Here is a 56,760-nt window from a genome sequence, read left to right on the forward strand (position 1 = left end):
ATGCTGATAATCAGTTGACTATCAGTCTTACCTCACAAGCACCCACACGAATTGCTTGATTCAGTTGTTAAAGAGCGTTTCGATCAAGTCTTTCGTCTCAACCGAGGCCGCGCATTCTACAGCAGCCCTTCTTACTGTCAAGCTGTTTTTCGAAATTTTCTTTTCTACTCAACCGCTTGCGCCTCCGATCCGATTCACTCTTCTCGTCAGCGGGAGGCGAATTCTACAGCGTTCAAACCCGCTGTCAACACCTCTTTTTCCACCTCATTCGCCAGAAGCGAACACTTCGAAGCAGAACCTTCCGACACCCTCACCATTCGCTTAACTCGTTGATTATCAAGGAGTTTTGCTTGGCAACTGCGCCGGAAGTGGTGCGCATTATAGGGATGCAAAAGCTGCCGTCAACAGTTACTTGAACTTTTTATTCGGCAACCAGCGAGACCCGCGCAAAGGACTTCTTTCCAGCCTGGAGAACATGGGTCGCACCCAGCTTGAAGATGAAGCCACGATCCACCACCTGACCGTCCACGCGCACACCACCAGAGCCCAGCAGGTCACGGGCGACTGCGGCGTTCTTCACCAGGCCCGCCTTATTAAGAACGGAAGCGATCGGCATGTCCTCGGCGGAAGGCACTTGAACTTCTGGCAGGTCGACCGGCAGCTCGCCTTCCTTCATGCGATTGCCCGCGGAACGGTGAGCGGTCGCCGCAGCCTCTTCGCCATGGAAACGCGCCACGATTTCCTCGGCCAGCTTGATCTTGATGTCACGCGGGTTGGCCCCCGCCTCGACATCACGCCTGAACTGCGCAATCTCATCCATGGAACGGAAGCTCAGCAGCTCGAAGTAACGCCACATCAGCTGATCGGGAATGGAGACCAGCTTGTTGTACATCACCCCCGGCGCTTCCTGGATACCCACGTAGTTGCCCAGAGACTTGGACATCTTCTTGACGCCATCCAGGCCTTCCAGCAACGGCATGGTCAGAATGCATTGGGACTCCTGCCCATAGGCGCGCTGCAACTCGCGCCCCATCAGCAGGTTGAATTTCTGGTCGGTGCCGCCCAGTTCGACGTCGGCACGCAGCGCCACGGAGTCGTAACCCTGCACCAACGGATAGAGGAACTCATGAATGGCAATGGGCTGATTGGTGCCATAGCGCTTGCTGAAGTCATCGCGCTCGAGCATGCGTGCAACGGTGTACTGGGATGCCAGGCGAATGAAGTCGGCCGGGCTCAGCTTGTCCATCCAAGTGGAGTTGAAGGCGACCTCGGTCTTGGCCGGGTCGAGTATCTTGAATACCTGGGCCTTGTAGGTCTCGGCGTTCTCCAGCACCTGCTCGCGAGTCAGCGGGGGGCGAGTGGCGCTCTTGCCACTTGGGTCGCCGATCATTCCGGTGAAGTCACCAATCAGGAAAATCACCTGATGCCCCAGTTCCTGGAACTGACGCAGCTTATTAATAAGCACGGTGTGGCCGAGGTGGAGATCCGGAGCGGTCGGGTCGAAGCCGGCCTTGATGCGCAGCGGCTGGCCACGCTTGAGCTTTTCCACCAGCTCGGACTCGACCAGGACCTCTTCCGCACCGCGCTTGATCAGCGCCAGCTGCTCTTCAACCGACTTCATGACAGGACTCGTTGACCATTGGATAGACAAAGGGGAACCAACCATACAAGATCGCGAACTAATTACAAGTTTTGCACCTGCCCCGATGCCAGTCAGCGGAAGGCACCAATCCAAGGTTGCCTAGGGCAGATTTTGATTATATTTTAGGCAGTTAGTTCACCTTCCAAAACAACACCACACGCCATGACGCAATCAGTACCCAAAGTGCCGCCGTATCCGAAGAGCCATTTGCTGGCTGCTAGCGGTGTGGCTGCGCTGCTCAGCCTGGCCCTGCTGGTGTTCCCGTCTCGCGAGGTCGAGGCGAAGAAGACCTACATCAACCTGGAGCTGGAGAACGGCTCCGAGATGGTGATCCAGGAGAAGGACGACCTTCGACCAGGATCAGTCACCGGGGATGAGGGTATCTCGCCATTCGCCAAGATCGAGAACCCAGCCGAGAACCAGAACAGCGCCGGAAAAGACGCGGACAAGAAGAAAGAAGAAACCACCGACCTCGCCACCACCCAGACGCCTGTCGATCCCAGCCTCAAGACTGTGACCGTGGGCAATGGCGATACTCTGTCTACCGTGTTCGCCAAGGTCGGCCTGTCCGCCAACGTTATGCACGACGTCCTCGCCAGCAGCAAGGACGCCAAGCAACTCGGCCGTCTCAAGGTTGGCCAGAGCTTCGAATTCAAGCTGACTCCCAGCGGTGAGCTCGAGAGGATCAGCACCAAGCTGAGCGGCCTCGAGAGCGTCCACCTGGAAAAATCCGCCAAGGGTTACGCTTTCAAGCGGGACATGATCAAGCCGGAACTTCGCTCGGCCTATGCCCGCGGCGTGATCGACAGCTCGCTGTTCCTCTCCGCCAAGCGCGCCGGCCTGTCCCATGACCTGACCATGGACCTGGCCAACATCTTCGGCTACGACATCGACTTCGCCCTCGACATCCGCGAAGGCGACGAGTTCGAGATGATCTACGAAGAGAAGGTGGTCGACGGCAAGAAGGTCGGCAGCGGGGAAATCCTCGCCGCGCGCTTCACCAACCGTGGCAAGACCTTCTCCGCGGTCCGCTACGTCGACAAGCAGGGCACCGCCACCTACCTCCGTGGTGACGGTACCGCCATGCGCAAGGCCTTCATCCGCACGCCGGTGGACTTCGCCCGCATCAGCTCGCGATTCTCCAATGGTCGCCGCCATCCGATCCTGAACAAGCTCCGCGCCCACAAGGGCGTCGACTACGCTGCTCCCCGCGGCACACCGATCAAGGCCACCGGCGACGGCAAGGTCCTCCTGGCCGGTCGTCGCGGCGGTTACGGCAATGCGGTGATCATCCAGCACGGGAGCAAGTACAAGACCCTGTACGGCCATATGCAGGGCTTCGCCAAGGGTATCCGTACCGGCGGCAGTGTGAAGCAGGGACAGATCATCGGCTACGTGGGCACCACCGGTCTATCCACCGGCCCGCACCTGCACTACGAGTTCCAGGTGAACGGCGTGCACGTCGACCCGCTTGGCGTGAAGCTGCCGATGGCCGACCCGCTGATGGCTGCAGAGAAGAAGCGCTTCCTGCAGATGACCAAGCCGTTGCTGGCGCGCATGGACCAGGAAAAGGCCACCATGCTGGCCCTGAACAAGCGCTGACCCATGCCGCGCTATCTGGGGGTGATGTCCGGGACCAGCCTTGATGGCCTGGACATCGCCCTGGTCGAACAGACCGACCGCGTCACCCTCCTCGACACCCATTACATTCCCATGCCCGCCTCGCTACGGGGCGACCTGCTGGCGCTCTGCGCGTCCGGTCCCGACGAGCTGGCGCGCGCCGCCCTGGCGGAAAATGGCTGGGTCGAACTGGCCGCCGCCGGCATCAATGCGCTGCTGGTACGCAACAACCTGGGGGCGAAGGATATCCGCGCCATCGGCAGCCACGGCCAGACCGTTCGCCACGAGCCGGCGCGCGGCTTCACCATCCAGATCGGCAATCCTGCCCTGCTGGCCGAGCTCACCGGCATCAGCGTGGTTGGCGACTTTCGCCGCCGCGATGTCGCTGCCGGGGGCCAGGGCGCGCCTCTGGTTCCAGCCTTCCACGAATCGCTGTTCGGCGACGCCAACAGCCATCGCGCCGTGCTCAATGTCGGTGGATTCAGCAATCTGAGCCTGATCGAGCCAGGCAAACCCGTGCACGGATTCGACTGCGGCCCGGGTAATGTCCTGCTCGACGCCTGGATTCACCTCCAGCGTGGCGAGAGCTACGACCGCAACGGTGACTGGGCCGCCAGCGGTACGCTGCAGCAGCGCCTGCTGGACACCCTGTTCGGCGACGCATTCTTCACCACCCGGGGGCCGAAGAGCACCGGTCGCGAGCTGTTCAACCTGAGCTGGCTGCAGTCCCATCTGGCACGCCTGCCGCTCTTCAAGCCCGTGGATGTGCAGGCCACCCTGCTGGAACTCACCGCCCGCAGCATCACCGAGGCGCTACGTGCGGCGCAGCCCAGGACTGATGACCTGCTGGTCTGCGGAGGTGGCGCTCACAATCGCCAGTTGATGCTGCGCCTGGCTGACTTGCTGCCTGGCACCCGCGTCTGCAGCACCGCCGAGTTCGGCGTGGACCCCGACTGGGTCGAGGCGATGGCCTTCGCCTGGCTCGCCCACTGCTGCCTGGAAGGCATTCCCACCAATCGCCCCAGTGTCACTGGCGCCAGGGGCCTGCGCATCCTCGGCGCGATCTATCCCGCCTGATGCACAAACGAAAACGCCGCGCCCAAGGGCACGGCGTTTCTCTGTACGAATGCGGGATCAGATCGAGAACGACTGGCCACAGCCGCAAGTGGTGGAGGCGTTGGGATTCTTGATCACGAAGCGCGATCCCTCCAGGCCTTCCTGGTAATCCACTTCAGCACCTGCCAGGTACTGGAAGCTCATCGGATCGACGACCAGGCTGACGCCGTCGCGCTCGACAATGGTGTCATCGTCCGCCACGTCCTCATCGAAGGTGAAGCCGTACTGGAAGCCCGAGCAGCCACCACCGGTGACGAAGACACGAAGCTTCAGGCGCGGATTGCCCTCTTCATCGATCAGGTTCTTCACCTTGCTGGCCGCACCTTCGGTGAACATCAGGGCTGAAGGGGTGAAGGTTTCGACGCTCATGCTGCAACTCTCCCGGCTCGACGCCGCCATACTGCGCTAAGGCGAGGCATTATCCGCTTACCCTAGAAAACTGGTCAACTATTAAGCGTTTCGACCCGTTCCATGGATCGAAGTGCCGCGCCGGTGGCCAGGCCACCGGCGCAGCGCACCATCAGGGCAGCAGGGCGGCGTGGGAAAGACCCAGGCGCTCCTCGAGGCCGAACATGATGTTGAGGTTCTGCACCGCCTGGCCGGATGCGCCCTTGACCAGGTTGTCGATCACCGACAGCACCACCACCAGGTCGCCGCCCTGGGGACGGTGCACGGCGATGCGGCAGACGTTGGCACCCCGCACGCTGCGGGTTTCCGGATGGCTGCCGGCCGGCATCACATCGACGAAGGGCTCATTGGCATAGCGCTTCTCGAACAGGGCCTGCAGGTCGACGCTCTTGTCCGCCACGTTGGCGTACAGGGTGGCATGGATACCGCGGATCATCGGGGTCAGGTGCGGCACGAAGGTCAGGCCAACGGGACCATTGGCGGCACGGCGCAATCCCTGGCTGATTTCCGGCAGGTGGCGGTGGCCCTTCACCGAGTACGCCATCATGCTTTCGCCGGCTTCACAGAACAGCGAACCCACCTTGGCACCACGGCCAGCGCCGCTGACGCCGGACTTGCAGTCGGCGATCAACTGGCTGGTGTCCGCCAGACCGGCCTCGAGCAGCGGGATGAAACCCAACTGGGTGGCGGTCGGGTAGCAACCGGGCACCGCAATCAGGCGCGCGCCCTTGATGGCCTCGCGGTTCACTTCCGGCAAGCCGTAAACGGCTTCCGGCAGCAGCGCAGGTGCACCGTGGGGCTGGCCGTACCATTTGGCCCATTCCTCGGCGTCCTGCAGGCGGAAGTCGGCGGAGAGGTCGATCACCCGGGTACCGGCATCCAGCAGTTCGCCGGCCAGGGCATGGGCGACACCGTGGGGCGTGGCGAAGAACACCACATCGCAGCCCCCCAGGGTGGCCACGTCCGGCACACTGAAGGCAAGATTGTCGTAATGTCCGCGCAGGTTCGGATACATATCGGCGACCTTCACTCCGGCCTCGGATCGCGAGGTGATTACCGCGACCTCCGCCTGCGGATGCTGAGCCAGCAGACGCAGCAGTTCGACACCGGTGTAGCCCGTGCCGCCGACGATTCCGACCTTGACCATCACTTGCCCCTCAAAGAACCGATTGGAAAGCTGCCGATGATAAGGCCGCATTGGCCAGGGGCCAACCGCCGAGGTGACGTGCGGCCGGTCGAGCCTCTACTATCGGGCCCATCTGCACTCTGGAAACCGTCCCCATGCTCTACTTGTGGCTCAAGGCCCTGCACATCATCGCCATCGTCTGCTGGTTCGCCGGCCTGTTCTACCTGCCACGACTCTTCGTCTACCACGCCATGGCCGAGGACGAAGCCAGCCGCGAGCGTTTCAAGGTCATGGAGCGCAAGCTCTACCGCGGCATCATGGGCCCCTCGATGATCGCCACCCTGGTGTTCGGCCTCTGGATGCTCTATCTCAATACCGGCTGGCTGAGCCAGGGCTGGCTGCATGCCAAGCTCACGCTGGTGGTGCTGCTGATCGGCTACCACCACGCCTGCGGCGGCTTGCTCAAGCGCTTCGCCCGCGGCGAGAACCGCCGCGGCCATGTGTTCTACCGCTGGTTCAACGAAGTTCCGGTGCTCTTTTTGGTCGCCATCGTGATCCTGGTGGTGGTCAAGCCCTTCTGACCTGACATGAGGAATGCCAGATGTCCCTGCCCGCCCTGCTCGATCAACGTCTGCGCCTGCCGGTCGTGGCGGCGCCGATGTTCCTGGTGTCCAACCCCAGGCTGGTCCTGGCCTGCTGCAATAGCGGCATCGTCGGCAGCTTTCCGGCACTGAACCAGCGAGAAAGCAGCGGTTTCCGCGCCTGGCTGGAAGAGATCGAGTCGGGCCTGGACGCGAATGCGGCCCCCTATGCGGTCAACCTCATCGTCCACCACAGCAATCCCCGTCTTCAGGCCGATGTGGCGATCTGTGTGGAAAAGCGTGTGCCCATCGTCATCACCAGCCTCGGCGCGGTGAAGGAAGTGGTGGACGCGGTGCACAGCTATGGCGGCCTGGTGTTCCATGACGTCACCACCCGCCGCCATGCCGAGAAAGCCGCGGAAGCGGGGGTGGATGGCCTGATCGCGGTTGCCGCTGGCGCCGGCGGCCATGCCGGTACCTGGAGCCCCTTCGCGTTGATCGCCGAGATCCGCCAGTTCTTCGACAAGACCCTGCTGCTGGCCGGCTGCCTCAACCACGGCCACGAGATCTTCGCCGCGCAGATGCTCGGTGCCGATCTGGCCTACCTCGGCACCCGCTTCATCGCCACCCAGCAGAGCGATGCGGAAACCCGCTACAAACAGATGATCCTCGACGCCCGCGCCGCCGACATCATCCACACTCCGGCGGTCTCCGGTGTACCTGCCAGCTTCATGCGGCAGAGCCTCGAGGCGGCCGGCTATGACCTCAAGCGCCTCATGGACAAGGCTGACATCAACTACGGCGAGAAGCTCAAGCCGGTCAGCGACGAGGCGAAGGCCTGGAAGACCGTGTGGTCCGCCGGCCAGGGCGTTGGCAATATCCGCGACCTGCCCACGGTGGCTGAACTGATCGCCCGCCTCGACCAGGAATACCGTGCCGCGCGCGACAAGGCCGGCCAGTTGGGGCAACGCTGGACTCGATGAAACCACGCCCCGGTTCAGGGCTGCTGCACCCGGCGCATCGGGCCAGAAGCCTGCGTATTTTGTGCGCCAAGCCGCTTGTACCCTGGGCCGGAGCGCAATTACGCTGTGCCATCATCTCTTTCTGTCGCCGACAAGGATGGCCGCATGACCGAAGCCCGCTACAAGATTGTCTTCGACGGTGAACCCATGCCCGGCGTGGCCCTGGAAACCGTCAAGGAGAACCTCGCCCGCCTGTTCAAGAGCGATACCGGCAAGATCGACAGCCTGTTTGGCGGGCGCAGCATCGCCCTCAAGCGCGACCTGCCGGAAGCCGAGGCGGACAAATACCTCGCCGCGCTTCAGCGCGCCGGCGCCAAGGTCCGCAAGGAGCACGAGGTGGCGGCCGGCCTCGGCCTGAGCACCACGGCCAACCACCCGGCAGCGAATCCCCCCGGAACCGCGATTGCCGTCGACACCATGCGCTGCCCGAAATGCGGCCATGAACAGCCCAAGGCTTCGGAGTGCCAGGCCTGCGGGATCATCATCGACAAGTATCTGGCTCGCCAGGCGCAACTGACCGAGGAAGCTGCGCAAGTGAAGGCGTCCATCACCAGCAGCGACAGCGCATCGCCCTATGCACCACCACAAGCGCAGGTGGGCGATCAGCTACCGGAATACGCCGAACTGAAAGTGCTCAGTGCCCAGGGACGCATCGGCCGCGTTCGTTATCTGGGCTGGAGCATGGCCCTGATGCTCGCTTTCCTGCCGCTGGGCGGTGTGATCCTCGGCAGCTTCACCCTGTCCAGCGCCCTGGCCGGCGTGCTGACGATGGCCGCCTGCGTGGCCATGGTGGTGATCAGCGTCTGCATCGGCGTCCAGCGCCTGCACGACATCGGCTGGTCAGGCTGGCTCTGGCTGCTGAACTTCGTCCCGGTGGTCGGCAGCGTGTTCGCCCTGCTGATGCTCTTCATGCCCGGAACAGCGGGCCCGAATCGCTACGGTCCGCCGCCGCCGCCGAACAGCCGCTCAGTGATAGTGCTGGCCTGGCTGGTCATCCTCGTGCCAATTATCGGTATAGTCGCCGCCGTTTCGATCCCGGCCTACCAGGACTATCTGATGCGCGCCCAGATGGGCGATGCCGCCAGCTTCGAGCAGCCGGCCGAAACTCCCGCCCTAGAAGGCGAATCCGCACAGTAAGCAAACTCCCCGGGGCCGGAGCTGTCCAACCCGGCCCCTCCACGGAGAACTCCCAGATGCCCCGTTATGCCTTGATCACCGGCGCCTCCAGCGGTATTGGCCTGGCCCTGGCGGAGGCCCTGGCACGACGTGGACGGCATCTGCTGCTGGTGGCCCGCCAGCGGGACGCACTGGAGAGCATCGCCTGCGAGCTTACCCAGCGTTTCGGCGTGGACGTGCTGTTTCGCTACTGCGACCTCACTGAGCCCTTGCAAGTCTCCGGCCTGCTGATGGACCTGGAGCAAGGGGAACTGGAGATCGACCTGCTGGTGAACAACGCCGGCCTCGGAACCTCCGGCTGCTTCGTCGACCAGGACTGGGGACGCGAGCAGGAGCTGATCGAAGTGAACATCCTCGTCCTCGCCCGGCTCTGCCACGGCATTGGGGGCCTGATGGCGCGCCAGGGTGGCGGGCAGATCCTCAATGTCGCCTCGCTGGCGGGATTCCAGCCCGGCGCCTGGATGAGCAATTACTACGCCAGCAAGGCGTATGTGCTGAGCTTCTCCGAAGGCTTGCGGGAAGAGCTACGCCCGCGCGGCGTGCAGGTCTCGGTACTCTGTCCCGGCCCGACCCGCACTGCGTTCTTCCGTGGCGCCCATCTGCGCGTCGAGAAACTGGACGGCAGCAAGCTGATGATGAGCCCCGAGGAAGTGGCGCTGGTAGCCGTCCGCGCCCTGGAAAGGAACCGCGCCATCATCATCCCCGGTTGGCGCAACCGGCTGGCCGCCCTCCTCCCTCGAGTGTTCCCGCGCTGGGCGGTGCGTCGTCTGCTGGGACACGTCATCCACCGCTTCGCCCAGCCCTGAGCGGGGTCAATCGGCCTTCACGCAGCGCCCGTTCGCCCAGGCGCGCAGGTTCGCCAGTGACTCGGCCATCAGCACCGAAAGCGGCGCCGTGCCCTTGAGTTCGTGCAGCAACAGCGCCTGGTCAGCCGGACATTGCCGGGCCTGGGCCGCGTAGAGCGTGGCCACCACTGCCTGCTCGATTTCGGCGCCGGAAAAACCATCGCTGGCAGCTACCAGCTGGTGCAACTCGAACTGCGCCGGGTCCAACTCGCGACGAGTCAGATGGATGCGAAATATCTCGGCACGGACCTCCGCTTGCGGCAGATCGACGAAGAACAATTCGTCGAAGCGCCCCTTGCGCAGCAGTTCCGGCGGCAGGCGGTCGATGGCATTGGCGGTGGCCACCATGAACACCGGCGCCTTGCGCTCAGCCATCCAGGTCAGCAGCGTACCCAGCACCCGCTGGCTGACGCCGCCGTCGTGGTCACCACTGGCCAGGCCCTTTTCCACCTCGTCCATCCAGAGCACGCAAGGCGCCATCTGCTCGGCCAGCGTCAAGGCCTCGCGCAGATTGCGCTCGGTCTCGCCGAAGAACTTGTTGTACAGGCAGGCGAAGTCCAGGCGCAGTAACGGCAGCCCCCAGAGTCCGGCGACCGCCTTCGCCGCCAGGCTCTTGCCACCGCCCTGCACCCCCACCAGCAGCACGCCCCGGGGTCGATCCACGCCCTTTTCATCCAATAGCGCCACCTGGCGGTCAGCCAGCCAGCGCTTGAGGTTGCCCAAGCCACCGACCTCGGCGAAGCGTGCCCTCTCGTGTTCGAAGCTGAGCACGCCCTCCAGGTCCAGCAGCTGGAACTTGGCCTTGTTCAGCTCCGGCAGGTCCTCCTGAGTGATGGCGCCGTCGTCACAAATCAGGTTGCGCGCCAGGGCGCGGGCCTCGCCGTGGCTCATGCCGCGCAGGTTCTTCACCACCTGCTGCAGGGTACGGTTGTCAGTCCGAACCCGGGACCCGCGATTGCGCTCGCTCCAGCGCGCCGCTTCCTCACGGACAATCCCGAGCAATTCATCCTCGCTCGGCAGTGCCAGATCGAAGCGCGCCGCGTAACGCTGGACTTCCGGCGGCAGCTTGAGGGCATGGGACACCAGCACCAGCGTAGGCTTGTGGTTGCCCTCGGCCATGGCGACTTCCTTGAGCAGCCGAACCACCTTGGGGTTGTCGCTGAGGTAGGGATGCAAGTCGCACATCACGTAGAGGTTGGGCTGCGGGTCGGCCTTGATCAGTTTGAGAGCTGCCTCCGGTTCGCGACTGTCATCCTCGCCCAGGCGCTCGCCACCAAACCCCAGGCGCTGCAATCCTTCGCTGACCGCCCAGGTGCACAAACCCAATCCACGCTTGACCGCCAGGCTGGTGAGGGTTTCCAGCACCCGCCGCTCGTCCCAGGATTCGATCAGGATCAGCTTGACCCTCGAGTCCAGCACCAGGCCGAGGTCGTGGATATCGTTCTTCACTGGGGGCTCCTTGTGAGGCTGACCGACGCTGGCCGGGGAAAATACACACCGCTAAACTCGGGGTTCTTATAACAGGCCGGAGAATTCCCGTGGACTGTCTGTTCTGCAAAATCGCTGCCGGGCAAATTCCCGCGCGCACGCTCTACGAGGACGATCAGGTCTTCGCCTTCCACGACATCGCTCCCCAGGCGCCAGTGCATTTTCTGGTGATCCCGAAGAAGCACGTGCCAACCCTCAATCACCTCACGGACGAGGACAAGGCGCTCACCGGCCACATGCTCCATACGGCCCAGCGGCTGGCCGCCGAGTTGGGCTGCGACGAGGGTTTCCGTGTGGTGATGAATTGCAACCACCAGGGTGGCCAGACCGTCTATCACATCCACATGCACGTGCTTGGCCAGCGGCAGATGCATTGGCCACCGGGCTGATCCGCTTCCCGGGGCCTGACTCCGGTCAAGCCTCGGTCATCCCCTTGCGGTAGAATGCCCGTCGGATTCCCACGGAGGTGCCGCATGGCCAGCGAACGTTCCTATTCCCCCGCCGACCGCCTGTTCCTGCAGGCCGATGCCGCGCTGCGGACCCTGCTGCCGTTCACCGGTCAGCCGTTCCGCCCGTCCCCCGCCGATGGCAAGCCCAATGCCGACCTCAACCCCGAAGACGCCCGCCACATCGCCGGACTGATGCGCATCAACCACACCGGCGAGGTGTGCGCCCAGGCCCTGTACCAGGGGCAGGCGCTGACGGCCAAGTTGCCCGAGGTACGCGCCGCCATGGAGCACGCCGCAGAGGAAGAGGTCGACCACCTGGCCTGGTGCGAGCAGCGCCTGCGCGAACTGGGTAGCCGCCCGAGCCTGCTGAACCCGATTTTCTATGGACTGTCCTTCGGAGTCGGGGCGGTGGCCGGCCTGGTCAGCGACCGGGTCAGCCTGGGCTTCGTCGCCGCCACCGAGGATCAGGTGTGCAAGCATCTCGACGAGCACCTGGAGCAGTTGCCGGCGGACGACGCCAGGTCCCGCGCCATCCTCGAGCAGATGCGCACGGACGAGGAGCAACATGCCACCAGTGCGCTGGAAGCCGGAGGCCTGCGCTTCCCCGCACCGGTGAAGTTCGGCATGACGCTGCTATCGAAGGTCATGACCAAGAGCACCTATCGAATCTGAATCCTGCGGATGAAAAAAGGGCGCCAATTGGCGCCCTTTCCGTTTACCGCGTCGAACAGCCTCAGTTGGGCATGTTGCGGGCGTAGAAGATTTCCAGCATCTCGTGGCGCACGCGCGCCTCGACTTCCTTGCGCTGCTCGACCGTCAGGTTGCGGGTCGCGTCGCCGAACAGGTAGTTGTCCAGGTCGAACTGCTTGAGCAGCATCTTGGTGTGGAACATGTTCTCCTGGTACACGTTGACGTCCGTCATCTGATAGGCGTCCTGGGTGTCGTCGGAGAGGTAGTTCTGGATCGAATTGATCTCGTGGTCGATGAAGTGCTTCCTGCCCTCCACGTCACGGGTGAAGCCGCGCACGCGGTAGTCCACGGTGACGATGTCCGAGTCGAACTGGTGGATCAGGTAGTTGAGCGCCTTCAGCGGGGAGATCACACCACAGGTGGAAACGTCGATGTCCACTCGGAAAGTGGCGATACCCGACACCGGATGGATTTCCGGGTAGGTGTGAACAGTGATGTGGCTCTTGTCGAGGTGCGCCAGGATGGTTTCCGGCAGCGGTCCGGGAGACTCTTCGATCTGGCTGTCGGTGGGCGTCACCGGCTGCTCGGAGATCAGGATGGTCACGCTCGCGCCCTGGGGATCGTAATCCTGGCGGGCAATGTTGAGGATGTTCGCACCGATGATGTCGACTACGTCGGTGAGGATCTGGGTCAGGCGCTCGGCGTCGTACTCTTCGTCGATGTACTGGACGTAGGCCTGCTGGTCCTCGGGGGTCTCGGCGTAGCAGATGTCATAGATGTTGAAGCTCAAGGTCTTCGTCAGGTTGTTGAACCCGTGGAGCTTGAGTTTGCTTTTCACCGTTGTGTGCTCTCTTGTGCGTGTGCGGCTCTGCCGCGTGGTTGAGCATGCCCGTCAGAAGCGCACGACACTCCTGCGTAGGACGGTTTACACCTCTTCGCGTTGGCGATTGTGGTCGTAGGTTCGGAGCCCGCGGCCCCGGAAACTGAAAGGGGGCGAATTATGCAGACGACGGGCGCCGTCTGCCAGAGTCTGCCGCGCAAAAATGATGGCCGGATGTCTTCATCCAGCCGGCCATCGGAAAACCGGGCTCAGGCGCCGAGTTCGACGATTTCGTAATCGTGGGTGATTTCCACGCCGGCGCGGCCGAGCATGATGGAGGCCGAGCAGTACTTCTCGGCAGACAGTTCCACCGCGCGCTTGACCTGGGCCTCCTTGAGGCCGCGACCCTTGACCACGAAGTGCACGTGGATCTTGGTGAAGACCTTGGGGTCCTCGCCAGCGCGCTCGGCTTCGAGGAAGGCTTCGCAGCTCTCCACCGGCTGGCGGGATTTCTTCAGGATGCTCACCACGTCGAAGTTGGTGCAGCCGCCGAGGCCGAGCAGCAGCATCTCCATGGGACGCACGCCCAGATTGCGGCCACCGCTCTCGGGCGGACCGTCCATCACCACGGCATGACCACTGCCGGATTCACCAAGGAACAGGGCTTCGCCCGCCCACTGGATGCGTGCTTTCATCGCCTAGGACTCCGCTCGGAAAAAGGTGCGGTAGCTTATCACAGCGCTTTTTCCATGCCGGGCCCGAAATAGTTCCTAACCAAGTGTCAGCTGCGTCGCAAAATCACGTTGTCGATTCAGGGGCCTCTGTTAAGCTGGCGCCGGATTACTGGCACACTGGGCCGGACAACAATTAGAAATTTGCCTGCTGCACAAAGGCTTACCTTTTCTTTTTCGGGACTCGGGCATGGTCGCAATTACCCTCACACCAAAAATAAAGAGCCTGGACAAGCTACTCGCGCATTGTCATCGCCGCCGTTACACGGCCAAGAGCACCATCATTTATGCGGGCGATCGCTGCGAAACCCTCTTCTTCATCATCAAGGGCTCCGTCACCATCCTGATCGAGGATGACGACGGTCGCGAGATGATCATCGCCTACCTCAATGCCGGGGACTTCTTCGGCGAGATGGGCCTGTTCGACAAGGAAGGCACCGAAAAGGAACGCAGCGCGTGGGTCCGCGCCAAGACTGAATGCGAAGTGGCGGAGCTGAGCTACGCCAAATTCCGTGAACTCACGCAACAGGATCCGGAGATCCTCTACGCCCTGGGCAGCCAGATGGCCGACCGCCTGCGCAATACCACGCGCAAGGTGGGCGACCTGGCCTTCCTCGACGTAACCGGCCGCGTGGCGCGCACCCTGCTGGACCTGTGCAAACAGCCGGACGCCATGACTCACCCGGACGGCATGCAGATCAAGATCACCCGCCAGGAAATCGGTCGCATCGTCGGTTGTTCGCGGGAGATGGTCGGCCGCGTACTGAAGAGCCTGGAGGAACAAGGCCTGGTACACGTAAAGGGAAAGACGATGGTGGTCTTCGGCACCCGCTGAAGCCACAGACGAAAAAGCCGGCGCAAGCCGGCTTTTTCATGCCCTCTGCAAAGACCCGGATCAGTCCGGATCGATACCCGCCACCACGCGGTTACGCTCGGGGAAGAACAGCCGGCTCAGCTCGGTGCCCGGTTCTTCGGCGCGCATGAAGGCCTCGCCCACCAGGAAGGCGTAGACGCCGCTGACCTCCATCAGCTCCACGTCGGCGCGATTGAGGATGCCGCTCTCGGTCACCACCAGACGGTCACGCGGAATGCGCGGCAGTAGGTCCAGGGTGGTTTCCAGGCTGACCTCGAAGGTGTGCAGGTTGCGGTTGTTGATACCGACCAGCGGGGTGTCCAGGCAGCTCAGCGCTCGATCCAGTTCCGCGCTGTCATGCACTTCCACCAGTACGTCGAGGCCGACGTCCTTGGCGGTGGCCGCCAGCTCCTTCATCCGTGCGTCTTCCAGCGCAGAAACGATCAGCAGGATGCAGTCGGCGCCAAGGGCTCGGGCCTCGACTACCTGGTAGGGGTCGATCAGGAAGTCCTTGCGAATCACCGGCAACGAGCAGGCGGCGCGGGCCTCCTGCAGGTAGGCATCGCTACCCTGGAAGAAGTCCACGTCGGTCAGCACCGACAGGCAGGCCGCACCGCCGGCCTCGTAGCTGCGGGCGATCTGTGCCGGCACGAAATTCTCACGCAGCACGCCCTTGCTCGGCGAAGCCTTTTTCACCTCGGCGATCACCGCCGGCTCGTGCCGCTCGGCACGCTCCAGCAGCGCCCGGGCGAAGCCGCGGGGAGCGTCGGCGGCGCGGGCCAGCGCCTCGACCTCGGCCAGGGACACCCGCGCACGGCGCTCGGCCACTTCCTCGGCCTTGCGCGCCAGGATCTTCTCAAGAACGGTAGGGATGCTCACGCTTCATTCTCCACTCGGAACACCGCGGTAAAGGAGGCCAGCTCGTCCAGTTTCTCGCGGGCTAGGCCAGTGTGCAGGGCGTCCTGCGCCAGGCGCACACCTTCTTTCAGGCTGGAAGCGAGGTCGGCGGCATAGAGCGCCGCGCCGGCGTTCAGCACGATCATGTCGGCGGCCTTCTGGCCGTTTTCGGTCTTGCGCTTGCCGAGGGCGTCGCGGATCAGCTCCAGGGATTCCTGGGGGCTGCCCACGGTGAGGCCGATCAGGCTCTGGCTCTTGATGCCGAAGTCCTCGGGCTGGATCTGGTACTCGGTCACTTCGCCGTTCTTCAGTTCGGCGACATGGGTGGGCGCAGCCAGGCTCACCTCATCCAGGCCGTCCTTCGAATGCACGACCAGGATGTGCTCGCTGCCCAGGCGCTTGAGCACCTCAGCCAGCGGGCGGCACAGCGCCTGGCTGAACACGCCGACCACCTGGTGCTTGACACCCGCCGGGTTCGTCAGCGGACCGAGCATGTTGAACAGGGTACGCAGGCCCAGTTCGCGGCGCGGGCCGGCAGCGTACTTCATGGCCTTGTGATGGACCTGGGCGAACATGAAGCCAACGCCGATGCTCTCGATGCAGCGGGCCACCTGTTCGGGCTTGAGGTCAAGGTAAATGCCGGCGGCTTCCAGTACGTCGGCGCTGCCGGTCTTGCCGGACACCGCGCGGTTGCCGTGCTTGGCCACCTTGCCGCCCGCCGCGGCGACCACAAAGGTGGCGGCGGAAGAGACGTTGAAGATGTTGGCGCCATCGCCGCCGGTGCCCACTACGTCGACCACATGGTCGAGGCTGGAGAGCTCCACTCGGGTGGCCAGCTCACGCATGACCGCGACGGCACCGACGATCTCTTCGATCGTCTCGCTCTTCATGCGCATGCCCATGAGGAATGCGCCGATCTGCGCGTCGGTGCACTGGCCGGTCATGATCAGGCGCATGACGTCCTGCATCTCTTCGGTGGTCAGGTCCAGCTGGTTGACCACCCGGTTCAGGGCTTCCTTGATGTCCATCAGCGCACTCCGCCGGTCTGCTTGAGGAAGTTGGCCAGCAGTTCGTGGCCCTGTTCGGTAAGGATGGACTCCGGATGGAACTGCACACCCTCGATATTCAGCGTCTTGTGGCGCAGCCCCATGATCTCGTCCACCGAACCGTCTTCATGCTGGGTCCAGGCGGTGACTTCCAGTTCGTCGGGCAGGGTGTCCAGCTTCACCACCAGGGAGTGGTAGCGGGTGACGGTGAGCGGGTGGTTCAGGCCTTCGAACACGCCCTGGTCCTTGTGGAATACCGGGCTGGTCTTGCCATGCATGGCCTGGCGCGCACGCACCACGTCGCCACCGAAGGCCTGGCCGATGCTCTGGTGACCCAGGCAGACGCCGAGAATCGGCAGCTTGCCCGCGAAGTGGCGGATCACCTCCAGCGACACGCCGGCTTCATTGGGCGTGCAGGGGCCGGGGGAAACCACGATGCGTTCCGGGTTCAGCGCCTCGATCTCGGCGACGGACAGCTCGTCGTTGCGGATCACGTGCACATCCGCGCCCAGCTCGCCGAGGTACTGCACCACGTTGTAGGTAAAAGAGTCGTAGTTATCGATCATCAGCAGCATGGTGCAATCCTCAAGCGTCGGTCTTGGCGGTCTGTTCGGCGAGGGCCACGGCACGGAACATGGCGCGGCGCTTGTTCAGCGTCTCTTCCCACTCCAGTGCCGGGACCGAGTCGGCGACGATGCCGGCGCCGGCCTGTACATGCAGTTCGCCGTCCTTGATGACCGCCGTGCGGATTGCGATGGCCGTGTCCATGTTGCCGTTCCAGGCCAGGTAGCCCACGGCGCCGCCGTAGACGCCACGCTTGACCGGTTCGAGCTGGTCGATGATCTCCATGGCGCGGATCTTCGGCGCGCCGGAGAGGGTGCCGGCCGGCAGGATGGCACGCAGCGCCGCCATGGCGGAGACGCCTTCCTTGAGCTGGCCGGTGACGTTGGAAACGATGTGCATCACGTTGGAGTAGCGCTCGATCACCATCTTCTCGGTGACCTTGACCGAGCCGGTGCTGGAGACGCGGCCGACATCGTTGCGGCCGAGGTCGATCAGCATCAGGTGTTCGGCCAGTTCCTTGGCGTCGGAGAGCAGGTCCTCTTCCAGCGCCCGATCGGCTTCCTCGGTGGCACCGCGCGGGCGGGTGCCGGCGATGGGGCGCACGGTGACCAGACCGTCCTCGACCCGTACCAGCACCTCCGGCGAACTGCCCACCACGTGGAAGTCGCCGAAGTTGAAGAAGTACATGTAGGGGGTGGGGTTGAAGCAGCGCAGCGCGCGGTAGAGATCGATGGGCGCGGCCTTGAAGGGGATCGACATGCGCTGGGAGATCACCACCTGCATGCAATCGCCAGCCAGGATGTATTCCTTGATCTCCCGCACCGCCTGCTCGTAGTCCTCGCGGGTGAAACTGGAGCGGAAGTCCGGCTCGCCACCCACCGGCAGGCTCGGGTCGACACCGAGGCGCGGCACCACCGTCTGGCGCAGCTTCTGACGCAGCAGGGCCAGGCGGGCCTGGCCCTGCTCGAAGGCATCGGGCTGGCTCGGGTCGACCAGGACGATGGCGTGCAGCTTGCCCGCCAGGTTGTCGAACACGATCACCGCGTCGGAGACCATCAGCAGGATGTCCGGGGTCCCCAGCGGGTCCGGGTTCGGGCAGTTGGCCAGGCGCTTCTCGACATAACGCACGCAGTCGTAGCCGAAGTAGCCCACCAGGCCGCCATTGAAGCGCGGCAGGCCGGCGATGGGCGCCACCTGGTAGCGCTCCTTGAAGTCCTCGACGAAGGCCAGCGGGTCTTCGCAATCGTGGCTTTCCACCTCGACGTCATCGACGCTGACGCTGACCGCGGGGCCATGGGCACGCAGCACGGTGCGGCTCTGCAGGCCGATGATGGAGTAACGGCCCCACTTCTCACCGCCCTGCACGGACTCCAGCAGATAGGAGTACGGGGTATCGGCGAGCTTCAGGTAGAGGGACAGGGGGGTGTCGAAATCCGCCAGGGTTTCGAATGCAAGCGGGATGCGGTTGTAGCCTTCGGCGGCCAAACGCAGGAATTCTTCGCGGGTCATGATCAGCCTCGTGGGCGGGGAGCCCCTCGGGGGCTCCTGGAGATGAAGACGTCGGTGTGCAAGCGCGCCGGAGTATCCGGCCAGAATGAATTAGGCGCGCCAGCGCCAACGGGCGACGGCCTTGATGATCTTCATTCCGGCTCGTTCGAGCCAATGCTTGTAGGGAACCACCACGTTTCTGTCTCGTTGAGGCGGATTGACGGAGGAGTCCGGCGACATTAGCGCAGTGCCGTGAGCGGCGCAACCGCCGGGGAGCAGCTCACGCAGGTCATCCACCACCAGGGCCGGTTCCTCTTCGTCGATGGGCCGGCCGTGGTTGTAACCGTAGCTCAGGGCCACGCATTTCACCCCGGCAGCCTTGGCGGCGAGCACGTCGTTGCGCGAGTCGCCGACAAACAGCGCGTCGCTACGGCTGACCCCGGTCATGTGCATCACATGGAGCAGCGCGGCCGGGTCGGGCTTCTGCTGAGGCAGGGTGTCGCCGCCGATGATCAGCGTGAAATAGCGGCCCAGCTTCATCTCGTCCAACAGGGGAGCGACAAAGCGCTCCGGTTTGTTGGTGACCAGCGCCAGCTCCACACCCTGCTTCTTCAGCCACTTCAGGGTTTCCGCCACCCCCGGGTAGACGGTGGTCAGCGCGTGGCTCTCGGCGTAGGCCTCCATGAACAGTTCCAGGCCGCGCTCGGCGTCGCTGTCATGCACCGCGGAGTGGTCGATATCGCTTGCCAGCGCTCGGCGCACAAGCACCCGGGCGCCATTGCCGACCCATTCACGGACCCGCTCGACACCCGCCGCCGGGCGCCCGAGGGCGATCAGCATGCGATCGACGGCGGCCGCCAGGTCCGGCACCGAATCCACCAGGGTGCCATCCAGGTCGAACATCACCAGGCGCGGCAGGTGCCCGTCGAACAGCCGCTGCAAGGCACTCATATCAGGCCTGGGCCAGCTCGGCACGCATGGCGGCGATGACTTCCGCGTAGTCCGGCGCGTTGAAGATGGCCGAGCCAGCGACGAAGGTGTCGGCACCGGCGGCGGCGATCTCGCGGATGTTCTTCAGATTGACGCCACCGTCGATCTCCAGGCGGATGTCGCGGCCTGAGGCGTCGATCAGGGCACGGGCCTCGCGCAGCTTGTCGAGGGTGCCGGGGATGAACTTCTGCCCACCGAAACCGGGGTTGACGCTCATCAGCAGGATCATGTCGACCTTGTCCATCACGTACTTCAGTACGTCCAGCGGGGTGGCCGGGTTGAACACCAGACCGGCCTTGGCGCCGCCGTCGCGGATCAGCTGCAGGGAGCGGTCGATGTGCTCGGAGGCTTCCGGGTGGAAGGTGATGTAGCTGGCACCGGCCTCGATGAAGTCACCGATGATGCGATCCACCGGCTTGACCATCAGGTGCGCGTCGATGGGCGCGGTGATGCCGTACTTGCGCAGCGCCGAGCAGACCATCGGGCCGATGGTCAGGTTGGGCACATAGTGGTTGTCCATCACGTCGAAGTGAACGATGTCGGCGCCGGCCGCGAGAACGTTCTCCACTTCCTCGCCCAGGCGGGCGAAATCGGCGGAAAGGATCGACGGAGCGATGGCAAAGGGCTGCATGGTTGACCTCAGGGCGGAATCACGGTGGCGCGGATTGTAGCCGGGATGGATCGCGCGCGGGGATTAGACCGATGACTGAGGAAAAAGAACCCGCCCGCACGGGGAGCGGGCGGGCGGAAGGTTGGAGACTTACTCCGGCATGGACGTGCGCATGCGCTCGCTGCGGCCGCGCAGCCACTCCAGCACCAGCAGCAGGGCGACGGAGAAGCCGATCAGCAGGGTCGCGGCGGCGGCGATGGTGGGGCTGAGGTTCTCGCGGATACCGCTGAACATCTGGCGCGGCAGGGTGGCCTGCTCGGGGCCGGCGAGGAACAGGGTCACCACCACTTCGTCGAAGGACGTGGCGAAGGCGAACAGGGCTCCGGAGATCACTCCCGGGGCGATCAGCGGCAGGGTCACCTTGAAGAAGGCGGTCAGCGGCGGCGCCCCCAGGCTGGCGGCGGCGCGCACCAGGTTGTAGTTGAAGCCCTGCAGGGTGGCCGACACGGTGATGATCACGAAGGGCACGCCCAGCACCGCATGCACCAGGATCAGCGAGATGTAGCTGTTGCCAAGACCCAGCGGCGCGAAGAACAGGTAGGCGGCGACACCGATGATCACCACCGGCACCACCATCGGCGAGATCAAGAGGCTCATCACCAGCGCCTTGCCGCGGAACTCGCCACGGGTCAGGCCGATGGAGGCCAGGGTGCCGAAGACCATTGCCAGCACGGTGGCCGCCGGAGCGACGATCATGCTGTTGGTCAGCGAACGCATCCACTCCGCCGAATTGAAGAAATCGGCGTACCAGCGCAAGGAGAATCCTTGCAGCGGGTAGACCAGGAAGGTGCCGGAGTTGAACGACAGCGGGATGATCACCAGCACCGGCAGGATCAGGAACAGCAGCACCAGGCCGCAGAGGCCGCGCAGCGTGTAGAACCACAGGCGTTCGACCGGGGACATGTAGGGACTCAGCATTTTCTTGTTCTCCTCAGCCCAGGCGCAGGCGGCCGGCGCCTACCAGCCAGGTGTAGACCACATAGAGCACCAGGGTGGCGAACAGCAGCATGCCGCCCAGGGCCGTGGCCATGCCCCAGTTGATGGTGGTGTTGGTGAAGAAGGCGACGAAGTAGCTGACCATCTGGTCGTTCGGGCTGCCCAGCAGCGCCGGGGTGATGTAGTAGCCGATGGACAGGATGAACACCAGCAGGCACCCGGCGCCGACGCCGGCCACGGTCTGAGGGAAGTACACCTTCCAGAAGCTGGCGAAGGGGTGGCAGCCGAGGGAGATCGCCGCCCGCATGTAGCTGGGGGAGATGCCCTTCATCACGCTGTAGATCGGCAGGATCATGAACGGCAGCATGATGTGCACCATGGCGATGTAGACGCCGGTGCGGTTGAACACCAGTTGCAGCGGCTGGTCGATCAGCCCGAGCTTGATCAGCGCGCCGTTGATCAGGCCGCCGGATTGCAGCAGCACGATCCAGGCCGCCACCCGCACCAGGATCGAGGTCCAGAAGGGCAGCAGTACCAGGATCATCAGCAGGTTGCTCTGGCGGGTCGGCAGGTTGGCCAGCAGATAGGCCAGCGGATAGGCCAGCAGCAGGCAGATCACGGTGATCACCGCGCCCATCCAGAAGGTGCGGGCGAAGATGTCCAGGTAGATCGCCTGGTCCGGGGTGGCCGGGGCCAGTTCGCCCAGGTCGTCGATGCGATGGTCGAGGGCGGCCAGCAGGTAATAGGGGGTCAGGTGGCTGTCGTTGCGGCGGATGGTCTGCCAGTAGGCCGGGTCTCCCCAGCGCTCGTCCAGGCCTTCCAGCGCTTCCTTGTAGGAGGCCGGCTCGGTCTTGAACGGCAGGGAGCGGGCGGTCTTGGCCATCAGGCTGCGGTAGCCGGCCAGCTCCATGTTCAGGCGCTTGGAAAGGTCGCCGATGGTCTGGTTCTTGCGCGCCTCGGCGAGGTCTTCGGCCAGGGCCTTGTACACGGGCTCGGCGGGCAGCGCCTTGCCGTCCCAGCCGGCAATGGCCTCGACCGTGCGCGGCATGGAACCGACCACTTCCGGGTTGTTCACGCTCTTGTAGAGCAGCGCGCCGATCGGCACCAGGAAGGTCAGCAGGAGGAAGATCAGCAGCGGCAGGATCAACGCCTGGGACTTCAGGCGGTTCATCCGCTCGGCTCGGGCGAGGCGCTGCTTGAGGCTGGGGCCGGCGACCTCGTCAAGGGGTACTGCAGTGGCCATGGCGAACTCCGTTGGAACAGGGTTGGACTTTCAGCCCCGTGGGGCGAGGCGAGGACCCTTGGTCCTCACCCCCTTCTCCCGACGGGAGAAGGGGGGAGCGGCGGCCTTACTTGGCCGCCCAGGAGTTGAAGCGCTGTTCCAGCTGCTCGCCGTAGTCAGCCCAGAAGGTGACGTCCATGGCGACCTGGTCCTTGATGTTCTCAGGCGTGGTCGGCATGTCCTTCAGCAGGCCCTTGTCCAGCAGCGGCACGGCCTGGGTGTTGGCCGGGCCGTAGGCGATGTTCTCGGAGTAGGTCTTCTGCTGCTCGGGCTTGACCGAGTAAGCGATGAATTCCTTGGCCTTGTCGGCATCCTTGGCGCCCTTCGGAATGGCCCAGGAGTCGAAGTCGTAGATACCGCCGTTCCACACGACCTTGAGATTGCTCTCCTTCTGCACGGCGGCGATGCGGCCGTTGTAGGCGGAGCTCATGACCACGTCACCGGAGGCGAGGAACTGCGGCGGCTGGGCGCCGGCTTCCCACCACTGGATGCTCGGCTTGATCTCGTCGAGCTTCTTGAAGGCACGGTCCTGGCCTTCCTTGGTGGCGAGCACGCTGTAGACGTCCTTGGGCGCGACGCCGTCGGCCATCAGGGCGAATTCCAGGGTGTACTTGGCGCCCTTGCGCAGGCCGCGCTTGCCCGGGAATTTCTTCACATCCCAGAAATCGGCCCAGCTGGTGGGGGCGGACTTCAGCTTGTCGGCGTTGTAGGCCAGCACGGTGGACCACACGAAGAAGCCGACGCCGCAGGACTGGATGGCACCGGGAACGAAGTCTTCCTGCTTGCCGAACAGAGCCGGATCGAGCTCTTCGAACAGACCTTCGTCACAACCGCGGGAGAGTTCGGGCGACTCCACTTCCACCAGGTTCCAGGACACGCTGTTGGTGTCGACCATGGCTTTCACCTTGGCCATCTCGCCGTTGTACTCGCCGGCGATGATCTTGTTGCCGGAGGCCTTCTGGTAGGGCTCGTAGAAGGCCTTCACCTGGGCATTCTTGTTGGCGCCGCCAAAGGACACCACGGTCAGGTCAGCGGCCATGGCCTGGGCGGCGCAGGCCAACCCGAGGGCGATGGCGGTGAGTTTCAGGGATTTCGACATTGTTGTTTTCTCCACAGTGCAGGGTTGCAAATGCCTTGGTGCCGTCGCGTCATTCCGCCAACAGCGGGTCCAGTGCGCGGACGTGCTCCACTTGCCAGCCGAGCGGCACCACATCGCCTACCGCCAGTGCGGGGTCGAGCTCAGCAATAGGTTGCTTGACGAAGAAATCGGGCTTGCCGCAGACCTCCATGCGGATGCGCACGTGGTCGCCCAGGTAGATGAACTCGGCGACGCGCCCGGAGAAGCGGTTCACGCAGCTCTCGCTGTGGCCGTTCAGGCGTACGCGCTCGGGGCGGATCGACAGGGTCACCGGCTCGCCCGGCTTGCCGACATTGATCGCCAGCGCCTCGACCTTCTCTCCGCGGGACAGGCGCACCACGCACTTGTCACCCTCGCGGCTTTCCAGCTGGCCATTGAGGCGGTTGTTCTCGCCGATGAAGTTGGCCACGAAGGTGTTGCGCGGCAGCTCGTAGAGCTCGCGCGGCGGCGCGATCTGCTGGATCTCGCCCTGGTGGAACACCGCCACGCGGTCGGACATGGTCAGGGCTTCGCCCTGGTCGTGGGTCACATAGACCACGGTGACGCCCAGACGCTGATGGATGTGCTTGATCTCCATCTGCATGTGTTCACGCAGCTGCTTGTCCAGGGCGCCCAGGGGCTCGTCCATCAGCACCAGCTGCGGCTCGAAGACCAGCGCGCGGGCCAGGGCCACACGCTGCTGCTGGCCACCGGAAAGCTGGCCGGGGTAGCGGTTGCGGAAAGCGTCCAACTGGACCATGGACAGCGCGCGCTTGACCCGTTCGCTGGCGTCGGTCTTGCTCATGCCGCGCACCGAGAGCGGGAAGGCCAGGTTCTCGGCCACCGTCATGTGCGGGAACAGGGCGTAGTTCTGGAACACCATGCCGATGTCGCGCTTGTGCGGTGGCACGTTGTTGATGGAACGACCGGCCAGCAGGATTTCGCCGTTGGTGGGCGTCTCGAACCCGGCGAGCATCATCAGGCTGGTGGTCTTGCCGGAGCCGGACGGCCCGAGCAGGGTAAGGAATTCGCCTTTGCGAATGTCCAGGTTGAGGTCTTTGACGATCAGGGTCTCGCCGTCGTAGCTCTTCTGTACGCCGCGAAAGCTGACCAGGATGTCGCTGCCTTTTGTCTCGGCCATAACCGCACCTTTGTTTTTGTGTCTGCCGTAGGAGAAAGCCTAGAGAAGGCGGCAAGCCACGCAAATCGGGCGGTATGAGAGATTGCTATAAGGCTTAGAGAGGATTTCTTGTAGGGATCGCCCTACAAATCAGATCGCCATTGTCGGACATTCACAGCAGCTTGTGTTCCACGGCGTACTTCACCAGGTCCGCCACCGAATGCAGCCCCAGCTTCTGCATCAGCCGCGCCTTGTGGGTGCTCACCGTTTTGCTGCTGACCGCCAGCTGCTGGGCGATTTCGTTGACCCCCTCCCCTCTCACCAGGCGCTCGAACACCGAGAACTCCCGTTCGGACAGCGAGGTGTGCGCGGGACGCGAGTCGGTCAGGCCGACCTCGAAGACCATGCGGTCGGCCAGCTCCGGGTCGATGTAGCGGCCGCCGGAAGCCACCTTGCGGATGGCGGTGAGTAGCAATGCCGGGTCGCTGTCCTTGGTGGCGTAGCCGGCGGCGCCGATCTTCAGCGCCCTTGCGGCCATCTGCGCTTCATCGTGCATCGACAGCACCAGCACCGCCGGAGGATTGTTCAGGGCGCGGATGCGCGGGATGGCTTCCAGGCCATTGACCCCGGGCATGGAGATATCCAGCAGCACCACTTCGCAGGGCGTGCTGCGCAAGGCCTCGAGCAACTGCTCGCCATTGGCGGCTTCGCCGGCGACGCAGAGATCCTTCGCCAGACCTATGAGCTGCTTGATGCCCTCGCGGACGATGGTGTGGTCCTCGGCGACCAGGACTCGAATCACGCTACTGCCTCCTTATCCAGGGCGACCTGCACAGAAAGAGTGGTGCCCTCCCCCGGCTGGCTGTCCACTTCCAGCGTGCCGCCGAGCATGAGCACCCGCTCGCGCATGCCGACCAGGCCGAAGGAGCCGCCGCGCAGGCCTTCCTGCAGGTCGAAGCCACGCCCGTCATCGCTCACGCGCAGGCACAGCATGCCTGCTTCGACGCTCAGGCGCACCTCTACCGTGTGCGCATCGGCGTGGCGCATGACGTTGGTCAAGGCCTCCTGCAGGACACGGAACAGGCCCACCGCCTTGGCATCGGACAGCCGCGGCAGTTGCTCCGGCACTTCCACCAGGCAGGGAATCTGCGTGCGTGCTTCGAAACGTCGCGCCTGCCACTCGATGGCCGAGGCGATACCGGCGTCGAGGATGGGCGGGCGCAGCGCCGTGGCCACATCGCGCACCAGCTGGAAGAGCTGGGCAATGAGACGTTTCATGCTCTCCAGGCGCTCCCGCAGGCCGGCGTCCAGGCCCGCATAAGCCAGCTCGCACATGGAGGTTTCCAGCTTGAGCACGGTGAGCACCTGGCCCAGTTCGTCGTGCACTTCGCGGGCGATGCGCGCCTTCTCCTCCTCGCGCACACTCTCAAGGTGCGCGGACAGCTCACGCAGCTGGGCACGGGACTCGGCCAGCTCCAGCTCGATCTGCTTGTTCTCGGTGATATCCCAGACCACCCCGTCCCAGATTGCCCGGCCATCGTCGAAGGTCCGCGCGCCGGCCTTGATGTCGGCCCAACGCAGTTGCCCCTCGCGAGTGAGAATGCGGCCCTGCCAGTGCCAGTCGCGGTCGGCATCCAGCGCTTGCGCCTGGCTTTGCCAGTAAGCGTCGCGGTCATCCGGATGGACCAGGCCGCGAATGCCGCGTCCGGTGTTCAGCAACTCACTGGCGCTGTAGCCCACCAGGCCTTCGCTGCCCTCCCCGATGAAGGCGAAGGCCGAGGGCGCACCGGCCCTGGGCCGCTCCAGGCGGAACACCAGGCCGGGCACGTTGGAGGCGATGCCCTTGAGGCGAGCCTCGCTCTCTTCCAGGGCCTCGCGGGCGCGGCGGCGCTCGGTGGCATCGGAGAGGAACACCACCAGGTACTCGGAAGTGCCGAAGCGCAGGAAGCTCAGGGACACATCGGCTGGCAGCCAGCTGCCGTCCGGGCGCAGGCAGCGGGTTTCGAAGCTGAGCGGGCCCTCGTCGTTGTTGCGGGCACGGCGCCAGAGGTTGAGCCAGCGGTCCATGGTCAGTTCGGGCTCGAAATCAGCCAGGGGCCGGTCCGCCAGGCTACCCGCCAGGTAGCCGAGCATCTGTTCGGCGGCGCGGTTGGCATAGCGCACGTGGCTGTCCCAGTTCACCCAGAGGATCCCCAGGGTGCTGTGGTCGATGGAGAACTGGGTGAGGCGCAGGGCTTCTTCGGCCGCTTCGCGCAATTGCAGGGCATGGCGGGCGTCCAGCAGTTGCCGCTCCAGTCCGCGACCCTGGCGACGGAGCCAGGCGATGATCAGGGCCGCGCTCAGCAACAGCACGCCCAGCAGCAGACTGAGGTTCTGCCAGAAACCGGCGGACTCGCCCAGGCGCGGATACTTGGGCTGCAGCCAGCGTTCATGGAGCTGGTCGAGGTCCTTGGCCGGCAGGCTGCGCAGGGCGATATCGACGATCGCCGCCAGCTCCGGCCAGTCCCGCCGCGTGGCCACCCGCAGCAGCTGCGGGAAACCGATATCCCCCACCACCGCCACGCCGGCGAATTCCTGCTCGCGGGACAGTCGGCTGAGCTGGGCTTCGTCCAGTACCGCATAGCGCACCTGCTCGGCGAACAGCGCCTGGAGAGCCTGGCGTTCGCTGGCCATCGGCCTGAGTTCAAGGTTGGAGTAGGTGGAGCGCAGGTAGTCGGCGACCGCACTGGGTTGGCGCAAAGCGACGGGCGAAGTGGCATCGAGCTGCTCCAGGTCCACAGCGGCGCTGCCGTCACGTTCGCCCACCAGCAGCTGGGAAACGCGCATGTAAGGGTCGGAAAAGAGCCAGAGGCGCAGGCCGGCAGGCGTCTGACCTAGGCCAGGGGCGAGGTCGATCTGGCCAGCACGCAGCGCCTGCTCCAGCTCGTCCTGGCTGTCATAGGTGCGCCAGGCCAGCTCCACTCCCATGGCCTTCGCCAGCCACGTCATCAACTCCACGTTGGCGCCCGAGAGCTGCTGCAGGCGGCGATCGAGCTGGACATAGGGCGCCTGCAATACAGCCCCGACGCGGAGCTGGCCATGGCTCTCGAGCCATTGTCGCTGGCCCTCGTCCAGGGGCAGCTGGGTCGGCGCCGCCGATACGGACATCGCCAGGCAACAGACGCACAGCAAGGAAAAGAACGCACGGATCATCGACGGCCAACCACCACGAGGAGAACAGCTGACATACCTTACTCCAGCCTTGACGAACCATGCGAAAGCTCAGCCTGACAAATGTCGATCGAGCCATTAGGCTCCTGTTTCCCAGCTCGACCAGGAACGCCCGGATGCCTCGCGCCTTTCGCCCGCCTCTCACGGCCCTCTGCCTCGCCCTGCTGCCGGCCACCGGCCTGCTCGCGGCGGAGGAGAGCGCCGTCCCGACCAAGGAACCGGCGCCCGTGGCAGAACGCGCGCCCCTGACCGAGCGCAGCCAGCAGGACGCCAGTGGCCTGGAACGGCGCCTGCCCGCCCGGGAGCAACAACAGTTGCAGGCTGGCGGGGAAAGCGTTCTCGCCCTGTGGCAGCCGGCCTACAGCGGCGAGTCCAGTGGCCTGGTGATCCTCCTGCCCGGCGCGGGCGAGAGCGCCGACTGGCCGGAGGCCGTAGGGCCGCTGCGGCGGAGCCTGCCAAACGCCGGCTGGAGCACCCTCAGCCTGACCCTGCCCGACCCCAGCGGTGACCCGCTGCCGCCGCGCCCGCTGAAGACCGAGCCGGCGAGCAAGGCGGAACCCGCGGCGAGCCCGGAGCAAGTGGAAGAAGATGGCCCGGCCAGTACCGAGCAGGCCGGCAGCGCCGAACCCAATACCGACCCCGCGCCACCACCGCTGTCCCGCGAGGCCATCGAGAAAACTCAGTCGGGCCGCGTCTTCGCGCGAATCGAGGCGGCACTGGCTTTCGCCCGCCAGCAAAAGCCGAAGTCCATCGTGCTGCTCGGCCACGGCACCGGCGCCTATTGGGCGGCGCAATACCTGACGAGCCAGGAGCCGGCGGATGTACGCAACCTCCTGCTGGTAGCCGCCGAACAACCGGTCGGCTACGAGCCGGCGTTGGAGGAGTCGCTGCCGCTACTGAAGCTCGCCACCGGCGACTTCTACTACAAGGACCAGCCCACCGCGCACGACGCCGCGCTGCTTCGCCTGCAGGCGAGCAAGCGGCAAAAGCACCCGGCCTATATCCAGATCGCCATGAACAGCCTGGCGGGGGACCGTGCCACGGAGCAGGAACAACTGGTCCGTCGCGTTCGCGGCTGGCTGAGCCTGCATGTGCAGGCTGGTGAGCGGAAAGGGAACATGCCCGATAGCTGAATCCCCCCGGGAACCTGACCGGGCTCCCGCGAGCCGGGGATGAACAACAGGCGGTGCGCAGGGGCTCAGCGGAAACCGTGGCGCTCGCGAATCAGGCTGTAGGCACTGTGCAGCTCGCGAGTGCGCTCGGTGGCGGCACGGACCAGGGCGGGGCTGGCGCCCGAACCGGCCAGCTTGTCCGGATGGCTCTGGCTGAGCAGACGACGGTAGGCACGCTTGATGACCGCCGGTTCGCAGTCCGCAGTCACGCCCAGCAGATTGAGGGCGTCCTTGTAGCTGTTGCCGCGCCGGGGAGGCAGCCCCTGGGGCGTGTCATAGCCGGCGCCGAGTGCCTCCACCTGCTGAACGGAGAAGCCCAGCCAACGCCCCCATTGCAGGATCAGCTCGCGCTCGTGCTTGCCGATGCGTCCATCGGACGCGGCCATCTGCCAGCAACTGCGCAGCAGGCGCTCCACGGTCATGCGCTCATCCTTCAGCTTGCTCAGGGAGCCATGCAGGTCATCACCGCCGTTCTTGCCGCGATTGAAGGCGGCGATGGCACGACGAGTACCCGCCTCGTCCAGCCCCTGCCGCTTCATCTCGGAACGGGCCTGCTGGATATGGGCCTCCCGCACCCGCCCGTCGCTCTTGGCCAGGCGACCGAGCAGGATAAACAGCAGGTCCTGCGGATCGATGGCCGGGTTACCGCCCAAGCGCGCTCGCAGCGCACTCCAGGAGTCCAGCTGCAGGCGCCGGTCGAGCACGTGGCCCAGCAGGCCGCCGAGCAAGGCACCCGGGATGCTCGCCAAGGCGAATCCGGCTGCAGCGCCTATCAGGGTAGCCGGCCAGACCAACTCAGGCCTCCGCCATCAGCAGGCGCTCGACTTCCGCCAGGCGCTCGTGGGTGCCCACGTCCACCCAGCGGCCACTGAAGTGCTCGCCGCTCACCTCACCGCGGGCCATGGCCTGGCGCAACAGCGGGGCGAGCTTGAAGGCGCCCGCCTGGCAACCCTCGAAGAGCCGAGGGTGGAGCACGGCGAGACCACTGTAGGTGAGACTGGGCTCATCCTCGACCGCGTCGCTGACCTGGCCGCCGACCAGACGGAAGTCGCCACGCGGATGGTGCGCCGGGTTATCCACCAGCACCAGGTGGGCCAGTCCCCCCAAAGGGCGACGCAGGTGGCGGAAGTCGAAGTCGGTCCAGACATCGCCATTGACCACCAGGAAAGGCTCATCCCCCAGCAGTGGCAGGGCCCGGAAGATGCCGCCGCCGGTTTCCAGCGGCTCGCCTTCGGCAGAGTAACGGATGGACAGGCCGAAACGCGCTCCGTCGCCCAGGTGCTCTTCGATCTGCTGACCGAGCCAGGCATGGTTGATCACCAGCTCGCGAAATCCCGCCTCCGCCAGGGCGCGGAGGTGGAACTCGATCAGCGGCGTGCCGGCGGCGCGCACCAGTGGCTTGGGGGTATGCAGGGTCAGGGGGCGCATGCGCTCGCCCTTGCCCGCGGCAAGGATCATGGCCTTCATTCGGGCACGACCTCCAGCAGCGGCATACCGGCCAGCAAGGTGCCCAGCTCGGCCAGTTCCGGCCTGCGCGCGACCACCGCTTCTATATAAGAGAAGAAGCGCGGCACGTCATCCAGGTACTTGGGCTTGCCATCGCGGTGGCAGATACGCGCGAAGATGCCAATGACCTTGAGGTGACGCTGCACCCCCATCAGGTCGCTGGCACGGTGGAACTCGGCGAAATCGGCCTGGACGGGGACGCCCGCCTCCCGCGCCTGGTTCCAGTAACGCTCCAGCCAGCCGGCGACGCGTTCTTCCGGCCAGCTGAGAAAGGCATCCTTGAACAGGCAGGTGACGTCGTAGGTGACGGGGCCGTACACGGCATCCTGGAAATCCAGCACGCCGGGGTTCGGGCTGCTCAGCATCAGATTGCGCGGCATGTAGTCCCGGTGCACCAGGACCTTGGGCTGGTCCAGGGCGCTGCCGATCAGCAGGTCGGAAATACGCTGCCAGGCGGCCAGGCGCTCACCTTCCAGTTCGATGCCGAGGTGGCGTTGCAGGTACCACTCCGGGAAGAGTTGCAGTTCACGACGCAACAGGGCGTCGTCGTAGCTGGGCATGGGAACATCCAGACTGCGCTTCTGGAAGGTCAGCAGCGCTTGCAGGGCGTCGTCGAACAGCTGATCGGCGTTGTCGGCGTTGATCACATCGAGGTAGGTCTGGCGGCCCAGGTCGTCGAGGATCAGGAAGCCCTGCTCCACGTCGGCGGCCAGGATGCGCGGTGCGTGCACGCCTGCTTCGGCGAGCATGCCGGCAACCTTGACGAAAGGGCGGCAGTCCTCTCGAGGCGGCGGGGCGTCCATCAGGATCAGCGTATGGCCGTCGCCTTCCCAGCGGAAATAGCGGCGGAAGCTGGCATCGCTGCTGGCCGGGACCAACCTGGCCACGGGCACGGGGCCCCAGCCTTCGGCAGCGAACAGGGTGGGCAGTTGCTGGTCCAGCCATTGGCTCAGCTGCTGAAGGCGCAGGTCTTCATGGTGCATTGGGGTGGTCTCCGGCGGCGCTAGCCGTTGTGCGGGTCATGCTTTATTATCCAGCATCTTTTTCAGCCCATCGAGAGGCGTGCGGCCCCAGCGGGCCCAAGGCGCGCAGGAAGCCCGGACTAACAAGATGGCAGTAAGATCTCCCGCGTTTCGTAGAAAGTTTCCCCTACTGGTGACCGGCAGCCTGTTGGCCCTCCAGCCCATAGCCAGCTCGTTCGTCGTTGCCGCAGAACAGTTCGATTGCCAGCCCTCCGCCACGGGCGGCTGGGCCTGCGCCCCCAAGGCCAGCACCGAAAATCTGCCACCGCGCCCGGTGCATGGTAGCAGTGCCGTGAGCTCGACGATCGGCGCCGCACCCCAGGCCGCCGAAGGCCAGGCCGCCGCCGAGGGCAGCAAGGCCACTCTGGTTACCGAAGCCGAAGGCAAGGGCCTGTCTTCCCGCAGCGCCGACTTCAGCCACCTCGACTGGGTCCCGCGCGACCAGCTCACGCCCGCCCAGTTGGCCGAGACCGGCCCCTATTGCGCCGGCGCATACGTCGAACCGCCGCGTCCCGGCATGAACGACGACACGCCGATGGAGGATGCGCCCACCTATATCTCCGCCAAGGCCTCGCGCTACGAGCAGGAGAAACAGATCGCGACCCTCGCCGGTGATGTGGTCCTGCGCCAGGGCAGCATGCAGGTGGAAGCTGACGAAGCCAACCTCCACCAGGCGGAAAACCGCGGTGAGCTGGTGGGCAACGTCAAGCTGCGCGACAAGGGCGCCCTGGTAGTCGGCGACCACGCCGAACTGCAGCTGGACAACGGCGAAGCCAAGATCGACAACGCCGAGTACGTGCTGCACCAGTCCCACACCCGCGGCAACGCGCTCTACGCCAAGCGCCAGGAAGACGCCGTCATCCGTCTGAAGGACGGCACCTACACCCGCTGCGAGCCGGGTGACAACGCCTGGCACCTGAAGGGCAACAACATCAAGCTGAACCCGGCCACCGGCTTCGGCACCGCGACCAACGTCACCCTGCGGGTCAAGGACATTCCGGTGTTCTATACCCCGTACATCTATTTCCCGATCGACGACCGTCGCCAATCCGGCTTCCTGCCGCCGACCATCGGCAGCAGCAGCGACACCGGCTTCCTGCTGGTTACACCCTACTACTTCAACCTGGCGCCGAACTACGACGCCACCCTGTATCCACGCTACATGGCCAAGCGCGGTCTGCTGACCGAAGGCGAATTCCGTTACCTGACCCACAGCAGCCAGGGTCAGTTGGGCGCCGCCTACCTCGACGACCAGGAAGACGAGCGCAAGCTCATGTCCGAGTACGAGAGGAAGCGCTGGCTGTACAGCTGGAAGCACACCGGCGGCCTGGACTCCCGCCTGCTGGCGGAAGTCGACTACACCGACATCAGCGACCCGTACTACTTCGATGACCTGGACACCGACCTGGGCATCACCACGCCGACCTATGTCAATCAGCGCGGCACCCTGACCTACCGTGGCGACTCCTATACGGCGAAACTGAATGCCCATGCCTACGAGCTGGCAACCATCTCCGATATCACGCCGTACGATCGATTGCCGCAGATCACCCTGGATGGCGTCCTGCCCGTCCAGCCGGGCGGTCTGAACTTCGCCTACAGCACCGAGTTCGTGCGCTTTGACCGCAACCTGCGTGAAGGCAACTTCTTCGACATCGATGGCCTGGCCTCGCCATGGAACGACAACAACGTCGTAGGTCTTGCCCGCGCCAATGGCGACCGCACCCACCTCGAACCGAGCGTCAGCCTGCCGATGAACTGGACTTGGGGCTTCCTCAAGCCGCAGGTCAAGTACACCTATACCCAGTACGAGCTGGACCTGGACCAGCGCGGCAAGAACACCCTGCTGGTCGACGAGACCTTCCATGGCAGCCAGGATCGCCAGATACCGATCTACAGCGTCGACAGTGGCCTGTACTTCGACCGCAAGACCCAGTTCTTCGGCAGGGACTACACCCAGACCCTGGAACCGCGCCTGTACTACCTCTATGTGCCGGAAGAAGACCAGACCGATATCCCGCTGTTCGACACCGGCGAGTACACCTTCAACTACGCCTCGCTGTTCCGCGACAATCGCTTCTCCGGCCGCGACCGCATCGGCGACGCCAATCAGGTTTCCCTCGGGGTGACCAACCGCTGGGTCGAGTCCAACGGTTTCGAGCGCCAGCGCTTCAGCATCGGCCAGGCCTTCTACTTCCAGGACCGCAAGGTGCAGCTGCCGGGTATCGACTTCAATACCCGCGCCGACGCCCAGGCCTCGACCTCGCCCTATGCGCTGGAATACCTGTACCGTTTCAATCGCGACTGGCGCATCACCTCGGACTTCAACTGGGACCCGGATGCCCATCGCACCCGCTCCGGCAGTGCGATGTTCCACTACCAGCCTGAAGACAATCCGAACAAGGTGGTCAACGTCGGCTACCGCTACCGCAACGACACCATCGCCTATGACCAGTCCACCGGTAAATGGGTCGTGGGCGGCGGCGACTTCGGCACGCCGACGCTGGCTGACGGCTCGCCCAACCCGAACTTCATCAAGGACTACTACAAGATCAGCCAGCACGACTTCTCGGTCATCTGGCCGGTGGTCCCGCAGTGGAGCGCCATCGCCCGCTGGCAGTACGATTACAATCGTGATCGCACCCTGGAAGCCTTCGGTGGCTTCGAGTACGACAGCTGCTGCTGGAAGCTGCGCCTGATCAACCGCTACTGGGTCGACTACGACGAATTCGACCAGAACCCCACCCCTTCCAACGACAGCGGCGACCACGGGATCTTCCTGCAAATCGTCCTGAAAGGCCTCGGCGGCATCGTCGGCAACAAGGCCGAAGGCTTCCTGGAAAAAGGTATTCAAGGTTACCGTGAACGTGAAGACCAAGCTCTCTGATTACCTGCGCCCGCTGCTATTGGGTGCCCTGCTCCTCGGCGGCGTTGCGCACGCCGAGGTGCGCTCCATCGACCGAGTGGTCGCCATTGTCGACAACGACGTGATCATGCAGAGCCAGCTGGACCAGCGCCTGCGCGAAGTGCAGCAGACCATCGCCAAGCGTGGCGCCTCCCTGCCGCCCGAGCACGTGCTCAGCCAGCAGGTACTGGAACGCCTGATCATCGAGAACATCCAGCTGCAGATCGGCGACCGTTCCGGCATCCGCATCGCTGATGAAGAGCTGAACCAGGCCATCGAAGCCATCGCCCAACGCAATGGCATGACCATCGACCAGTTCCGCGCCGCGCTCTCCCGTGATGGCCTGTCCTTCGATGATGCCCGCGAACAGGTCCGCCGCGAGATGATCATCAGCCGCGTGCGCCAGCGCCGCGTGGCCGAGCGCATCCAGGTCACCGACCAGGAAGTGCAGAATTTCCTCGCCTCCGACATGGGCAAGATCCAGCTGTCCGAAGAGTTCCGCCTGGCCAACATCCTGATCCCGGTGCCGGAAGGCTCCTCGCCCAGCACCATCCAGGCCGCCGAGCGCCAGTCCCAGGAGCTGTACCAACAGCTCCGCCAGGGCGCCGACTTCGCCCAGCTGGCGATTTCCCGCTCCGCCGGCGAGACCGCCCTGGAAGGCGGCGAGATCGGCTGGCGCAAGGCCGCCCAGCTGCCTCCGCCCTTCGACAGCATGATTGGCGCCCTGTCCGTGGGCGAGGTGACCGAGCCGGTCCGCACCCCAGGCGGCTTCATCATCCTCAAGCTGCTGGACAAGCGCGGTGGCGAGGCAATGGTTCGTGACGAAGTGCACGTGCGCCACATCCTGCTCAAGCCCAGCGAAATCCGCAGCGACGCGGAAACCCAGCGCCTGGCTGAACGCCTCTATGAGCGCATCCAGTCCGGTGAAGACTTCGGCGAGCTGGCCAAGAGCTTCTCGGAAGACCCGGGCTCGGCCCTCAACGGCGGCGACCTGAACTGGATCGACCCCAATGCCCTGGTGCCGGAGTTCCGCGAAGTCATGGCCCAGACCCCGGCCGGCAAGCTTTCCAAGCCGTTCAGGAGCCAATACGGCTGGCACGTGCTGGAAGTGCTGGGCCGCCGGGCCACCGATAGCAGCGAGAAGTTCCGCGAACAGCAGGCCCTGAACGTGTTGCGCAACCGCAAGTACGACGAGGAACTGCAGGCCTGGCTGCGCCAGATTCGCGACGAGGCCTACGTCGAGACCAAGCTGTAAAACCCGAGCGAGTCTCGGCCACGCGCTGGCGGTACAATCGCCGCCAGCGTATCGGCCCCCTGCACAGGACTCGCCATGACCTCTCTCCGCTTCGCCCTCACCCCAGGTGAACCCGCCGGCATCGGCCCCGACCTCTGCCTGCTGCTCTCCCGCTCCGCCCAGCCCCATGCCCTGATCGCCATCGCCAGTCGCCAGCTGCTCGAACAGCGCGCCGCCGAACTGGGCCTGTCGATCCGCCTGATCGAAGTCGAGCCCGTCAATCTTCCCGATACCCCGGCTCCTGCCGGCAGTCTCTACGTCTGGGACACCCCGCTGCGGGCGACCGCGCAGCCGGGGCAACTCTCCCCACAGAATGCCGACTATGTGCTGGAGACCCTTACCCGCGCCGGCCAGGGCTGCCTCGACGGGCTCTTCGCCGGGATGATCACCGCACCTGTGCACAAGGGCGTGATCAATGAAGCCGGCATCGCCTTCTCCGGCCACACCGAGTTCCTCGCCGACCTGACGGCCACCCGCCAGGTGGTGATGATGCTGGCCACTCGCGGCCTGCGCGTGGCCCTGGTGACCACCCACCTGCCGCTCAAGGACGTCGCCGCCGCCATCACCCCCGAACGCCTGCAGCGGGTGAGCCGCATCCTGCATGCGGATCTGGTGAACAAGTTCGGAATCGCCCGGCCGCGCATCCTGGTCTGCGGGCTCAACCCCCATGCGGGGGAAGGCGGCCACCTGGGGCGGGAGGAACTGGAAATCATCGAGCCAACCCTGGAAGGCCTGCGCGCGGAAGGCCTGGACCTGATCGGCCCGCTGCCGGCCGACACCCTGTTCACGCCCAAGCATCTGGAGCACTGCGATGCGGTGCTCGCCATGTACCACGACCAGGGCCTGCCGGTGCTCAAGTACAAGGGCTTCGGTGCAGCGGTGAACGTCACCCTCGGCCTGCCGATCATCCGTACCTCGGTGGATCACGGTACCGCCCTCGACCTGGCCGGCACCGGCCGCATCGACTGCGGCAGCCTGGAAGTCGCCCTGGAAACCGCCTACCAGATGGCGGCCAGCCGCGCCGGGGCTGAAAGCTGATAGCCAATAGCTGGAAGCCCGGGAGGATGCCGCATTTCGGCCTTGCCGGTGCAATGGGGTAAACTGCGCGCCTTTCCCAGCTTCCAGCTTCAAGCCCCAGGCTTCTAGCTGCTCCAATTGGAGCCTTCGATGTCCGAACACTACCAACACCGCGCGCGCAAGCGTTTCGGTCAGAACTTCCTGCATGATGCCGGCGTCATCCACCGCATCCTGCGCAGCATCCACGCCCGCGCGGGCGAACGCCTGCTGGAGATCGGCCCGGGCCAGGGCGCCCTCACCGAAGGGCTGCTGGGCAGCGGCGCCCAGCTCGACGTGGTCGAGCTGGACCTCGACCTGATCCCGATCCTCCAGCATAAGTTCGGCCAGCTGCCGAACTTCCGCCTCAACCAGGGCGACGCACTGAAATTCGATTTCCGCCAGCTCGACGCCGAACCGCACAGCCTGCGGGTGGTGGGCAACCTGCCGTACAACATCTCCACGCCGCTGATCTTCCATCTGCTGGACCACGCTGACCTGATCCGCGATATGCACTTCATGCTGCAGAAGGAAGTCGTGGAGCGCCTGGCCGCCGAGCCCGGCGGTGGCGACTGGGGACGCCTGTCGATCATGGTCCAGTACCACTGCCGCGTGGAGCATCTGTTCAACGTCGGCCCTGGCGCCTTCAATCCGCCCCCCAAGGTGGACTCCGCCATTGTCCGCCTGGTGCCCCACGAAGTGCTGCCGCACCCGGCCAAGGATGTCGCCCTGCTGGAGCGCGTGGTGCGCGAAGCCTTCAACCAGCGTCGCAAGACCCTGCGCAACACCCTCAAGGGCCTGCTGGACTCCGCCGCGATCGAGGCGGCGGGCGTGGATGGCGGGCTGCGACCGGAGCAGCTCGACCTGGCCGCCTTCGTCCGCCTGGCCGATCAACTGGCCGTGGCAGGCACCAGGCCCTAGACTCCAATCCAGCTATTCGAGAGCTTTCGCGTGTCCGATACCCGCTATCAGGTCGACGTCAGCGTCGCCACCCGCTTCCTCCCGGAACAGTCGCAGCCGGACGAGAATCGTTTTGCCTTCGCCTACACCGTGACCATCCAGAACAATGGCGAGCTGCCGGCCAAGCTGCTCAGCCGCCATTGGGTGATCACCGATGGTGACGGCCATGTGCAGGAAGTCCGCGGTGCCGGGGTGGTCGGCCAGCAGCCCTTGATCGCCCCGGGCGCCAGCCACACCTATACCAGCGGCACCGTGATGGCGACGCAAGTCGGCAGCATGCAGGGCAGCTACCAGATGGTCGCCGACGACGGCAAACGCTTCGACGCCATCATCGCCCCCTTCCGCCTCGCCGTTCCCGGCTCGCTGCACTGAGGAGCGCGGTATGACGGCTTATGCAGTCGGCGATCTCCAGGGCTGCCTGGACCCGCTGAAATGCCTGTTGGAGCAGGTCCGTTTCGACCCGGCGCGGGACCAGCTCTGGCTGGTGGGCGACCTGGTCAATCGCGGGCCCAAATCCCTGGAAACCCTGCGCTTTCTCTATTCCATCCGAGAGTCCGTGATCTGCGTGCTCGGCAACCATGACCTGCACCTGCTGGCCGTGGCGCACAACATCGAGCGACTGCGCAAGGCCGACACCCTGCGCGAGATCCTCGACGCGCCGGACTGCGCCGAACTGCTGGACTGGCTGCGCCGGCAGAAGCTGCTGCATTACGACGAGAAACGCGATGTGGCCCTGGTCCACGCGGGCATTCCGCCGCAGTGGTCCCTGAGAAAAGCCCTCAAGCGCGCAGCTGAAGTCGAGGAGGCCCTGCAGGACGACGCCCGTCTGCCGCTGTTTCTCGACGGCATGTACGGCAATGATCCGGCCAAATGGGACAAGGACCTGCATGGCGTCACACGCCTGCGGGTCATCACCAACTACCTCACCCGCATGCGCTTCTGCCGGGCTGACGGCACCCTTGACCTCAAGTCCAAGGAAGGCCTGGAAACGGCGCCCCCCGGCTTCGCCCCCTGGTTCAGCTACCCCGACCGCAAGACCCGCGGGCAGAAGATCATCTTCGGCCACTGGGCGGCCCTGGAAGGCAAGTGCAACGAACCCGACCTGTTCGCCCTCGACACCGGCTGCGTCTGGGGCGGCGCCATGACCCTACTGAACATCGACAGCGGCGCGCGCATCAGTTGCAGCTGCGAGGAGAACCGCCATGAGTGAATTCCAACGCATCGCCCCCGAGCAGGCCCAGACCCTGCGCGAACAGGGTGCCGTAGTGGTCGACATCCGCGACCCGGAGAGCTTCGCCATCGGCCACATCAGCGGCTCGCACCACCTGGACAATCACTCGCTGGCCGATTTCATCGCCCGCGCCGACTTCGACAAACCCCTGATCGTCGCCTGCTACCACGGCAACTCCAGCCAGGGCGCAGCCGCCTACCTCGCCCACCAGGGCTTCTCCGAGGTCTACAGCCTGGACGGCGGATTCGAACTCTGGCGCAGCCTCTACCCCGCCGAAGTGGCCCAGGGCAGCGGCGAGTAAAAAATTTTTCGGTGAGGCGCAACCCCGCGCCATCACTGGCTTAGCGCCAACTCCCCGACGGACGGTAATCCCCTGTTATGGTTCCGTCATGCTTGACCTTGCCGATTACGAACTACTCTTAGCTCAGGCCATCCAAAAAAGGGGAGAGCCGGCACACCGGTTCCGGGCCATCGGCAGCGACCATTAAGGTGTTCTGGGGGATTTACATCGGCCGACCTTCTCGGCTGACAGCCCGCACCCGCACAACCGACCCCGCGCCGGCTTCCAGTTTCCAGCGAGGTGACGTCATGAGCATTTTCAGCCACTTCCAACAACGATTCGAAGCGAGCCGCCAGGAAGAGTATTCCCTGCAGGAATACCTTGAGCTGTGCAAGCAGGACCGTAGTGCCTATGCCAGTGCGGCGGAACGTATGCTCCTGGCCATTGGCGATCCGGAGCTGCTCGATACCTCGCTCGATCCGCGGCTGTCACGGATCTTCTCCAACAAGGTGATTCGCCGCTATCCGGCCTTCGCCGACTTCCATGGCATGGAAGAGTGCATCGACCAGATAGTCGCCTTCTTCCGCCATGCCGCCCAAGGCCTGGAAGAGAAGAAACAGATCCTTTACCTGCTGGGCCCGGTGGGCGGCGGCAAGTCGTCCCTGGCGGAAAAGCTCAAGCAACTGATGGAGCACGTGCCCTTCTATGCCATCAAGGGCTCCCCGGTGTTCGAGTCGCCACTCGGCCTGTTCAACCCTGACGAGGATGGCGCCATCCTCGAGGAAGAGTACGGTATCCCGCGGCGTTACCTGCGCACGGTGATCTCGCCCTGGGCCACCAAGCGCCTGAACGAATTCGGCGGCGACATCAGCAAGTTCCGCGTGGTCAAGCTCTACCCCTCGATCCTCAACCAGATCGCCATCGCCAAGACCGAACCGGGCGATGAGAACAACCAGGACATCTCCTCCCTGGTGGGCAAGGTGGATATCCGCAAGCTGGAGGAATTCCCGCAGAACGACGCCGACGCCTACAGCTATTCGGGCGCGCTGTGCCGGGCCAACCAGGGCCTGATGGAATTCGTCGAGATGTTCAAGGCGCCGATCAAGGTGCTGCACCCGTTGCTGACCGCAACCCAGGAAGGCAACTACAACAGCACCGAGGGCCTGGGCGGCCTGCCCTTCAGCGGCATCATCCTGGCCCACTCCAACGAATCGGAATGGCACAGCTTCCGCAACAACAAGAACAATGAAGCCTTCATCGACCGTATCTACATCGTCAAGGTGCCCTACTGCCTGCGGGTGGCCGACGAGATCAAGATCTACGACAAACTGCTGGCCAACAGCTCCCTGGCCCATGCCCACTGCGCGCCGGACACCCTGCGGATGCTCGCCCAGTTCTCCGCACTGTCGCGCCTGAAGGAGCCGGAGAACTCCAACATCTACTCGAAGATGCGCGTCTACGACGGCGAGAACCTCAAGGACACCGATCCCAAGGCCAAGTCGATCCAGGAATACCGCGACTCCGCGGGCGTGGACGAAGGCATGAACGGCCTGTCGACCCGCTTCGCGTTCAAGATCCTCTCCAAGGTCTTCAACTTCGACCCCCACGAGATTGCGGCCAACCCGGTGCACCTGCTCTACGTCCTGGAGCAGCAGATCGAGCAGGAACAGTTCCCCGCCGAAACCCGCGAGCGCTACCTGCGCTACATCAAGGAGTACCTGGCGCCGCGCTATATCGAGTTCATCGGCAAGGAAATCCAGACCGCCTACCTCGAGTCCTACAGCGAGTACGGCCAGAACATCTTCGACCGTTACGTGCTGTACGCGGACTTCTGGATCCAGGATCAGGAATACCGCGACCCGGAAACCGGCGAGATCCTCAATCGCGTGGCCCTGAACGAGGAACTGGAAAAGATCGAGAAACCGGCCGGCATCAGCAACCCGAAGGACTTCCGCAACGAGATCGTCAACTTCGTGCTGCGCGCCCGGGCCAACAACAACGGCAAGAACCCGAGCTGGCTCAGCTACGAGAAGCTGCGCGTGGTCATCGAGAAGAAGATGTTCTCCAACACCGAGGACCTTCTGCCGGTCATCAGCTTCAATGCCAAGGGCAGCAAGGAGGAGCAGCAGAAACACAACGACTTCGTCAAACGCATGGTCGAGCGCGGCTATACGGAGAAACAGGTACGCCTGCTGTCCGAATGGTACCTGCGGGTACGCAAGTCGCAGTAAAACAGTCTCAAGCTGCAAGCCTGGAACAAGCCTGCAGGAGGCGCCGTCGCGTACGGCGTCCTCCTCGCATTGCAGCCTGAAACTCCCCGGAGGGGTCTATGAGCTACGTCATCGACAGGCGTCTGAACGGCAAGAACAAGAGCACGGTGAACCGCCAGCGCTTCTTGCGGCGTTACCGTGAGCACATCAAGAAGGCCGTGGAGGAGGCCGTGAGCCGCCGTTCCATCACCGACATGGAACACGGTGAACAGATCAGCATTCCCGGCCGCGATATCGACGAGCCCATCCTTCACCACGGCCGCGGCGGGCGGCAGACCATAGTCCACCCCGGCAACAAGGAATTCACCGCCGGTGACCGCATTCCCCGCCCCTCCGGTGGCGGAGGCGGGCGCGGCGGCGGCAAGGCCAGCAACCAGGGCGAAGGGATGGACGACTTCGTCTTCCAGATCACCCAGGAGGAATTCCTCGACTTCATGTTCGAGGACCTCGAGTTGCCCAACCTGGTCAAGCGCCACCTCACCGGGGCGGATACCTTCAAGACGGTGCGCGCCGGCATCAGCAACGAAGGCAGCCCGTCACGCATCAACATCGTCCGCACCCTGCGCTCGGCCCACGCCCGGCGCATCGCCCTGTCCGGCAGCAGCCGCAGCAAGCTCAAGGACGCCCAGGCGGAACTGGAACGGCTGAAACGGGAAGAGCCGGACAATTTTGGCGACATCCAGGAACTTGAGGCCGAAATAGCGAAACTTCGCGCCAGAATCGAACGTGTTCCGTTCCTCGACACCTTCGACCTCAAGTACAACCTGCTGGTCAAGCAGCCCAACCCCTCCTCCAAGGCGGTGATGTTCTGCCTGATGGACGTGTCCGGCTCCATGACCCAGGCGACCAAGGACATCGCCAAGCGCTTCTTCATCCTCCTGTACCTCTTCCTCAAGCGGAACTACGACAAGATCGAGGTCGTGTTCATCCGCCACCACACCAGCGCTCGCGAGGTGGACGAGGAGGAATTCTTCTATTCCCGGGAAACCGGCGGCACCATCGTCTCCAGCGCACTCAAGCTGATGCAGGAGATCATGGCCGAGCGCTATCCGATCAACGAATGGAACATCTATGCCGCCCAGGCCTCGGATGGCGACAACTGGAACGACGATTCCCCCATCTGCCGGGATATCCTGATCAAGCAGATCATGCCGTTCGTGCAGTACTACACCTACGTCGAGATCACCCCGCGCGAGCACCAGGCGCTATGGTATGAGTACGAACAGGTCTGCGAGGCGTTCGATGACACCTTCGCCCAGCAACAGATCGTCTCGACGGCGGATATCTACCCGGTGTTCCGGGAGCTCTTCCAGCGCCGGCTCGTGACCTGAGGGAGGCGTGAAATGACTGCCAGCAAGAAGGAACGCAAGCCAATTTCCACGGGGTCGGAATGGACCTTCGACCTGATCCGCGCCTATGACCGCGAAATCAGCCGGATCGCCGAACGCTATGCGCTGGACACCTACCCGAACCAGATCGAGGTGATCAGCGCGGAGCAGATGATGGATGCCTACGCCTCCGTCGGCATGCCCATCGGCTACCACCACTGGTCCTACGGCAAGCATTTCCTCGCCACCGAGAAGGGCTACTCCCGTGGCCAGATGGGCCTGGCATACGAGATCGTGATCAACTCCGATCCCTGCATCGCCTACCTGATGGAGGAAAACACCATCACCATGCAGGCCTTGGTCATCGCCCACGCCTGCTACGGCCACAACAGCTTCTTCAAGGGTAACTACCTGTTCCGCACCTGGACCGACGCCAGTTCCATCATCGACTACCTGGTGTTCGCCAAGCAGTACATCAACCAGTGCGAAGAACGCCACGGCATAGATGCAGTGGAAGACCTGCTGGACTCCTGCCATGCCCTGATGAACTACGGAGTCGACCGCTACAAGCGCCCCTACCCTATTTCGGCCGAGGAAGAGCGACGCCGGCAGAAGGAACGCGAGGAGCACCTGCAGAAGCAGATCAACGACCTCTGGCGCACCATTCCCAAGGGCGCCGGCAAGGGCGGGGACAAGGACAACCAGCGCTTCCCCGCCGAACCCCAGGAAAACATCCTCTACTTCATCGAGAAACACGCACCGCTGCTGGAGCCCTGGCAACGGGAAGTGGTGCGCATCGTGCGCAAGATTGCCCAGTACTTCTACCCGCAACGCCAGACCCAGGTGATGAACGAGGGCTGGGCCACCTTCTGGCACTACACCATCCTCAATGACCTCTACGACGAAGGCCTGGTCACCGATGGCTTCATGATGGAGTTCCTGCAGTCGCACACCAGCGTGGTCTACCAGCCGGGCTTCGACAGCCCCTATTACAGCGGGATCAACCCCTACACCCTGGGCTTCGCCATGTACCGCGACATCCGCCGTATCTGCGAAGACCCCACAGAGGAGGACAAGCACTGGTTCCCGGACATCGCCGGCAGCGACTGGTTGTCCACCCTCAAGTTCGCCATGAAGAGCTTCAAGGACGAAAGCTTCATCCTGCAGTTCCTCTCCCCCAAGGTGATCCGTGATCTCAAGCTGTTCAGCATCCTCGACGACGACCAGAAGGACGAGCTGCTGGTGCCGGCGATCCACGATGAGCAAGGCTACCGCCTGATCCGCGAGACCCTGGCCTCCCAGTACAACCTCGGTAACCGCGAACCCAACGTGCAGATCTGGAGTGTCGACCGCCGGGGCGACCGCTCGCTGACCCTGCGCCACCAGCAACACGACCGCAAACCCTTGGGCGACTCCACCGACGAAGTGCTCAAGCACCTGCATCGCCTGTGGGGTTTCGACATCCACCTGGAAACCCGCCACGGCGAACAGATCACCGGGAGCCACCACGTCCCCCCAAAGGGGGAGCGCACTGAGGACGGGGAATACCCACGCCTGGACCTGATCATTCCGCCCATTTGATCGGTTGACCGCATGCCCGGCACGCGCCGAGCATGCGTTTCATCCTCAATGGGAGCCGCCCTCAGATGCGACTGTTCCTCGTACTGCTGCTGTGCCTGGCCCTGGCAACCTGCTCCACCCATGTACCGCTGGTTCGAATCCTGCAACCGGCCGCGCCCGAACTGGCCGGGCGCAGCCGCTTCGAACTGGCCTCGCCGGAACGGGCGGTGGATGGCGAGCCGCCTTACCAGGAACGCTACGCCCAGCTCGCCCCATTACTCCGCCAGGGCCTGGAAAACCGCGGCTACCGCGCCTCTGCCAATGCCCAGCTGCGGGTCTATTACTGGCTGGCAATCAGCGATGCGCCACTGGAGTTCAAGGTCGACCAGGCACCGCCCAGCCCCCTCGGCCCCTACCAAGCCATCCATCGCCTGCGCGATGAATCCGGCTCCTTGCGCCTGCGCCTGACGGACCAGACGGGGCAAGTGCTGTGGGAGGGACTGGCCAGCACCGGCCTCAGCCCGTCCTGGGACAGTACCGAACTACTGGAAAACGCGGTCCGTGCGTTGATCGAGCAAGTCCCGGCAGCCCGCTAGGCTGATATCCTCCGCTGCCACGGAGGCCTTCAATGCAGATATACAAAGTTGGTGGCGCGGTGCGCGACCGCCTGTTGGGACACCCGGTGACCGAAAACGACTGGGTGGTAGTGGGCGCCACTGCCGAAGAAATGCTCGAACAGGGCTACCGCCCGGTGGGCGCGGACTTTCCGGTGTTCCTCCACCCGCAGACCGGCGAGGAATACGCCCTGGCGCGAACCGAGCGCAAGAGCGGTCGCGGCTACGGCGGCTTCACCTTCTACGCCAGCCCGGACGTAACCCTGGAACAGGACCTCATCCGCCGCGACCTCACGGTCAACGCCATGGCCGAAGATGACCATGGCAACCTGATCGACCCTTACGGCGGCCAGAAGGACCTCGAAGCGCGGCTGCTCCGCCACGTATCCCCCGCCTTTGCCGAAGACCCCTTGCGCGTGCTGCGAGTGGCGCGCTTCGCCGCCCGCTACGCCCCCGTGGGATTCAGGGTGGCCCAGCAAACCCTGGAGCTGATGCGGCAGATCGCCGAGTCCGGCGAACTGGACGCCCTGACGCCCGAGCGCAGCTGGAAGGAGATCTCACGCGCACTGATGGAACCGCGGCCGGACGTGTTCATCCAGGTGCTGCGCGATTGCGGCGCCCTCGCCGCCTGGCTGCCCGAGCTTGATCGCCTGTTCGGCGTGCCACAACCTGCGCAGCACCACCCCGAAGTGGATTCCGGTGTGCATGTGCTGGCCGTGCTGCGCCAGTGCGCGGAACACCAGCAGCCGCTGACGGTACGCTGGGCCTGCCTGCTGCACGACCTGGGCAAGGGCCTGACCCCGGAGGCGGAATGGCCGCAGCACATCGCCCATGAAAAGCGCGGGCTGAAGCCGATCAAGGCGGTCAACGAGCGCTGCAAGGCACCTCGCGACTGCCAGGAACTGGCGCTGCTGGTGGGCGAGTACCACACCCACGCCCACCGTGCCCTGGAACTGCGCGCCTCGACCCTGCTTGAGTTGCTGCAGAGCTTCGACGTTTACCGCCGTCCGCAGCGCTTCGAGGAGTTCGTCGCCGCCTGCGAAATGGACGCCCGGGGCCGCACCGGCCTTGAACAGCGCGACTATCCCCAGGCCGCCTACCTGCTGGGCGCGGCCACGGTCGCCCGCGCCGTGGCGGTGCAGCCGCTGCTGGAGAAGGGATTCAAGGGCGCCGAACTGGGCGAGGCGCTCAAGGGCGAGCGCCTCAAGGCACTGAAGGCTTACAGGGAGAGCGGCGGAAAGGCCTGAAGCAGTTCAGGCGGCGTCAGCTCGACGCCGCGCCAGGAGAAGGATGCCGGCCAGAGCGCCTGCTGGATGGCGGCGCTCTGCCAAAGGTCGGCGAACGTGCGACCTTCGCCAGGGTGCCTCACCTCGGGCGCGAGCAGCGCCAGGGGCCAGAGCACGAAGGCGTTTTTCAGCACTTCGGGACGCGGCAGCACCAGGCCATCGAAATTGCCCGTCCGATCGCCATAGAGCAGCACGTCGATGTCCAGGGGCAGACCCTTGCGCCCCGGCGCATAACGGCCGTTGTCCGCCTCGATCACCTTCAGCCGGCGATCCAGCTCGTGGAGCGACAGGTCGGTGCGGGCGGAGACCACAAAATTGAAGAAATTGCCGCTCTTGATACCCACGGGAAGGCTCTCGAACACCGGCGAGCACTTGATGTCATGGAGGAAGCCGGCCAGCGCTTCAAGCCCGGCAGTCAGGTTGCGCTCGCGCTCGATGTTGCTGCCGAGGCCGAGATAGATAGGGGTCAGCGACATCCGCGCTCGATCTCCACGCCAACGCTGCTGGCCGCTGGTACTGCGCCAGGCTTGTGCAACTTCAGACGGACCCAGGGAATATGGAACTCGGCCATCAGCGCCGCCACCAGCCGCTCGGCGAAGGTTTCCACGAGCAGGAACTGCGCTTCGGCGGCAAAGGACTGGATGCGCTGGGAAACTGCCGCATAGTCGAGGGCCTTCTCGAGGTCGTCGCCTTCGGCCGCCGGACGGTTGTCCCAGCCCAGCTGCAGGTCCAGGCGCAGGCACTGGCGAATGCTGCGCTCCCAGTCATAGGCACCGATTACGGTGTCAACCTCCAGACCCTCGATGAAAACCGTGTCCACGTCAGTGCTGCCCCGCTAGAATCGGGACTTCCTCGCCCCGGAATGGATACCATGTTTTGGCTGCTGGCGACTCTCGCCTACCTGCTCGGATCGTTGTCCTTCGCCATTCTGCTCAGCCGGCTGTTCGGCACGGGCGACCCGCGTGCCCAGGGCTCCGGTAACCCTGGCGCCACCAACATGCTGCGGGTGGCGGGAAAGAAACTGGCGATCCTGACCCTGCTCGGCGACCTGCTGAAAGGCCTGTTGCCCGTGCTGGTCGCCCACCTTTGCGGCCTCGACATCCAGCAGCAGGCCTGGGTCGGCCTGGCCGCGGTGCTCGGGCACCTGTATCCCATCTACTTCCGTTTCCGCGGCGGCAAGGGTGTCGCCACCGCCGCCGGCATGCTGCTGGGGCTGTATCCCCCGGCCGCGCTGCTGGCCATCTGCGCCTGGCTGCTGACCTTCTACCTGACCCGCACCAGCTCCCTGGCGGCACTGATCGCCACCCCGCTGACCCTGCCGCTGCTCGCCTGGCAACAACCCGGCGCGCTCCTGCCGATGACCGTGCTGACCGGACTCATCGTCTGGCGCCATCGCGGCAATCTACGCGACCTTTTCGCCGGACGCGAACGGCATTTCTGAATACTTGAGAGAAAACGGCGCAACCAGCCGTCAGACAGCTGGTAGATGCTCCATCGACCAACGCGCCTGCACGGCAATCGCCGGACCTTCCTGCTGCCCCGCCAGCAAGCGCTGGCAACCGGCGTAGGCGATCATCGCGCCGTTGTCGGTACAGAAGCGCGGGCGCGCGTAGAACACCTCACCCTTGAGGTCGCCGAGCATCTTGCCGAGCGACTGGCGCAGCGACTGGTTGGCGCTGACGCCGCCTGCGATCACCAGGCGCTTCATGCCGGTCTGCTTGAGGGCCCGCTTGCACTTGATGGTGAGAGTCTCCACCACCGCCTGCTCGAAGGCCAGGGCGATGTCGCAACGGGTTTGCTCGCCGTCGTCCCCAGCATCGCGGCACTGCTGCCAGGTGTTGAGGGCGAAGGTCTTGAGCCCGCTGAAGCTGAAGTCCAGGCCAGGACGGTCGGTCATCGGCCGCGGGAAGGTGAAGCGCCCCGGGGTTCCGTTCTGGGCCAGGCGGGCTATTTCAGGGCCACCGGGGTAACCGAGGCCGATCAGCTTGGCGGTCTTGTCGAAGGCTTCGCCGGCGGCGTCATCCACCGACTCGCCGAGCAGCGCATAGCGGCCGATGCCATCCACCCGCACCAGTTGGGTGTGGCCGCCGGACACCAGCAGGGCGACGAACGGGAACTGCGGTGGCTGCTCTTCCAGCATCGGAGCCAGCAGGTGGCCTTCCATATGGTGGACGCCGAGCGCCGGGACGCCCCAGGCAAAGGCCAGGGCCTGGGCGCAGGACGCCCCCACCAGCAATGCGCCCACCAGGCCGGGGCCCGCGGTGTAGGCAATGCCGTCGATGTCCTCGGGCTTGCGACCGGCCGTTTCCAGCACTTCGCGCAGCAGTGGCAACAGGCGCTTGACGTGGTCACGGGATGCCAATTCGGGCACGACGCCGCCATAGACCCGATGCAGGTCGATCTGACTGAACAGCGCGTCGGCCAGCAGGCCGCGTTCGCTGTCATAAAGGGCGACGCCGGTTTCGTCGCAGGAGGTTTCCAACCCCAGCACTAGCATGGGTACGAGCCTTTCTGGCTTGGCAAAATAAGAAGGCGCGAATCATAATCGCCGCCCCTTCTGCCGACCAGCGGTTTTCGACTGAAGGCTTTGCATTCCGCGCCCTGAGGCGTTAATATCCGCAGCCCTTGAAATCCGACGCGCCACCGAGCCAGCTTTTGCCGGAATGCGTCGACCATTCGGTAATTGATGAAGGTACGACCTGGATGCCAGCCGTCAAAGTTAAAGAGAACGAACCCTTCGACGTAGCCCTGCGTCGTTTCAAGCGCTCCTGCGAGAAAGCCGGCGTACTGGCCGAAGTCCGCAGCCGTGAGTTCTACGAGAAGCCCACTGCTGAGCGCAAGCGCAAAGCCGCCGCCGCGGTCAAGCGTCACGCCAAGAAAGTGCAGCGCGAGCAGCGCCGCCGCGAGCGCCTGTACTGAGTTAACAGGCTCCGCCGCACGCTCAAGCATCGCCCGGCCCCGGCCGGGCGAGTGCATACCGGGCACACGAGAAACTCCGCTTCGCTTTGGCGAATGGCGGAGTTTTTTGCTTTCCAGCATCCGACTCCCGCCTGTCGCCACCGACCGGGCGCGAGTATGCTTTGAACCTTACCGCGTCCCGAGCACCCTATGGCCGGCCTGATCCCCCAAGGCTTCATCGACGACCTGCTGAACCGCACCGACATAGTCGAAGTGGTCGGCGCGCGCGTGCAGCTGAAGAAGGCCGGCAAGAACTACAGCGCACGCTGCCCCTTCCATAACGAGAAGACGCCGTCCTTCAGCGTCAGCCCGGACAAGCAGTTCTATTACTGCTTCGGCTGCGGCGCTGGCGGCAATGCTCTCGGCTTCATCATGGACCACGACCACCTGGACTTCCCCCAGGCAGTCGAAGAGCTGGCCAAGCGCTCCGGCCTGGAAGTCCCGCGGGAAGACGGCGGGCGCAGCAAGGGGCCGCGGCAACCCACTGATTCTCCGCTCTACCCCCTGCTGACGGCCGCATCGGACTATTACCGCCATGCGCTCAAGCAGCACCCGACCCGCAAGGCCGCGGTCGAATACCTGAAGGGCCGCGGCCTGACCGGCGAGATCGCCCGCGACTTCGCCCTGGGCTTCGCCCCGCCCGGCTGGGACAACCTGCTCAAGCACATGGGCGGTGACAGCCTTCAGCAGAAGCACATGATCGACGCCGGGCTGCTGATCGAGAACGCCGATACCGGCAAGCGTTACGACCGCTTCCGCGACCGAGTGATGTTCCCCATCCGCGACAGCCGCGGACGCATCATCGCCTTCGGCGGCCGGGTGCTTGGTGACGACAAGCCCAAGTACCTGAACTCCCCGGAAACCCCGGTATTCCACAAGGGCCAGGAGCTCTACGGGCTTTTCGAGGCACGCAAGCACAACCGCAACCTCGACGAGATCATGGTCGTCGAAGGCTACATGGACGTTATCGCCCTCGCCCAGCAGGGCCTGCGCAACGCCGTCGCCACCCTGGGCACCGCCACCAGCGAAGAGCACATCCGCCGCCTGTTCCGCCTGGTGCCGAGCATCCTGTTCTGCTTCGACGGCGACCAGGCCGGGCGCAAGGCCGCCTGGCGCGCCCTGGAAGCCACCCTGCCGAGCCTGGAGGACGGTCGCCGCGCACGCTTCCTCTTCCTGCCGGAAGGCGAAGACCCGGACAGCCTGGTACGCAAGGAAGGCACCGACGCCTTCCGCGCACGCATCAACCAGCATGCCCAGCCCCTGGCCGACTACTTCTTCCAGCAATTGACCCAGGAAGCCGACCCCACCTCCCTGGAAGGCAAGGCGCACCTGGCGACCCTGGCGGCGCCGCTGATCGAGCGCATCCCCGGCGCCAACCTCAAGGTCCTGATGCGCCAGCGTCTGGGCGAAATCACCGGACTGAACGGCGATGCCCTCGGCCAGTTCGCCCGCAGCGCCCCAACCACTGTCAGCAGCGACAGCCATGGCCACCCGGACGATTCCTACTACGAATCCTTCGCCGGCTATGACAACCAGCAGCACGAACCAGACCATTCGCAGTACTTCGAGCAACCCGCCGCACCGCAGGGCAACTGGCAGAAAGGCGAACGGCGCAAGGAAGACTGGAAAAAGGACGACTGGAAGAAGGACGGCAAAAAATGGGGCAAGGGCCGCGACGACTTCAAGCGCCCACCACGCACGGAAGTGAAGGTGGAATCCCCCACCCTGACCGCCTTGCGCACCCTGCTGCACCACCCCTCCCTGGCACAGAAGGTGGAAGATGCCAGCCATTTCGCTGCCGAAGACGACACCTACGCCCAGCTCATGGTTTCACTGGTGGAAGCCGTGCAGAAGAATCCGAAATTGCGTTCGCTGCAGCTGATCGCGCGCTGGCATGGCACCGAACAGGGCCGTCTACTGCGGGCCCTGGCGGAAAAGGAATGGCTGATTTCCGCAGACAACCTTGAACAACAGTTTTTTGACACTATAACTAGGTTGTCGGCTCGCCAGCGGGAACGCCGCCTGGAAAATCTGCTGCGGAAAGCACGGCAAAGCGAACTCAGCGCAGAGGAGAAAGATCAGCTGCGCGACCTTCTCAGCCGCAACACGTCTCCCCTGACTCCGACCCCAACTGGCGCGTGAGGCCCCGGATCAGGTATAATCCTCGGCTTGTTTTCAGCCCGCCAAGACCTTAAGTGGATAGGGTGCTATGTCCGGAAAAGCGCAACAGCAGTCTCGCCTCAAAGAGTTGATCGCCCGTGGCCGTGAGCAGGGATACCTGACTTACGCGGAGGTCAACGACCACCTGCCGGAGGATATTTCCGATCCGGAACAGGTGGAAGACATCATCCGCATGATCAACGACATGGGGATCAACGTATTCGAGAGTGCCCCGGATGCGGATGCCCTGTTGCTGGCCGAAGCCGACACCGACGAAGCCGCCGCTGAAGAAGCCGCCGCCGCCCTGGCCGCGGTGGAGACCGACATCGGCCGTACCACCGACCCCGTGCGCATGTACATGCGCGAAATGGGCACCGTGGAACTGCTGACCCGCGAAGGCGAAATCGAAATCGCCAAGCGCATCGAGGAAGGCATCCGCGAAGTGATGAGCGCTATCGCCCACTTCCCCGGCACCGTCGACGGCATCCTCGCCGAATACCAGCGCGTCACCAGTGAAGGTGGCCGCCTGTCCGACGTTCTCAGCGGCTACATCGACCCGGATGACGGCACGCTGCCGGCCGAGGAAGTCGAGCCGGTCGAACTGAAGGACGACACCGCGTCGGCCAAGGACAAGGACGAAGAGGAAGACGAAGAAGGCGAAGGTGACGACGCCGAGGAAGAAGGCGATGGCGGTCCGGATCCGGAAGAAGCCCTGCGCCGCTTCACCGCCGTCTCCGATCAGCTCGAGAAAGCCAAGAAGGCCCTGAAGAAGCACGGCCGCGACAGCAAGCAGGCTACCGAAGAGCTGCTGGCCCTGGCCGAACTCTTCATGCCGATCAAGCTGGTGCCGAAGCAATTCGACGCCCTGGTGGAAAAAGTCCGCAGCGCCCTGGACCGCGTCCGCGCCCAGGAACGCGCCATCATGCAGCTCTGCGTGCGTGACGCCCGCATGCCGCGCGCCGACTTCCTGCGCCTGTTCCCGGGCAACGAAGTCGACCTCGGCTGGGCCGACGGTCTGGCCAAGGGCAAGGCCAAGTACGCCGAAGCCATCGGCAAGCTGGTGGACGACGTCAAGCGCAACCAGCAGAAGCTGGTGGATCTCGAGCAGGAAGTCGAACTGACCGTCAACGAGATCAAGGACGTCAACCGCCGCATGTCCATCGGTGAGGCCAAGGCCCGCCGGGCGAAGAAGGAGATGGTCGAGGCCAACCTGCGTCTCGTGATCTCCATCGCCAAGAAGTACACCAACCGCGGCCTGCAGTTCCTCGACCTGATCCAGGAAGGCAACATCGGCCTGATGAAGGCGGTGGACAAGTTCGAATACCGTCGCGGCTACAAGTTCTCGACCTACGCCACCTGGTGGATCCGCCAGGCGATCACTCGCTCGATCGCCGACCAGGCGCGCACCATACGTATCCCGGTGCACATGATCGAGACCATCAACAAGCTCAACCGCATCTCCCGCCAGATGCTGCAGGAAATGGGTCGCGAGCCCACTCCGGAAGAGCTTGGCGAGCGCATGGAAATGCCTGAGGACAAGATCCGCAAGGTGTTGAAGATCGCCAAGGAACCGATCTCCATGGAAACCCCGATCGGCGACGACGAGGACTCGCACCTGGGCGACTTCATCGAGGACAGCACCATGCAGTCCCCGATCGACGTCGCCACCGTGGAAAGCCTCAAGGAAGCCACCCGCGAAGTCCTGGCCGGCCTCACCGCCCGTGAAGCCAAGGTCCTGCGCATGCGTTTCGGCATCGACATGAACACCGACCACACCCTCGAGGAAGTCGGCAAGCAGTTCGATGTAACCCGCGAGCGTATCCGCCAGATCGAAGCCAAGGCACTGCGCAAGCTGCGCCACCCGTCGCGAAGCGAGCACCTGCGCTCCTTCCTCGACGAGTAAGCGACACGAGAACCCCCGGCCAGTCCGGGGGTTTTCTTTTGCCTCCGAGAAAGCGGCCCGCCACTTCCAGCTGGCAAGCGGCCACGTCTACACTGCTGTCTGACATCCCTTCAAGGAACGAGGCCGCCAATGGCGCGAGCGCGGGCCGTACTGATGCTGTGGCTGGCACTCTGGACCTTCCCGGCCGGTGCCCTGACGCTCACCCCGCAGGAACAGGCCTGGCTCGACGGACACGGGGAGTTGCGCCTGGGCATCGACGCCTCCTGGCCTCCCTTCGAGTTCCGTGATACCGATGGCCGCCACCAGGGGCTGGCCGCCGACTACGTCGAGCAGATCCGCCAGCGCCTCGGCGTGAAACTCACCCCCATCGAACCCAGCAGCTGGAGCCAGGTGTTGCAGCAGGCACGGGATGGCAACCTGGACCTGCTCCCCGGCATCATGTCCACTCCGGAACGCCAGGAATACCTGTTCTTCAGCCGCCCCTACCTCGATTTCCCCATCGTCATCCTTTCTCAGACCACGGGTCCGCGGCCCGCCGGCCTGGAGGACCTATACGGCCTGCGCGTCGGCGTCGTAGCCGACTACGCCCCCCACGAACTGCTCCGCCGGCAGCATCCCGACCTCAGCCTTCAGGGCTACCCCTCGGTGGCCGCCGCCCTGCAGGCCCTGGCCACCGGCCAGGTGGACGCCTTCGTTGGCGACCTCGCCTCCAGCGTCTGGAGCCTGCGCCAACTCAAGATCGATGGCATCAGCATCAGTGGCGAGACGCCCTACCGCTATCAGTTGGCCATGGCCACGCCGAAGAACCACCCGCTCCTGGCCGGCATCCTCGACAAGGTCTTCGCCGATATCACGGCGGACGAGGCGGCCACTATCCAGGAACGCTGGGTGGGCGACGCGCTCTATCCACGCACCGACTGGGCACACCTCCTGCTCTTCGTGCTGCCCGGCCTGCTGCTGCTCGGCGGCTTGCTCGCCTTCGTCCTCAGCGTCAACCGCCGGCTCAGCAGCGAAATGGCCAGCCGCGCCGCCTTGCAGGACGAACTGCGCAGCAGCGAACAGCACTACCGCGGCCTGGTGGAAAGCCTCAACGCCATCGCCTGGGAAATGCGCGTGGAGGACTACCGCTACACCTACGTCTCGCCCCACGCCGAACGGCTGCTCGGCTATCCCATCGCCACCTGGCTCGAGCCTGGCTTCTGGCGGCGTACCCTGCACCCCGACGACTCCGCCTGGGCCAATGCCTTCTGCGAAGCGGAGACCCTCGCCGGCCGTGACCACAGCCTCGATTACCGGATGATCGCGGCCGACGGCCGGATTCTCTGGGTGCGCGACATCATCACCCTCATCCCCCATGGTGAAACCCAGATGATGCGCGGCCTGATGATCGACATCACCGAGGCCAAGCAGACCGAGCAGGCCCTGCGCCTGTCCGAACAGAAATTCGCCTCGGTGTTCCACAACTGCCCGGACATCATCGCCATCGCCCGCCGCACCGATGGCAGCCTGCTCGCGGTCAACCACACCTTCGAGCAGCAGATCGGCCTCAAGGCCAACGACGCTCTCGGCAGGACCGCCACCGAACTCGACATCTGGGGCATTCCCGGCATCGGCCCGAAGCTCCTCCAGCGGCTGCAGCAAGGCAATCCGCTGCACAACCTGGAAATGCCCTTCCGCCGCTCCAATGGCGAGACCTTCACCGGCCTGATCTCCGCCCAGACCATCGATCTCGACGACACCCCGGCCCTGGTGGTGGTGGTCCGCGACATCACCCAGGTCAAGGAAACCCAGCAACAGCTCCAGGTCTCCGAGGAAAAGTTCGCCCGCGCCTTCCACGCCTCCCCGGACGGCCTGCTCATCACCCGCATCAGCGACGGGCTGTTGGTGGAGGCCAACGAAGGCTTCAGTCGGATAACCGGCTACAGCCCGCAGGACATCAGCGACCGCTCCACCCTGGAACTCGGCCTCTGGGCCAACCCCGTCGACCGTGAGCACATGATCCGGGTTATCCACGAGCAGGGCAGCATCCAGCACTTCACCACCGCCGTGCGCACCAGATCCGGACAGATCCGCCTCTGCGAACTGTCCGCCCAACCAATCCCCATCGGCGACGACGCCTGCATGCTGACCATCGCCCGTGACGTCACCGAGCGCCAGCAGATGCAGGAGAAGCTGCTCCAGGCCGCCACCGTCTTCGAAAGCACCGCCGAAGGCGTGATGATCACCGACACCGAACAGCGCATCACCGCGGTCAACCGTGCCTTCAGCGAAATCACCGGCTACAGCGAGAGCGAAGCCCTCGGCCAGTCACCGCGCCTGCTCGCCTCCGGCCAGCACGACAGCGCCTTCTATGCGGCCATGTGGCACCAACTGGAACGCGAAGGCCACTGGCAGGGGGAAATCTGGAACCGCCGCAAGAACGGCGAACCCTACCCCGAATGGCTCACCATCAACGCCGTGCGCAACCGCCGCCAGCAGGTCACCCATTACGTCGGCGTGTTCGCCGATATCTCGCCGCTCAAACATGCCCAGGCCCGCCTCGACTACCAGGCCCACCACGATCCGCTTACCGGCCTGCCCAACCGCCTGCTGTTCGAGAGCCGCCTGCAGCTGGCCCTGAGCGACGCCACCAAAGACAACCACCACGGCGCCGTCCTGTTCATCGACCTGGACCGTTTCAAGCACATCAACGACAGCCTCGGCCACCCGGTGGGCGACCTGCTACTGAAGAGCATTGCCGGCCGCCTGCGCCAGCAACTGCGCGACATCGACACCGTGGCTCGCCTGGGCGGCGACGAATTCATCATCCTGCTGCCGGGGCTGCACAACGCCGGAGATGCCCAGGCCGTGGCCAACAAGCTGCTGCGCTGCTTCGAAGGCCCCTTCCCCGCCGGCCAGCACGAATTCTTCATGAGCGCCAGCATCGGCATCAGCCTGTTCCCGGAACATGGCCTGGACGTCGCCACCCTGGTGAAGAACGCCGACGCCGCCATGTACCGCGCCAAGGCCCGCGGCCGAAACCGCATCGAACTGTACACCCGCGACCTGACCAGCCAGGCCACCGAGCGCATGGCCCTGGAAACCGAATTGCGCCGCGCCCTGGAGCGCAACGAACTATCCCTTAGCTACCAGCCGAAGTTCAGCCTGCAACACCAGACTCTGGTCGGCGCCGAGGCGCTGGTGCGCTGGCACCACCCGCAGCTCGGCGAAATCCCTCCGGAACGCTTCATCCCCTTGGCAGAGGAAAGCGGCCTGATACTGCCGCTGGGGGACTGGGTGCTGCAGCATGCCTGCCATCAGATGCAACAGTGGCAGGACGCCCATGCGCCCTTCGGTCCGCTCTCGATCAACCTCGCCGGCGCCCAGCTGCG

At 64.5% G+C, this 56,760-nt stretch carries 50 protein-coding genes and 1 pseudogene (1 of these 51 only partly in view); 27 read left to right on the forward strand and 24 right to left on the reverse strand.

The annotated features are described in order from the left end of the window. Window positions 1-421 precede the first annotated feature (421 nt). Complete coding sequence (tyrS, locus tag ACFW0H_RS19520) at window positions 422-1,621, reverse strand: tyrosine--tRNA ligase (RefSeq protein ID WP_422915514.1); 1,200 nt, start codon at window positions 1,619-1,621, stop codon at window positions 422-424. Window positions 1,622-1,804: 183 nt separating this feature from the next. On the opposite strand from tyrS, the gene ACFW0H_RS19525 reads away from it, so the two are divergent. Both ACFW0H_RS19525 and ACFW0H_RS19530 read left to right on the forward strand, forming a co-directional pair. Further along, entirely contained in the window at window positions 1,805-3,244 is a 1,440-nt protein-coding gene (locus ACFW0H_RS19525; RefSeq protein WP_422915515.1) for a peptidoglycan DD-metalloendopeptidase family protein, read from the forward strand. A gap of 3 nt (window positions 3,245-3,247) precedes the next feature. Then, the gene (locus ACFW0H_RS19530) at window positions 3,248-4,339 is read left to right on the forward strand and encodes an anhydro-N-acetylmuramic acid kinase (protein ID WP_422915516.1); all 1,092 of its coding nucleotides are present in this window, start codon (window positions 3,248-3,250) and stop codon (window positions 4,337-4,339) included. A gap of 57 nt (window positions 4,340-4,396) precedes the next feature. Here the strand turns inward: ACFW0H_RS19530 and erpA are convergent, their stop codons facing one another. Then, window positions 4,397-4,747, reverse strand: coding sequence for an iron-sulfur cluster insertion protein ErpA (erpA, locus tag ACFW0H_RS19535; RefSeq protein ID WP_003450681.1), 351 nt, complete (start codon window positions 4,745-4,747; stop codon window positions 4,397-4,399). 151 nt (window positions 4,748-4,898) lie between these two features. Further along, complete coding sequence (gene argC, locus ACFW0H_RS19540; protein ID WP_422915517.1) at window positions 4,899-5,933, reverse strand: N-acetyl-gamma-glutamyl-phosphate reductase; 1,035 nt, start codon at window positions 5,931-5,933, stop codon at window positions 4,899-4,901. 134 nt (window positions 5,934-6,067) lie between these two features. On the opposite strand from argC, the gene hemJ reads away from it, so the two are divergent. The 4 genes and pseudogenes from hemJ to ACFW0H_RS19560 all read left to right on the forward strand — a co-directional run. Next, the gene (gene hemJ / locus ACFW0H_RS19545; RefSeq protein WP_422915518.1) at window positions 6,068-6,493 is read left to right on the forward strand and encodes a protoporphyrinogen oxidase HemJ; all 426 of its coding nucleotides are present in this window, start codon (window positions 6,068-6,070) and stop codon (window positions 6,491-6,493) included. Between the two features lie 20 nt (window positions 6,494-6,513). After that, entirely contained in the window at window positions 6,514-7,476 is a 963-nt protein-coding gene (locus tag ACFW0H_RS19550) for an NAD(P)H-dependent flavin oxidoreductase (protein ID WP_422915519.1), read from the forward strand. A 144-nt stretch (window positions 7,477-7,620) separates the two neighbouring features. Continuing rightward, window positions 7,621-8,652 (forward strand): DUF805 domain-containing protein, encoded by a 1,032-nt coding sequence (locus ACFW0H_RS19555; protein WP_422915520.1) that lies wholly within the window; start codon window positions 7,621-7,623, stop codon window positions 8,650-8,652. Between the two features lie 56 nt (window positions 8,653-8,708). After that, window positions 8,709-9,504, forward strand: a pseudogene (locus tag ACFW0H_RS19560) (SDR family NAD(P)-dependent oxidoreductase); the annotation flags it as partial. On the opposite strand, the gene ACFW0H_RS19565 reads toward ACFW0H_RS19560, so the two are convergent. Further along, entirely contained in the window at window positions 9,504-10,985 is a 1,482-nt protein-coding gene (locus tag ACFW0H_RS19565; RefSeq protein ID WP_422915521.1) for an AAA family ATPase, read from the reverse strand. The pseudogene ACFW0H_RS19560 and the gene ACFW0H_RS19565 sit on opposite strands and share 1 nt — an antisense overlap. A gap of 89 nt (window positions 10,986-11,074) precedes the next feature. Between ACFW0H_RS19565 and ACFW0H_RS19570 the strand changes: the two genes are divergently transcribed. Beyond that, complete coding sequence (locus tag ACFW0H_RS19570) at window positions 11,075-11,413, forward strand: histidine triad nucleotide-binding protein (RefSeq protein WP_422915522.1); 339 nt, start codon at window positions 11,075-11,077, stop codon at window positions 11,411-11,413. Between the two features lie 84 nt (window positions 11,414-11,497). After that, the gene (coq7, locus tag ACFW0H_RS19575) at window positions 11,498-12,145 is read left to right on the forward strand and encodes a 2-polyprenyl-3-methyl-6-methoxy-1,4-benzoquinone monooxygenase (protein WP_422915523.1); all 648 of its coding nucleotides are present in this window, start codon (window positions 11,498-11,500) and stop codon (window positions 12,143-12,145) included. Between the two features lie 61 nt (window positions 12,146-12,206). Here the strand turns inward: coq7 and speD are convergent, their stop codons facing one another. Together speD and ACFW0H_RS19585 are read right to left on the reverse strand one after the other, a co-directional pair. Continuing rightward, complete coding sequence (speD, locus tag ACFW0H_RS19580; RefSeq protein WP_422915524.1) at window positions 12,207-13,001, reverse strand: adenosylmethionine decarboxylase; 795 nt, start codon at window positions 12,999-13,001, stop codon at window positions 12,207-12,209. 251 nt (window positions 13,002-13,252) lie between these two features. Beyond that, complete coding sequence (locus tag ACFW0H_RS19585; RefSeq protein WP_422915525.1) at window positions 13,253-13,678, reverse strand: OsmC family protein; 426 nt, start codon at window positions 13,676-13,678, stop codon at window positions 13,253-13,255. 226 nt (window positions 13,679-13,904) lie between these two features. Between ACFW0H_RS19585 and crp the strand changes: the two genes are divergently transcribed. Continuing rightward, the gene (gene crp / locus ACFW0H_RS19590) at window positions 13,905-14,549 is read left to right on the forward strand and encodes a cAMP-activated global transcriptional regulator CRP (protein ID WP_377696703.1); all 645 of its coding nucleotides are present in this window, start codon (window positions 13,905-13,907) and stop codon (window positions 14,547-14,549) included. A 60-nt stretch (window positions 14,550-14,609) separates the two neighbouring features. Here crp and trpC read toward each other — a convergent pair whose 3' ends face one another. From trpC to ACFW0H_RS19650, 12 genes are all read right to left on the reverse strand, one after another. Further along, complete coding sequence (gene trpC, locus ACFW0H_RS19595; protein WP_422915526.1) at window positions 14,610-15,446, reverse strand: indole-3-glycerol phosphate synthase TrpC; 837 nt, start codon at window positions 15,444-15,446, stop codon at window positions 14,610-14,612. Further along, window positions 15,443-16,492 carry an anthranilate phosphoribosyltransferase gene (gene trpD, locus ACFW0H_RS19600; protein ID WP_422915527.1) on the reverse strand — a complete coding sequence of 350 codons (1,050 nt, stop codon included), beginning with the start codon at window positions 16,490-16,492 and terminating at the stop codon, window positions 15,443-15,445. Before trpD ends, trpC begins: the two co-directional genes overlap by 4 nt. Next, window positions 16,492-17,085 (reverse strand): aminodeoxychorismate/anthranilate synthase component II, encoded by a 594-nt coding sequence (locus ACFW0H_RS19605; RefSeq protein WP_422915528.1) that lies wholly within the window; start codon window positions 17,083-17,085, stop codon window positions 16,492-16,494. Before ACFW0H_RS19605 ends, trpD begins: the two co-directional genes overlap by 1 nt. Window positions 17,086-17,095: 10 nt before the next feature. Next, window positions 17,096-18,583, reverse strand: a complete 1,488-nt coding sequence (trpE, locus tag ACFW0H_RS19610; protein ID WP_422915529.1) for an anthranilate synthase component I — start codon at window positions 18,581-18,583, stop codon at window positions 17,096-17,098. Window positions 18,584-18,673: 90 nt separating this feature from the next. Continuing rightward, a complete protein-coding gene (locus tag ACFW0H_RS19615) occupies window positions 18,674-19,513 on the reverse strand; it encodes a phosphoglycolate phosphatase (protein WP_422915530.1) in 840 nt (279 codons plus the stop codon). A 1-nt stretch (window position 19,514) separates the two neighbouring features. Continuing rightward, window positions 19,515-20,183, reverse strand: coding sequence for a ribulose-phosphate 3-epimerase (rpe, locus tag ACFW0H_RS19620; protein WP_422915531.1), 669 nt, complete (start codon window positions 20,181-20,183; stop codon window positions 19,515-19,517). Window positions 20,184-20,312: 129 nt separating this feature from the next. Then, window positions 20,313-21,140, reverse strand: a complete 828-nt coding sequence (locus tag ACFW0H_RS19625) for an ABC transporter permease (RefSeq protein WP_422915532.1) — start codon at window positions 21,138-21,140, stop codon at window positions 20,313-20,315. A 13-nt stretch (window positions 21,141-21,153) separates the two neighbouring features. Further along, a complete protein-coding gene (locus ACFW0H_RS19630) occupies window positions 21,154-22,401 on the reverse strand; it encodes an ABC transporter permease (RefSeq protein WP_422915533.1) in 1,248 nt (415 codons plus the stop codon). A 106-nt stretch (window positions 22,402-22,507) separates the two neighbouring features. Beyond that, window positions 22,508-23,539: an ABC transporter substrate-binding protein gene (locus ACFW0H_RS19635; RefSeq protein ID WP_422915534.1), complete on the reverse strand. Its 1,032-nt coding sequence runs from the start codon at window positions 23,537-23,539 to the stop codon at window positions 22,508-22,510. 49 nt (window positions 23,540-23,588) lie between these two features. Beyond that, complete coding sequence (locus ACFW0H_RS19640) at window positions 23,589-24,698, reverse strand: ABC transporter ATP-binding protein (protein WP_422915535.1); 1,110 nt, start codon at window positions 24,696-24,698, stop codon at window positions 23,589-23,591. Between the two features lie 151 nt (window positions 24,699-24,849). Continuing rightward, window positions 24,850-25,479: a response regulator gene (locus ACFW0H_RS19645; protein ID WP_422915536.1), complete on the reverse strand. Its 630-nt coding sequence runs from the start codon at window positions 25,477-25,479 to the stop codon at window positions 24,850-24,852. Further along, window positions 25,476-27,869 carry a PAS domain-containing sensor histidine kinase gene (locus ACFW0H_RS19650; RefSeq protein WP_422915537.1) on the reverse strand — a complete coding sequence of 798 codons (2,394 nt, stop codon included), beginning with the start codon at window positions 27,867-27,869 and terminating at the stop codon, window positions 25,476-25,478. The genes ACFW0H_RS19645 and ACFW0H_RS19650 overlap by 4 nt, the downstream gene beginning before the upstream one ends. Before the next feature lie 134 nt (window positions 27,870-28,003). Between ACFW0H_RS19650 and ACFW0H_RS19655 the strand changes: the two genes are divergently transcribed. Further along, complete coding sequence (locus ACFW0H_RS19655) at window positions 28,004-29,020, forward strand: alpha/beta hydrolase family protein (protein ID WP_422915538.1); 1,017 nt, start codon at window positions 28,004-28,006, stop codon at window positions 29,018-29,020. A 65-nt stretch (window positions 29,021-29,085) separates the two neighbouring features. Here ACFW0H_RS19655 and ACFW0H_RS19660 read toward each other — a convergent pair whose 3' ends face one another. From ACFW0H_RS19660 to ACFW0H_RS19670, 3 genes are read right to left on the reverse strand one after another with little or no spacing between them, the layout of a single operon-like run. Next, a complete protein-coding gene (locus ACFW0H_RS19660; RefSeq protein WP_422915539.1) occupies window positions 29,086-29,853 on the reverse strand; it encodes a TerB family tellurite resistance protein in 768 nt (255 codons plus the stop codon). A gap of 1 nt (window position 29,854) precedes the next feature. Beyond that, window positions 29,855-30,526 (reverse strand): N-acetylmuramate alpha-1-phosphate uridylyltransferase MurU, encoded by a 672-nt coding sequence (gene murU, locus ACFW0H_RS19665; protein WP_422915540.1) that lies wholly within the window; start codon window positions 30,524-30,526, stop codon window positions 29,855-29,857. Then, the gene (locus ACFW0H_RS19670; protein ID WP_422915541.1) at window positions 30,523-31,548 is read right to left on the reverse strand and encodes an aminoglycoside phosphotransferase family protein; all 1,026 of its coding nucleotides are present in this window, start codon (window positions 31,546-31,548) and stop codon (window positions 30,523-30,525) included. Before ACFW0H_RS19670 ends, murU begins: the two co-directional genes overlap by 4 nt. Before the next feature lie 127 nt (window positions 31,549-31,675). Between ACFW0H_RS19670 and ACFW0H_RS19675 the strand changes: the two genes are divergently transcribed. The 12 genes from ACFW0H_RS19675 (at window position 31,676) to ACFW0H_RS19730 (ending at window position 46,329) form a co-directional block, all read left to right on the forward strand. Next, window positions 31,676-34,474, forward strand: a complete 2,799-nt coding sequence (locus ACFW0H_RS19675) for an LPS-assembly protein LptD (RefSeq protein WP_422915542.1) — start codon at window positions 31,676-31,678, stop codon at window positions 34,472-34,474. Beyond that, window positions 34,455-35,747: a peptidylprolyl isomerase gene (locus ACFW0H_RS19680; protein ID WP_422915543.1), complete on the forward strand. Its 1,293-nt coding sequence runs from the start codon at window positions 34,455-34,457 to the stop codon at window positions 35,745-35,747. The genes ACFW0H_RS19675 and ACFW0H_RS19680 overlap by 20 nt, the downstream gene beginning before the upstream one ends. Window positions 35,748-35,822: 75 nt before the next feature. Continuing rightward, on the forward strand, window positions 35,823-36,824 hold the full coding sequence (gene pdxA / locus ACFW0H_RS19685; protein ID WP_422915544.1) for a 4-hydroxythreonine-4-phosphate dehydrogenase PdxA: 1,002 nt from the start codon (window positions 35,823-35,825) through the stop codon (window positions 36,822-36,824). Window positions 36,825-36,953: 129 nt separating this feature from the next. Continuing rightward, on the forward strand, window positions 36,954-37,760 hold the full coding sequence (gene rsmA / locus ACFW0H_RS19690; protein ID WP_422915545.1) for a 16S rRNA (adenine(1518)-N(6)/adenine(1519)-N(6))-dimethyltransferase RsmA: 807 nt from the start codon (window positions 36,954-36,956) through the stop codon (window positions 37,758-37,760). Window positions 37,761-37,790: 30 nt separating this feature from the next. Beyond that, window positions 37,791-38,171: a Co2+/Mg2+ efflux protein ApaG gene (gene apaG, locus ACFW0H_RS19695; protein ID WP_422915546.1), complete on the forward strand. Its 381-nt coding sequence runs from the start codon at window positions 37,791-37,793 to the stop codon at window positions 38,169-38,171. Between the two features lie 10 nt (window positions 38,172-38,181). Further along, window positions 38,182-39,009 (forward strand): symmetrical bis(5'-nucleosyl)-tetraphosphatase, encoded by an 828-nt coding sequence (locus ACFW0H_RS19700; protein ID WP_422915547.1) that lies wholly within the window; start codon window positions 38,182-38,184, stop codon window positions 39,007-39,009. Next, window positions 39,002-39,331, forward strand: coding sequence for a thiosulfate sulfurtransferase GlpE (gene glpE / locus ACFW0H_RS19705; protein WP_422915548.1), 330 nt, complete (start codon window positions 39,002-39,004; stop codon window positions 39,329-39,331). The genes ACFW0H_RS19700 and glpE overlap by 8 nt, the downstream gene beginning before the upstream one ends. A 287-nt stretch (window positions 39,332-39,618) precedes the next feature. Then, window positions 39,619-41,541 carry a PrkA family serine protein kinase gene (locus tag ACFW0H_RS19710; RefSeq protein ID WP_422915549.1) on the forward strand — a complete coding sequence of 641 codons (1,923 nt, stop codon included), beginning with the start codon at window positions 39,619-39,621 and terminating at the stop codon, window positions 41,539-41,541. Window positions 41,542-41,639: 98 nt separating this feature from the next. Further along, window positions 41,640-42,911 (forward strand): YeaH/YhbH family protein, encoded by a 1,272-nt coding sequence (locus ACFW0H_RS19715; RefSeq protein WP_422915550.1) that lies wholly within the window; start codon window positions 41,640-41,642, stop codon window positions 42,909-42,911. 12 nt (window positions 42,912-42,923) lie between these two features. Next, window positions 42,924-44,489, forward strand: coding sequence for a SpoVR family protein (locus tag ACFW0H_RS19720; RefSeq protein ID WP_422915551.1), 1,566 nt, complete (start codon window positions 42,924-42,926; stop codon window positions 44,487-44,489). Between the two features lie 65 nt (window positions 44,490-44,554). Beyond that, a complete protein-coding gene (locus tag ACFW0H_RS19725) occupies window positions 44,555-45,064 on the forward strand; it encodes a DUF4136 domain-containing protein (RefSeq protein ID WP_422915552.1) in 510 nt (169 codons plus the stop codon). 32 nt (window positions 45,065-45,096) lie between these two features. Then, the gene (locus tag ACFW0H_RS19730) at window positions 45,097-46,329 is read left to right on the forward strand and encodes a multifunctional CCA addition/repair protein (RefSeq protein ID WP_422915553.1); all 1,233 of its coding nucleotides are present in this window, start codon (window positions 45,097-45,099) and stop codon (window positions 46,327-46,329) included. Here ACFW0H_RS19730 and folK read toward each other — a convergent pair. After that, window positions 46,302-46,844 (reverse strand): 2-amino-4-hydroxy-6-hydroxymethyldihydropteridine diphosphokinase, encoded by a 543-nt coding sequence (gene folK, locus ACFW0H_RS19735; protein WP_422915554.1) that lies wholly within the window; start codon window positions 46,842-46,844, stop codon window positions 46,302-46,304. The genes ACFW0H_RS19730 and folK overlap by 28 nt on opposite strands. Then, window positions 46,835-47,188, reverse strand: a complete 354-nt coding sequence (folB, locus tag ACFW0H_RS19740; RefSeq protein ID WP_422915555.1) for a dihydroneopterin aldolase — start codon at window positions 47,186-47,188, stop codon at window positions 46,835-46,837. Before folB ends, folK begins: the two co-directional genes overlap by 10 nt. 51 nt (window positions 47,189-47,239) lie before the next feature. On the opposite strand from folB, the gene plsY reads away from it, so the two are divergent. Then, window positions 47,240-47,809 (forward strand): glycerol-3-phosphate 1-O-acyltransferase PlsY, encoded by a 570-nt coding sequence (plsY, locus tag ACFW0H_RS19745; protein ID WP_422915556.1) that lies wholly within the window; start codon window positions 47,240-47,242, stop codon window positions 47,807-47,809. Window positions 47,810-47,839: 30 nt separating this feature from the next. Here the strand turns inward: plsY and tsaD are convergent, their stop codons facing one another. After that, a complete protein-coding gene (gene tsaD, locus ACFW0H_RS19750) occupies window positions 47,840-48,865 on the reverse strand; it encodes a tRNA (adenosine(37)-N6)-threonylcarbamoyltransferase complex transferase subunit TsaD (RefSeq protein WP_422915557.1) in 1,026 nt (341 codons plus the stop codon). Window positions 48,866-49,071: 206 nt separating this feature from the next. Here tsaD and rpsU point away from each other — a divergent pair, with 206 nt between their 5' ends. From rpsU to ACFW0H_RS19770, 4 genes are all read left to right on the forward strand, one after another. Then, on the forward strand, window positions 49,072-49,287 hold the full coding sequence (gene rpsU / locus ACFW0H_RS19755) for a 30S ribosomal protein S21 (RefSeq protein WP_003085057.1): 216 nt from the start codon (window positions 49,072-49,074) through the stop codon (window positions 49,285-49,287). Window positions 49,288-49,476: 189 nt separating this feature from the next. Then, a complete protein-coding gene (dnaG, locus tag ACFW0H_RS19760; protein ID WP_422915558.1) occupies window positions 49,477-51,468 on the forward strand; it encodes a DNA primase in 1,992 nt (663 codons plus the stop codon). 67 nt (window positions 51,469-51,535) lie between these two features. Beyond that, complete coding sequence (gene rpoD, locus ACFW0H_RS19765; RefSeq protein ID WP_422915559.1) at window positions 51,536-53,389, forward strand: RNA polymerase sigma factor RpoD; 1,854 nt, start codon at window positions 51,536-51,538, stop codon at window positions 53,387-53,389. A gap of 129 nt (window positions 53,390-53,518) precedes the next feature. Then, on the forward strand, window positions 53,519-56,760 hold the 5' portion of the coding sequence (locus ACFW0H_RS19770) for a bifunctional diguanylate cyclase/phosphodiesterase (RefSeq protein WP_422915560.1). Its footprint extends 496 nt past the window's final position; 3,242 of the gene's 3,738 nt are visible here — the first part of the coding sequence; the start codon lies at window positions 53,519-53,521; its stop codon lies off the right edge, out of view.

The sequence above is a fragment of the Metapseudomonas cellulosilytica genome (assembly GCF_049334135.1).
In the GTDB taxonomy this organism is placed as follows: domain Bacteria; phylum Pseudomonadota; class Gammaproteobacteria; order Pseudomonadales; family Pseudomonadaceae; genus Metapseudomonas.

What these genes read in the sequence shown, in the direction of transcription:
- ACFW0H_RS19525 (WP_422915515.1), top strand. Translation starts at nt 1,805, where the DNA reads ATGACGCAATCAGTACCCAAAGTGCCGCCGTATCCGAAGAGCCATTTG.
- trpD (WP_422915527.1), bottom strand. Translation starts at nt 16,492, where the DNA reads ATGGACATCAAGGAAGCCCTGAACCGGGTGGTCAACCAGCTGGACCTG.
- plsY (WP_422915556.1), top strand. Translation starts at nt 47,240, where the DNA reads ATGTTTTGGCTGCTGGCGACTCTCGCCTACCTGCTCGGATCGTTGTCC.
- ACFW0H_RS19710 (WP_422915549.1), top strand. Translation starts at nt 39,619, where the DNA reads ATGAGCATTTTCAGCCACTTCCAACAACGATTCGAAGCGAGCCGCCAG.
- ACFW0H_RS19725 (WP_422915552.1), top strand. Translation starts at nt 44,555, where the DNA reads ATGCGACTGTTCCTCGTACTGCTGCTGTGCCTGGCCCTGGCAACCTGC.
- pdxA (WP_422915544.1), top strand. Translation starts at nt 35,823, where the DNA reads ATGACCTCTCTCCGCTTCGCCCTCACCCCAGGTGAACCCGCCGGCATC.
- trpE (WP_422915529.1), bottom strand. Translation starts at nt 18,583, where the DNA reads ATGACCCGCGAAGAATTCCTGCGTTTGGCCGCCGAAGGCTACAACCGC.
- ACFW0H_RS19720 (WP_422915551.1), top strand. Translation starts at nt 42,924, where the DNA reads ATGACTGCCAGCAAGAAGGAACGCAAGCCAATTTCCACGGGGTCGGAA.
- ACFW0H_RS19700 (WP_422915547.1), top strand. Translation starts at nt 38,182, where the DNA reads ATGACGGCTTATGCAGTCGGCGATCTCCAGGGCTGCCTGGACCCGCTG.
- rpoD (WP_422915559.1), top strand. Translation starts at nt 51,536, where the DNA reads ATGTCCGGAAAAGCGCAACAGCAGTCTCGCCTCAAAGAGTTGATCGCC.
- rpe (WP_422915531.1), bottom strand. Translation starts at nt 20,183, where the DNA reads ATGCAGCCCTTTGCCATCGCTCCGTCGATCCTTTCCGCCGATTTCGCC.
- tyrS (WP_422915514.1), bottom strand. Translation starts at nt 1,621, where the DNA reads ATGAAGTCGGTTGAAGAGCAGCTGGCGCTGATCAAGCGCGGTGCGGAA.
- ACFW0H_RS19615 (WP_422915530.1), bottom strand. Translation starts at nt 19,513, where the DNA reads ATGAGTGCCTTGCAGCGGCTGTTCGACGGGCACCTGCCGCGCCTGGTG.
- ACFW0H_RS19640 (WP_422915535.1), bottom strand. Translation starts at nt 24,698, where the DNA reads ATGGCCGAGACAAAAGGCAGCGACATCCTGGTCAGCTTTCGCGGCGTA.
- ACFW0H_RS19630 (WP_422915533.1), bottom strand. Translation starts at nt 22,401, where the DNA reads ATGGCCACTGCAGTACCCCTTGACGAGGTCGCCGGCCCCAGCCTCAAG.
- ACFW0H_RS19715 (WP_422915550.1), top strand. Translation starts at nt 41,640, where the DNA reads ATGAGCTACGTCATCGACAGGCGTCTGAACGGCAAGAACAAGAGCACG.
- ACFW0H_RS19530 (WP_422915516.1), top strand. Translation starts at nt 3,248, where the DNA reads ATGCCGCGCTATCTGGGGGTGATGTCCGGGACCAGCCTTGATGGCCTG.
- ACFW0H_RS19650 (WP_422915537.1), bottom strand. Translation starts at nt 27,869, where the DNA reads ATGATCCGTGCGTTCTTTTCCTTGCTGTGCGTCTGTTGCCTGGCGATG.
- argC (WP_422915517.1), bottom strand. Translation starts at nt 5,933, where the DNA reads ATGGTCAAGGTCGGAATCGTCGGCGGCACGGGCTACACCGGTGTCGAA.
- ACFW0H_RS19670 (WP_422915541.1), bottom strand. Translation starts at nt 31,548, where the DNA reads ATGCACCATGAAGACCTGCGCCTTCAGCAGCTGAGCCAATGGCTGGAC.
- glpE (WP_422915548.1), top strand. Translation starts at nt 39,002, where the DNA reads ATGAGTGAATTCCAACGCATCGCCCCCGAGCAGGCCCAGACCCTGCGC.
- ACFW0H_RS19625 (WP_422915532.1), bottom strand. Translation starts at nt 21,140, where the DNA reads ATGCTGAGTCCCTACATGTCCCCGGTCGAACGCCTGTGGTTCTACACG.
- folK (WP_422915554.1), bottom strand. Translation starts at nt 46,844, where the DNA reads ATGTCGCTGACCCCTATCTATCTCGGCCTCGGCAGCAACATCGAGCGC.
- ACFW0H_RS19635 (WP_422915534.1), bottom strand. Translation starts at nt 23,539, where the DNA reads ATGTCGAAATCCCTGAAACTCACCGCCATCGCCCTCGGGTTGGCCTGC.
- coq7 (WP_422915523.1), top strand. Translation starts at nt 11,498, where the DNA reads ATGGCCAGCGAACGTTCCTATTCCCCCGCCGACCGCCTGTTCCTGCAG.
- tsaD (WP_422915557.1), bottom strand. Translation starts at nt 48,865, where the DNA reads ATGCTAGTGCTGGGGTTGGAAACCTCCTGCGACGAAACCGGCGTCGCC.
- murU (WP_422915540.1), bottom strand. Translation starts at nt 30,526, where the DNA reads ATGAAGGCCATGATCCTTGCCGCGGGCAAGGGCGAGCGCATGCGCCCC.
- dnaG (WP_422915558.1), top strand. Translation starts at nt 49,477, where the DNA reads ATGGCCGGCCTGATCCCCCAAGGCTTCATCGACGACCTGCTGAACCGC.
- erpA (WP_003450681.1), bottom strand. Translation starts at nt 4,747, where the DNA reads ATGAGCGTCGAAACCTTCACCCCTTCAGCCCTGATGTTCACCGAAGGT.
- ACFW0H_RS19585 (WP_422915525.1), bottom strand. Translation starts at nt 13,678, where the DNA reads ATGAAAGCACGCATCCAGTGGGCGGGCGAAGCCCTGTTCCTTGGTGAA.
- rsmA (WP_422915545.1), top strand. Translation starts at nt 36,954, where the DNA reads ATGTCCGAACACTACCAACACCGCGCGCGCAAGCGTTTCGGTCAGAAC.
- ACFW0H_RS19730 (WP_422915553.1), top strand. Translation starts at nt 45,097, where the DNA reads ATGCAGATATACAAAGTTGGTGGCGCGGTGCGCGACCGCCTGTTGGGA.
- rpsU (WP_003085057.1), top strand. Translation starts at nt 49,072, where the DNA reads ATGCCAGCCGTCAAAGTTAAAGAGAACGAACCCTTCGACGTAGCCCTG.
- ACFW0H_RS19675 (WP_422915542.1), top strand. Translation starts at nt 31,676, where the DNA reads ATGGCAGTAAGATCTCCCGCGTTTCGTAGAAAGTTTCCCCTACTGGTG.
- ACFW0H_RS19555 (WP_422915520.1), top strand. Translation starts at nt 7,621, where the DNA reads ATGACCGAAGCCCGCTACAAGATTGTCTTCGACGGTGAACCCATGCCC.
- ACFW0H_RS19655 (WP_422915538.1), top strand. Translation starts at nt 28,004, where the DNA reads ATGCCTCGCGCCTTTCGCCCGCCTCTCACGGCCCTCTGCCTCGCCCTG.
- crp (WP_377696703.1), top strand. Translation starts at nt 13,905, where the DNA reads ATGGTCGCAATTACCCTCACACCAAAAATAAAGAGCCTGGACAAGCTA.
- hemJ (WP_422915518.1), top strand. Translation starts at nt 6,068, where the DNA reads ATGCTCTACTTGTGGCTCAAGGCCCTGCACATCATCGCCATCGTCTGC.
- ACFW0H_RS19605 (WP_422915528.1), bottom strand. Translation starts at nt 17,085, where the DNA reads ATGCTGCTGATGATCGATAACTACGACTCTTTTACCTACAACGTGGTG.
- ACFW0H_RS19550 (WP_422915519.1), top strand. Translation starts at nt 6,514, where the DNA reads ATGTCCCTGCCCGCCCTGCTCGATCAACGTCTGCGCCTGCCGGTCGTG.